This is a genomic window from Desulfotomaculum sp., from assembly GCF_982386235.1.
This window is the reverse complement of record NZ_CEVWQM010000019.1, coordinates 1-57,671: the sequence shown is the minus strand read 5'-3', so window position 1 is coordinate 57,671 and position 57,671 is coordinate 1. Positions and strand designations below refer to the sequence as shown.

At 46.5% G+C, this 57,671-nt stretch carries 45 protein-coding genes and 1 other annotated feature (1 of these 46 running past the window's edge); of the genes, 35 read left to right on the top strand and 10 right to left on the bottom strand.

From position 1 onward, the window contains the following. Positions 1-821: the 3' portion of an aminotransferase class V-fold PLP-dependent enzyme gene (locus tag AC1U9Z_RS12145; RefSeq protein ID WP_479957559.1), read on the top strand. It extends 346 nt beyond the left edge of the window; 821 of the gene's 1,167 nt are visible here — the last part of the coding sequence; the start codon falls outside the window, past its left edge; its stop codon occupies positions 819-821. Positions 822-974: 153 nt separating this feature from the next. Here the strand turns inward: AC1U9Z_RS12145 and AC1U9Z_RS12140 are convergent, their stop codons facing one another. The 3 genes from AC1U9Z_RS12140 to fliK are packed head-to-tail and all read right to left on the bottom strand — an operon-like array spanning position 975 to position 3,070. Continuing rightward, complete coding sequence (locus AC1U9Z_RS12140) at positions 975-2,192, bottom strand: DUF401 family protein (protein ID WP_479957557.1); 1,218 nt, start codon at positions 2,190-2,192, stop codon at positions 975-977. Between the two features lie 14 nt (positions 2,193-2,206). Beyond that, positions 2,207-2,479 carry an EscU/YscU/HrcU family type III secretion system export apparatus switch protein gene (locus AC1U9Z_RS12135; RefSeq protein WP_479957555.1) on the bottom strand — a complete coding sequence of 91 codons (273 nt, stop codon included), beginning with the start codon at positions 2,477-2,479 and terminating at the stop codon, positions 2,207-2,209. Positions 2,480-2,482: 3 nt separating this feature from the next. Continuing rightward, positions 2,483-3,070: a flagellar hook-length control protein FliK gene (fliK, locus tag AC1U9Z_RS12130; RefSeq protein ID WP_479957553.1), complete on the bottom strand. Its 588-nt coding sequence runs from the start codon at positions 3,068-3,070 to the stop codon at positions 2,483-2,485. A gap of 113 nt (positions 3,071-3,183) precedes the next feature. On the opposite strand from fliK, the gene AC1U9Z_RS12125 reads away from it, so the two are divergent. The 7 genes from AC1U9Z_RS12125 to AC1U9Z_RS12095 all read left to right on the top strand — a co-directional run bounded on the left by AC1U9Z_RS12125 (position 3,184) and on the right by AC1U9Z_RS12095 (position 10,947). After that, positions 3,184-3,846 (top strand): LysE family transporter, encoded by a 663-nt coding sequence (locus tag AC1U9Z_RS12125; protein WP_479957551.1) that lies wholly within the window; start codon positions 3,184-3,186, stop codon positions 3,844-3,846. A 57-nt stretch (positions 3,847-3,903) separates the two neighbouring features. Beyond that, positions 3,904-5,307: an AmmeMemoRadiSam system protein A gene (gene amrA, locus AC1U9Z_RS12120; protein WP_479957549.1), complete on the top strand. Its 1,404-nt coding sequence runs from the start codon at positions 3,904-3,906 to the stop codon at positions 5,305-5,307. A gap of 23 nt (positions 5,308-5,330) precedes the next feature. Continuing rightward, on the top strand, positions 5,331-6,191 hold the full coding sequence (amrS, locus tag AC1U9Z_RS12115; protein WP_479957547.1) for an AmmeMemoRadiSam system radical SAM enzyme: 861 nt from the start codon (positions 5,331-5,333) through the stop codon (positions 6,189-6,191). A gap of 267 nt (positions 6,192-6,458) precedes the next feature. Next, entirely contained in the window at positions 6,459-7,109 is a 651-nt protein-coding gene (locus AC1U9Z_RS12110; protein WP_479957545.1) for a Crp/Fnr family transcriptional regulator, read from the top strand. A 239-nt stretch (positions 7,110-7,348) separates the two neighbouring features. Next, on the top strand, positions 7,349-8,839 hold the full coding sequence (locus AC1U9Z_RS12105) for an SLC13 family permease (RefSeq protein WP_479957543.1): 1,491 nt from the start codon (positions 7,349-7,351) through the stop codon (positions 8,837-8,839). A gap of 23 nt (positions 8,840-8,862) precedes the next feature. Then, on the top strand, positions 8,863-10,623 hold the full coding sequence (locus AC1U9Z_RS12100; protein ID WP_479957541.1) for an adenylyl-sulfate reductase subunit alpha: 1,761 nt from the start codon (positions 8,863-8,865) through the stop codon (positions 10,621-10,623). Between the two features lie 18 nt (positions 10,624-10,641). After that, positions 10,642-10,947 carry a 4Fe-4S binding protein gene (locus tag AC1U9Z_RS12095; protein ID WP_479957539.1) on the top strand — a complete coding sequence of 102 codons (306 nt, stop codon included), beginning with the start codon at positions 10,642-10,644 and terminating at the stop codon, positions 10,945-10,947. A gap of 63 nt (positions 10,948-11,010) precedes the next feature. Here AC1U9Z_RS12095 and AC1U9Z_RS12090 read toward each other — a convergent pair whose 3' ends face one another. After that, entirely contained in the window at positions 11,011-11,466 is a 456-nt protein-coding gene (locus tag AC1U9Z_RS12090; protein ID WP_479957537.1) for a hypothetical protein, read from the bottom strand. Positions 11,467-11,688: 222 nt separating this feature from the next. Between AC1U9Z_RS12090 and argC the strand changes: the two genes are divergently transcribed. The 17 genes from argC to cimA all read left to right on the top strand — a co-directional run bounded on the left by argC (position 11,689) and on the right by cimA (position 33,892). Next, on the top strand, positions 11,689-12,729 hold the full coding sequence (gene argC, locus AC1U9Z_RS12085; protein WP_479957535.1) for an N-acetyl-gamma-glutamyl-phosphate reductase: 1,041 nt from the start codon (positions 11,689-11,691) through the stop codon (positions 12,727-12,729). A gap of 13 nt (positions 12,730-12,742) precedes the next feature. Further along, entirely contained in the window at positions 12,743-13,963 is a 1,221-nt protein-coding gene (gene argJ, locus AC1U9Z_RS12080; RefSeq protein ID WP_479957533.1) for a bifunctional glutamate N-acetyltransferase/amino-acid acetyltransferase ArgJ, read from the top strand. Between the two features lie 88 nt (positions 13,964-14,051). Beyond that, positions 14,052-14,915 (top strand): acetylglutamate kinase, encoded by an 864-nt coding sequence (gene argB / locus AC1U9Z_RS12075; RefSeq protein ID WP_333532119.1) that lies wholly within the window; start codon positions 14,052-14,054, stop codon positions 14,913-14,915. A gap of 15 nt (positions 14,916-14,930) precedes the next feature. Continuing rightward, positions 14,931-16,115, top strand: coding sequence for an acetylornithine transaminase (locus AC1U9Z_RS12070; protein ID WP_479957531.1), 1,185 nt, complete (start codon positions 14,931-14,933; stop codon positions 16,113-16,115). Between the two features lie 168 nt (positions 16,116-16,283). After that, positions 16,284-17,231, top strand: coding sequence for an ornithine carbamoyltransferase (argF, locus tag AC1U9Z_RS12065; protein ID WP_479957529.1), 948 nt, complete (start codon positions 16,284-16,286; stop codon positions 17,229-17,231). Positions 17,232-17,424: 193 nt separating this feature from the next. Continuing rightward, the gene (locus AC1U9Z_RS12060; RefSeq protein ID WP_479957527.1) at positions 17,425-18,630 is read left to right on the top strand and encodes an argininosuccinate synthase; all 1,206 of its coding nucleotides are present in this window, start codon (positions 17,425-17,427) and stop codon (positions 18,628-18,630) included. Positions 18,631-18,763: 133 nt separating this feature from the next. After that, positions 18,764-20,140, top strand: a complete 1,377-nt coding sequence (gene argH / locus AC1U9Z_RS12055) for an argininosuccinate lyase (RefSeq protein ID WP_479957525.1) — start codon at positions 18,764-18,766, stop codon at positions 20,138-20,140. A 95-nt stretch (positions 20,141-20,235) separates the two neighbouring features. Continuing rightward, positions 20,236-20,487: a binding site (T-box leader), on the top strand. A 431-nt stretch (positions 20,488-20,918) separates the two neighbouring features. Then, positions 20,919-22,583: a dihydroxy-acid dehydratase gene (gene ilvD, locus AC1U9Z_RS12050; protein ID WP_479957523.1), complete on the top strand. Its 1,665-nt coding sequence runs from the start codon at positions 20,919-20,921 to the stop codon at positions 22,581-22,583. A 24-nt stretch (positions 22,584-22,607) separates the two neighbouring features. Then, a complete protein-coding gene (gene ilvB / locus AC1U9Z_RS12045) occupies positions 22,608-24,269 on the top strand; it encodes a biosynthetic-type acetolactate synthase large subunit (protein ID WP_479957521.1) in 1,662 nt (553 codons plus the stop codon). 165 nt (positions 24,270-24,434) lie between these two features. Continuing rightward, a complete protein-coding gene (gene ilvN / locus AC1U9Z_RS12040; protein WP_479957519.1) occupies positions 24,435-24,947 on the top strand; it encodes an acetolactate synthase small subunit in 513 nt (170 codons plus the stop codon). A 2-nt stretch (positions 24,948-24,949) separates the two neighbouring features. Further along, positions 24,950-25,942 carry a ketol-acid reductoisomerase gene (gene ilvC / locus AC1U9Z_RS12035; RefSeq protein ID WP_479957517.1) on the top strand — a complete coding sequence of 331 codons (993 nt, stop codon included), beginning with the start codon at positions 24,950-24,952 and terminating at the stop codon, positions 25,940-25,942. A 184-nt stretch (positions 25,943-26,126) separates the two neighbouring features. Next, on the top strand, positions 26,127-27,797 hold the full coding sequence (gene ilvB / locus AC1U9Z_RS12030; RefSeq protein ID WP_479957515.1) for a biosynthetic-type acetolactate synthase large subunit: 1,671 nt from the start codon (positions 26,127-26,129) through the stop codon (positions 27,795-27,797). A gap of 22 nt (positions 27,798-27,819) precedes the next feature. Next, positions 27,820-29,337: a 2-isopropylmalate synthase gene (locus tag AC1U9Z_RS12025; protein ID WP_479957513.1), complete on the top strand. Its 1,518-nt coding sequence runs from the start codon at positions 27,820-27,822 to the stop codon at positions 29,335-29,337. A gap of 67 nt (positions 29,338-29,404) precedes the next feature. Beyond that, positions 29,405-30,667 carry a 3-isopropylmalate dehydratase large subunit gene (gene leuC, locus AC1U9Z_RS12020; RefSeq protein WP_479957511.1) on the top strand — a complete coding sequence of 421 codons (1,263 nt, stop codon included), beginning with the start codon at positions 29,405-29,407 and terminating at the stop codon, positions 30,665-30,667. Beyond that, positions 30,668-31,168 carry a 3-isopropylmalate dehydratase small subunit gene (gene leuD / locus AC1U9Z_RS12015; RefSeq protein ID WP_479957509.1) on the top strand — a complete coding sequence of 167 codons (501 nt, stop codon included), beginning with the start codon at positions 30,668-30,670 and terminating at the stop codon, positions 31,166-31,168. Further along, positions 31,161-32,231 carry a 3-isopropylmalate dehydrogenase gene (leuB, locus tag AC1U9Z_RS12010; RefSeq protein WP_479957507.1) on the top strand — a complete coding sequence of 357 codons (1,071 nt, stop codon included), beginning with the start codon at positions 31,161-31,163 and terminating at the stop codon, positions 32,229-32,231. The genes leuD and leuB overlap by 8 nt, the downstream gene beginning before the upstream one ends. Before the next feature lie 104 nt (positions 32,232-32,335). After that, positions 32,336-33,892, top strand: a complete 1,557-nt coding sequence (gene cimA, locus AC1U9Z_RS12005; protein WP_479957582.1) for a citramalate synthase — start codon at positions 32,336-32,338, stop codon at positions 33,890-33,892. A gap of 366 nt (positions 33,893-34,258) precedes the next feature. Here the strand turns inward: cimA and AC1U9Z_RS12000 are convergent, their stop codons facing one another. The 3 genes from AC1U9Z_RS12000 to AC1U9Z_RS11990 are packed head-to-tail and all read right to left on the bottom strand — an operon-like array spanning position 34,259 to position 36,538. Continuing rightward, a complete protein-coding gene (locus AC1U9Z_RS12000; RefSeq protein ID WP_479957505.1) occupies positions 34,259-35,248 on the bottom strand; it encodes a PstS family phosphate ABC transporter substrate-binding protein in 990 nt (329 codons plus the stop codon). 2 nt (positions 35,249-35,250) lie between these two features. Beyond that, positions 35,251-35,520 (bottom strand): hypothetical protein, encoded by a 270-nt coding sequence (locus AC1U9Z_RS11995; protein WP_479957503.1) that lies wholly within the window; start codon positions 35,518-35,520, stop codon positions 35,251-35,253. Positions 35,521-35,572: 52 nt separating this feature from the next. Beyond that, positions 35,573-36,538: a transporter substrate-binding domain-containing protein gene (locus tag AC1U9Z_RS11990; RefSeq protein WP_479957501.1), complete on the bottom strand. Its 966-nt coding sequence runs from the start codon at positions 36,536-36,538 to the stop codon at positions 35,573-35,575. Positions 36,539-36,808: 270 nt separating this feature from the next. Here AC1U9Z_RS11990 and AC1U9Z_RS11985 point away from each other — a divergent pair, with 270 nt between their 5' ends. Beyond that, positions 36,809-38,539, top strand: a complete 1,731-nt coding sequence (locus AC1U9Z_RS11985) for a YcdB/YcdC domain-containing protein (protein WP_479957499.1) — start codon at positions 36,809-36,811, stop codon at positions 38,537-38,539. A gap of 63 nt (positions 38,540-38,602) precedes the next feature. On the opposite strand, the gene AC1U9Z_RS11980 is transcribed toward AC1U9Z_RS11985, so the two are convergent. Both AC1U9Z_RS11980 and AC1U9Z_RS11975 read right to left on the bottom strand, forming a co-directional pair. Beyond that, positions 38,603-40,195 carry a DUF4127 family protein gene (locus tag AC1U9Z_RS11980; RefSeq protein WP_479957498.1) on the bottom strand — a complete coding sequence of 531 codons (1,593 nt, stop codon included), beginning with the start codon at positions 40,193-40,195 and terminating at the stop codon, positions 38,603-38,605. A gap of 346 nt (positions 40,196-40,541) precedes the next feature. Further along, entirely contained in the window at positions 40,542-41,045 is a 504-nt protein-coding gene (locus AC1U9Z_RS11975; protein ID WP_479957497.1) for a hypothetical protein, read from the bottom strand. Positions 41,046-41,364: 319 nt separating this feature from the next. Between AC1U9Z_RS11975 and AC1U9Z_RS11970 the strand changes: the two genes are divergently transcribed. The 9 genes from AC1U9Z_RS11970 to AC1U9Z_RS11930 all read left to right on the top strand — a co-directional run bounded on the left by AC1U9Z_RS11970 (position 41,365) and on the right by AC1U9Z_RS11930 (position 56,114). Further along, positions 41,365-42,423: a Wadjet anti-phage system protein JetD domain-containing protein gene (locus tag AC1U9Z_RS11970; protein WP_479957496.1), complete on the top strand. Its 1,059-nt coding sequence runs from the start codon at positions 41,365-41,367 to the stop codon at positions 42,421-42,423. Then, the gene (locus AC1U9Z_RS11965) at positions 42,408-43,940 is read left to right on the top strand and encodes a replicative DNA helicase (protein ID WP_479957495.1); all 1,533 of its coding nucleotides are present in this window, start codon (positions 42,408-42,410) and stop codon (positions 43,938-43,940) included. Before AC1U9Z_RS11970 ends, AC1U9Z_RS11965 begins: the two co-directional genes overlap by 16 nt. After that, a complete protein-coding gene (locus AC1U9Z_RS11960; RefSeq protein ID WP_479957494.1) occupies positions 43,924-44,664 on the top strand; it encodes a DUF6063 family protein in 741 nt (246 codons plus the stop codon). Before AC1U9Z_RS11965 ends, AC1U9Z_RS11960 begins: the two co-directional genes overlap by 17 nt. A gap of 2 nt (positions 44,665-44,666) precedes the next feature. Beyond that, positions 44,667-49,112: a coiled-coil domain-containing protein gene (locus AC1U9Z_RS11955; RefSeq protein WP_479957493.1), complete on the top strand. Its 4,446-nt coding sequence runs from the start codon at positions 44,667-44,669 to the stop codon at positions 49,110-49,112. A 210-nt stretch (positions 49,113-49,322) separates the two neighbouring features. Then, positions 49,323-50,147: a diadenylate cyclase CdaA gene (cdaA, locus tag AC1U9Z_RS11950; protein ID WP_333532095.1), complete on the top strand. Its 825-nt coding sequence runs from the start codon at positions 49,323-49,325 to the stop codon at positions 50,145-50,147. Next, the gene (locus AC1U9Z_RS11945; protein WP_479957492.1) at positions 50,144-51,148 is read left to right on the top strand and encodes a CdaR family protein; all 1,005 of its coding nucleotides are present in this window, start codon (positions 50,144-50,146) and stop codon (positions 51,146-51,148) included. The genes cdaA and AC1U9Z_RS11945 overlap by 4 nt, the downstream gene beginning before the upstream one ends. 130 nt (positions 51,149-51,278) lie before the next feature. Beyond that, entirely contained in the window at positions 51,279-52,613 is a 1,335-nt protein-coding gene (glmM, locus tag AC1U9Z_RS11940; RefSeq protein ID WP_479957491.1) for a phosphoglucosamine mutase, read from the top strand. Positions 52,614-52,957: 344 nt separating this feature from the next. Beyond that, positions 52,958-54,787 carry a glutamine--fructose-6-phosphate transaminase (isomerizing) gene (gene glmS, locus AC1U9Z_RS11935; RefSeq protein ID WP_479957490.1) on the top strand — a complete coding sequence of 610 codons (1,830 nt, stop codon included), beginning with the start codon at positions 52,958-52,960 and terminating at the stop codon, positions 54,785-54,787. Positions 54,788-54,923: 136 nt separating this feature from the next. Continuing rightward, positions 54,924-56,114 (top strand): TniQ family protein, encoded by a 1,191-nt coding sequence (locus AC1U9Z_RS11930; protein ID WP_479957581.1) that lies wholly within the window; start codon positions 54,924-54,926, stop codon positions 56,112-56,114. A 290-nt stretch (positions 56,115-56,404) separates the two neighbouring features. Here AC1U9Z_RS11930 and AC1U9Z_RS11925 read toward each other — a convergent pair whose 3' ends face one another. Then, positions 56,405-57,514 carry a TniB family NTP-binding protein gene (locus tag AC1U9Z_RS11925; protein ID WP_479957489.1) on the bottom strand — a complete coding sequence of 370 codons (1,110 nt, stop codon included), beginning with the start codon at positions 57,512-57,514 and terminating at the stop codon, positions 56,405-56,407. Positions 57,515-57,671: the final 157 nt, after the last annotated feature.

Below are 57,671 nucleotides of genomic sequence, written 5' to 3'. Positions count from 1 at the left end.
AGGTACCTTGCGACATCCAGGGTAATATTAAAGTTGAAGAAATTGAGCGGGCCATTAGGCCCAATACCCGTGCTATCGTTATGACCCATGCTTCAAATGTAACTGGTACAGTTATGCCCGCAGCGGAGGTGGGTAAACTTGCGGCTAAGTATAATTTATATTATATTTTGGACGCTGCCCAAACGGCTGGCTTTTTAGACATAGATGTTAAGAAATTGAATATAAGCATCCTTACCTTTCCTGGGCATAAGTGTTTAATGGGTCCCCAGGGTACAGGGGGGCTTTATATTCGAGAGGGAGTACCACTTCTTACATTGAGAGAGGGTGGCACCGGCAGTGGCTCGGAAACACCCACCCAACCAGATATGATGCCAGAAAAATACGAAAGCGGTACCCTCAATGCAGTGGGCATTGCGGGCCTAGGTGCTGGGATTAAATTTATACGCAAAGTCGGTCTGGCTAAAATCCGTGAACATGAAATGAACCTAACCAAATATTTTCTGGATAGGTCCCTGGAGATTAAGGGATTTCAAATATATGGACATCACGATATGCATAATCGAGTTCCGGTCGTATCCTTTACCATAGACGGTTTCACGGCAGGTCAAGTTGGCAATATACTGGATAAGGAGTATGATATTGCCTGCCGTGCGGGTCTACACTGTGCCCCGGATGCTCACCATACCTTGGGGACTTTTAATGGAAAATTAGTTCGTTTTAGTTTTTCATATTTTAATAAGCCCAAGGAAGTGGACTATGCAATTAACGCCCTAAAAAAAATAACAACCCAAGTCCCCGCGCAGCCAGCAACTGTCCGATGACTCAAAAGGCCCTTCCCAAAGAGGAAGGGCTTTACTTATCCCTAATCATAAGTATAAGATTTTAAGGAGGATCGTATAAAAAAGCACGGCTCGCACATAGGGGTACACCCTTAAGTCATGACCGAAAGGTCACGGCAAGCGAGCCAAGCTTTTCTAATAGGCAAAAATTTTAAAAACTACCGTTGAAAATAAGACAATTAATAGGGTCGGTACAAATAAAGGGCGGTACGACTTTATAAAATCAGCCTTAAAATATTCAACAGTCAAAATAAAGCAAAGGTGCACAGGGGATAACATGACGCCCGAAACACCAGCCACATAGGCCAGCATGACATAGCTGGCGGATGGTTCAACCAAAGCCATGACCAGCGGAAAGGATACCCCGATACAAGCCTGCACCAAGCCTGTCAAAATGCCAATAAGAAGCGGCAAAAGGATTAAGGCAGCAATTGGGTGGATACCGATATTGTTAAAGGCAGAACTTACTTGCTCCACAGCACCGGACACCTCTAGTACATCCTTAAAGGCCATGGTACCCCAGGTAAGAAAAACGATACGCAGGGTAAGGGGCTCAAGCAATGTTTGCCACACGGACCGTAGTGAATATTTTTTTTGAATAATTAGGAGCAGTAAAACAATGGTCAAGGAGAGGGCGATTTGAACATGCAACAAGACAAGCATTACTGTGACCCAGAGGGGCCAGGTCAAGGAACCTATTTTTAAAAGATTAGCAAATACCCGATTGGTCTTTGAACAGGCGGGGTCTGACGGATCATCCTTTGCCTGACCAATATGAAAAACGTACCAATATCCTAGGATGGCAAATACTATCGAAAAAGGCCATTGCCACATTAAGATGGCAGAGAGGGAGATACCTGAAATATGGGCGGACAAAAGTAACCCGGGATATAAGGGTAAAGAGAATTCCCACATATGCCTAAACCAATAATTAATGAAAACTCTTTTTTCCGGTGTAAAAGATCGATTTCGTGTTGCTTGGTCCACCAGGGGTGCTGAAAACCTAGCTCCTCCGGCAGAAGGCAATAGACCAATAATTGCTGGGATGGATACAATCAGCAGGCGGGGGTTCCAGGGAAGTTCAAAGATAGAATCGGTCATGGTGCGAAGCATACCCGTTTGTCGCATGACTGATTCCAAAATCATAATTAATACAAGTGAAAGAATAAGTCCCATGGTAGAAGGATCGAGAAGTGTTAGGAACAATTGCTGGGAGGTAACAAGGGGGTTTAAACCAAAGAAAGTCCCTAGCACGAATGTGGCTGCCATCATTGTGGCGCCAAGACCTACTTTTTTACGAAGTAAAACAATAATCAAAAAGAAAACCAGAAAGACTTTAATAAGAGGTGACATTCTGCTAACTCCCTCTATCGAAGCATTTTTTTATCAAGGATGGCTACATGGGCTAAAATCTTGGCCACGGCCTCATATAGTTCCGGCGGTATTTCTGTACCCAGACCCAATTCGGTGAGGGTATGGGCCAGGGTTTCATCACGGTAAAGTGGAATATTGTGTTCCTCAGCAAGTCGCTCAATGGCTTTGGCCAGATCGCCCTTGCCAACAGCAACTACCTTCGGTGCCTGATCTTCACCAGGGTTATAACGAAGGGCGGCAGCCACCGCTTCTTTTTTTTCTTTCATTGCTTACACCTGCACATTCAATAAAAGATACCCTTCACTGGCGGCAAAATCCGGATCAATATCGGCAATACCTCGAATACCCGATTGTATTCGGCAAGAAACAATAACGTTCTGATAGCCGGCTTCTGATAAATCTTGTTGTAGCTCTAAAGAACTATTTCGAAATAGTTCAGCGGTGCTATTGCTTTCCGTAATGCACTGGACCGATAATAGATTTGGCTGAGTTGACAGGGTAAACCATAAAGGCCCCAGGGTATCCGTATTGATTTGGAAAATTAACTTATATTGGCCATTCGCGTCCGTTTTAGCAGCGAGATCTTTGATCTTTAAGTAGAAATGGGCATTCTCATAAACAGGACTACGTAGGGGCAGCGGTACATAGGATAATTGATCCTGGCGGTCCACTGTGTGGGTTGGTTCCGGTGTATTCACTTTTGGCGTACGATGAACCTTTGCTGCTTCTCTAGCCTCGGCAGCAATACTTTGATCCATGGTAAAGGGTCTTTGCTGTGTTTTATCAACCTGTTTGCCGGGAGTTACGCGCATGTTTTCGGAAGCTTTGAACAGGGTGGACATGATCCGGTCTATCATAAAAACCCCCCCTTTATAGACTACCTTCGACATTGTTAAATATGTTCCTTCCAGCCGGGTCCCAGAGGCAGGACTTTTCCCTTTACACACGAACATTAATGCGAGGTGATTTTATGGAAGTATTCGCTATTTTTGCATCATCCTTTGTACTCGCTTTTTCTGGGGCGATGATGCCGGGACCTCTATTAACCGTAACCATTACGGAAAGTGCCAGACGGGGATTTATAGCTGGCCCGCTGCTCATTTTGGGGCATGCCTTATTGGAACTGTTATTGGTAGTGGCACTATTATTAGGGTTAGCTTCTGTATTGACCAATCCTCAGGTGGGTTCAACCATCGCCGTTGTGGGTGGAATTTTTTTGTTTTATATGGGATGGGGTATGGCACGGGACGCTCACCAGGGTAAAATCAAACTGGAGTTACCGAAGGTTGAAGGCAGTACGAGCGAACCGGAAAGTAAAAAGGTGAGGTTGCATCCCGTAGCTGCTGGTATCTTTGTCAGCCTATCCAATCCCTATTGGTCGCTTTGGTGGGCCACCTTGGGCTTAGGATATATTACCCTATCACTGAAAGAAGGGACAGCCGGTCTGGTTTCTTTTTTCACAGGACATATTTTAGCTGATTTTATTTGGTACAGTTTAATTGCCGGAGCCGTGGTAGCAGGGAGAAAATTTCTTAGTCAAAGGATTTACCAGAGAGTATTGGTGTTGTGTGGTCTATTTTTAATAGGCCTGGGCGGCTTATTTGTCTATCGGGGATTTTCCGGTATTGCATAAAAATATCTTCCTTATAAAAGGAATACTATCAATATCCTATGTTCGGGAGGGGTTTTGATGACCGTTGTATTTTGTGGTATTATGCCTCATCCCCCCATTGCCTTGCCTGAGGTAGGGGGAGTGGAATCAGATGTTATTATGGCCACCCGTAAGGCTATGTCAGAACTGGGGCAAAGGATTAAAGCAAGTGGGGCCGAAACGCTGGTCATGATATCGCCCCATGCCACTGTCTTTGGTGATGCGATAGCAATAAATGCAAGTCCCCAAACAAGGGGTAATTTTGCAGCCTTTGGTGCAGTCCAGGTAGCCCTTCGTTATCAATATGACCAGGAGATGGGTAGTGAAATAGGCGGGCAGGCCCAAGATTTGGGCCTGCCCGTGGCTGAGGTTGATCCAAAACTAGCGGCGAAGCTTGGTATCCATTTGGATTTGGATCATGGTTTTCTGGTGCCTCTTTATTACCTGGAAAAGGCAGGTGTTCACCTACCCTTGGTGCCCTGTTCCATGGGGGTTTTTGCACCAGATAAATTATATCGTTTTGGGGTTGCTGTCAAAAGGGCCGCGGAGGCCAATGAAACCAAAGTAGCGGTGATTGCCAGTGGGGATTTATCCCATCGACTAACACCAGATGCACCAGCAGGTTATGATGAAAAAGGGATCGTATTTGACCAGGCCATGGTCTCCTTGATCAAGGCCATGGACGTAGCTGGTTTGTTAAACCTGGAAGAAGATCTTTGTGAACGGGCCGGGGAGTGCGGGCTAAGGCCCATTGCGATGATGCTGGGTGCCCTGGAGGGCTTGGCAGTTAACAGTGAGGTTTTATCCTACGAAGGCCCCTTCGGTGTGGGCTATATGATCGCCTCTTTGACACCCCTGGGTCCTGATTCTGCCAGGGAAATGTTAGAAACCTTACAGCAAAATCAGAAGAAGAAACTGGAAAAGATGCGCAGTCAAGAGGGTTATTTAGTCCGGGTGGCCCGGCAAAGCTTGGAAAGCTACCTCAAGGGGCAGTGGCAGGATCCAGCCGGCTATGAAATACCAAAGGAATTTGCCGGAGCAGCGGGGGTCTTTGTGTCTTTTAAAAAGGGTGGCAACCTCAGGGGTTGTATTGGCACAACGGCACCGACCAGACCAAGTATGATCCAGGAGGTAGCTTACAATGCTGTCAGTGCAGGGACCCAAGACCCTCGTTTTTACCCTGTTCGATTGGATGAACTGGATGAATTAAGTGTTTCGATCGATGTTCTTATGCCACCGGAGGCGATTGATGATCTGACACAGTTGGATGTTAAAAAGTACGGCGTAATCGTGCGCAAGGGCACCAGAAGTGGCCTGCTGTTACCTGATTTAGAAGGAGTGGATACCCCGCAACAACAGGTGGACATTGCTAAGCAAAAGGCTGGCATTAGCCCGGCGGAAGAGGTAGAGTTGGAGAGATTTGAGGTTATCCGATATAAATAGGTATCACTGGGAGTGTTTTTCCTATGCATGAAGCGATGTTTTATCAGCCAAAGGAAAAGGGGCTGCTATTTTGTGAGCTGTGTCCGAAGGGGTGCAGCATTCGGGAAGGACATAAAGGGTTTTGTCGAGTCAGAGAAAATCAGAAGGGTGTACTATACACCTTGAATTACGGCAAGGTATCCTCCTATGCCTTGGACCCCATGGAAAAAAAGCCCCTTTATCACTTTTATCCAGGGACCCTGATCCTCTCCCTGGGTACAGTGGGCTGTAATTTACGCTGTGGTTTTTGTCAGAACTGGCAGATTGCCCATGGCGATCCCCGGACCCTAAATGTAACGCCCGAGGAAGCAGTGGCACTGGCCTTGGAGCAAAGGGCCAAGGGCTTACCCTGTACCGGGCTGGCCTATACCTATTCAGAACCCTTTATGTGGTATGAATACGTTTATGATACCTCCCGACTGGCCAGGGAAGCCGGCTTAAAGAATGTTATGGTTACCAACGGCTACGTCAGGGAAGAGCCACTGAAAAAGCTGCTGCCCTATCTTGATGCCATGAACATTGATGTGAAGGGTTTTACCGATGGATATTATCGGGAAAACTGTGTGGGTCAGCTAGGGCCGGTTAAGCGAACCGTGGAAATCGCCCAGGAAAAGTGTCATGTGGAGTTAACGACCCTACTGGTACCGGGTTTAAATGATTCTCCCGAAGAGATTGCCGAATTGGTGGACTGGGTAGCCAGCCTAAACCCAGCGATCCCGGTACACTTTTCCCGCTACTTTCCCAATTATAAATTTGACCTGCCCCCCACTCCCCTGGCAATCCTGCGGCAGGCCCAGGAGATAGCCCAAAAGAAATTGAAGCATGTGCATCTGGGGAATGTTTAAACTGGGTCAAGTCGGATGCCGTTAAGGCTGTGAATGGAGTATGGACAAGTTCGAAAGGGAAAGGATATACTAACAGGATACCAAATAATTTCATGTTATTATAAAAATGTAAGTTTCGATTATGTTGCGTTAGAGCTTCTGGCTGATTGGATTAATTTCTACTGTATAATTTGGGGCTTTTTTGCTTGTCATAAGGAATTTAATTCATTTAGGCTGTCCCCCGGATTTTATTATCTGTAAAGAAACTTACCGATTAGGAGTGATGATATGGTACTGACAGACGATGAGATGAGTTTTTTAACCGAGAACGGTTCAGAAATAAAATATCCCAAGGGACAGATTATTTTTTCAGAAGGTCAAAAGGTAAATGAAATTTATTTTATAAAAAGTGGTTTAGTTAAAATTTACCGTACCACAGCAGACGGCCGTCAGGTGTCTGTGGGACTGCGTTATGCGGGAGATTTTATTGGCTGTGCTGAGATATTTAGTAATTATACGGAGCGGGAATACAGTGCGGAGGCCATGGGTAAAGTATCCATCCTAATTGTTTGGAAGGATAGTTTTAAAAAGATGCTCGCCGAAAGACCCCAATTTTCTGAGAAGATCCTGGAGTTGATGAGTACTCGGTTAAGAGAAGCGCAAAATACCCTTTACGATTTTATCATGAATCCCATCCAAGGAAGACTGGCTATTCTTTTATTAAGTATGGCACAACGTGCAGGCGTTGAGGGCGAAGATGATATTATACCTGTGCGGTTGCGGGTTACCCAGGAGGAATTGGCCTGTGTGATTGGTTCGGCCAGGCAAACCATATCCTCTCTGCTGAACATGTTTAGGGAAGATGGCAGCATCCTATATAAAGGCAGAGAAATCATAGGGATAAATACCAAAAAGCTCAAATCATGGATTCAGGAATAACGAGAATTAAACTTATAATCAAAACAACAACCCATCCGACAAATTTATGGTCAGCCAAACGACCATAAATTTGTCGGATGGGTTGTTGTTTTTTGTCATATAAATGACGGGCAAGTGTCCGACGTTGGATTTAAAGTATCGGCAGGCATTGTTAAAATATTCACATAAGCGAAGCGTTAAAGGAGTGATTAAATCAATTTGGGCATAATTAATAAGTATACGATTGGGAGGGAATGAGCGTGTCAAAGAGTTCTTTAAAACCAGAAGTACAGACGAGTGAAGTAACGAAAAAATCGAATGCATCAGGCAAGAAAAACTTTACACTACCAGGGTTCCTTTTTTCGTGGATCGTTTTTGGTGCGATTCTAACAATGGTTCCCACTTCGGAAAGTCTTACTGCGGGTGGCCGTGCGGCCATGGCTGTTATGGGTTGGGCTACGGTGATATGGTTAACCAATGGATTACCACTGGCGATTTCAGGTCTAATGATACCCGTTTTATTAAACCTTACCGGCGCAAGTCCAAAAATCCCAGAAGCCTTTAGTGGCTTTACGAATAATGTTGCCTTCCTTATTCTAGGTTGTTTTATTATGGCAGCTGTTATGCAAACCACCGGCTTAGATAGACGGATAGCGCTGGGTATTGTTTCTAAAGTTAAGCCCACAGTAGGAAGTGTTTTGAAGGGGATCATGGGGGCCCATCTTGTGACCGCAGTACTTGTCCCTGCTACCAATGCCAGGGGGGCACTTTTCCTGCCGATTATACAAGGGTTAAATGGTTTGTTTGAAAAAACCGGCGAAGGTGCTAGGGCTAGAAAGGTGTTTACCATGGTGGGTATTGGCTTTGCCGCCTTAGCATCCGGAACGATCCTGCTGCATAGTCACATGTCGAACGTTATTGTGGCGCAAACCATTAACCAAGCCGTAAACGAGGATATTATTACTTGGGGTACCTGGGCTTGGATGAACTGGCCGCTGTTAGGTATTTTGGTAATCTTATATTACTGGGTTAACTGGGTAATGAAAACCAAGAATATTGAAGTTCCTGGTGGTATCACGGAAATTAAAAGCCAAAAAGAGTCATTGGGTAAAATGACCACCACCGAATGGATTGTTTTAGTCACCTTTAGTATTGCGATTTGTTTATGGGCAACGGAACAAATTCACGGCTATAAAATGGCAGTGGTTGCTCTAGTGGCGGTAATGGTGCTCTTCATTCCTGGTTTTACGAACCTTTCTTGGAAAACCGTGCAGTCCAATACGATCTTTGGTACCTGGTTGTTACTCTGTGGTTCCCTATCACTGGTAGCTGCCTTTGGCAGTACCGGGGTAGACAATTGGCTGGCCTCTCATTTAGTTGGTATAGCACCGGCTTGGGGTTGGATTGGTGTTAGTATCTTCATCTGTGTGGTCGTACAAATTCTCCGACTTGGCATTGTGAGTAACGTAGCGGCTGTAACCCTGTTGGCACCCATTGTAGCGGCAATGGCCCCCATGCTTGAATTAAACACAGTGGCCTTTACGATGATGGTGTTAAATGTTGATAGTTACGCCTTTGTATTGCCGATCTCTGTAACTGCTTGCCTGATAGCCTATGGTACCGAGGAATTTACCTTTGCTGAATTTGTTAAAGTAGGTGCTCCCTTTACCTTAATGGTGATTCTATATATGGTCTTTGTCATGTTGCCTTGGTATGCAGTAACCGGTTATCCCATTTGGAAACCGATGTAATCAAGAATAAGGAGGAACGATAGATGCCTAGAGCGAGTTTACCAAAAGCAGTTGATAATATCGAAGAGGTTCGCATTGATACAGATATTTTGATTATCGGTGCAGGAAATGCTGGGTGTTTTGCCGGCATTGAGGCAAAACGTCAAAATCCGGATTTGAAAGTTACATTAATGGAAAAAGCACACATCGATCGCAGCGGTTGTCTGGCCGGTGGGATGGATGCCATCAACACCTATATTAAAAAGGATCGTACCATCGAAGATTTTGTCCGTTGGAGTCGTTCCCAGGCGGGTGGCTTACTGCGCGAAGATTTGACGATTTCGATGGCAGAGGTTTTAAACAAGCCCATTGAGGAATGGGAAGAGTGGGGTATGCCCATTAAATACGAAGAAGACGGCGAGGAATACAAAACCAGAGGCAAATGGGACATCACCATTAGTGGTTCCGAAATGAAAGTGATTCTGGCTGAAAAAACCCGTGAATGTGGCTGTGAAATTATTAACCGTGTGGTAGCAACGAACTACCTAATGGATGGCAATAAAGTGATTGGTGCCATCGGATTTGGGGTAAGGGATGGCAAAGTATATATCATTCGAGCCAAAGCAACCATCATTGCCACCGGTGGGGCCGCTGGTCTATACAAGCCTTATCAAAACGATGGAAATGACAGTCACCACCAGCTCTGGTATGCCCCCTTTAACGTAGGCACCGGTTTTGCACTGGGTATCCGCCAGGGTGCGGAAATGACCACCTTTGAAATGCGTTGGTGTGCTACCAGAACGAAAGATTTTAATGGCCCGATCGATACCATATCCGTTGGTTATAAAACTCCCATGATTAACTGTAAGGGTGAGCAAATTTTAAAAACGCGCTACGCGCATCTTGGCGGAGACGCTGCCCCTCGCTTTATTCGGGCTGGTTTGCCCATGGATGAGTGGCGTGAAGGTCGAGGCCCTTGCTATGTAGATACTACCCACATGACCCCGGATCAAATTTATGATATGAAATACGATTATCTAAATGAACGTCCTAGCTATGTGTTGTTTTTAGCCAGCCGAGCACAGGATTTAAGCAAGGAGCCCATTGAAATCTATGGATCGGACCCTTACATTGTGGGCGGCCATACGGCAAGTGGCTATTGGGTTGATGTCAAGAGAGCAACGACTTTACCCGGTCTGTATGCCTGTGGCGATGTAGCCGGTGGTACGCCAAATAAATTTGTAGGTGGCTGCGCTGCTGAAGGGCTACTATCTGCTAGGGCTGCGGTTGAATATGTGTCGGGTGTGGAGTTTGGTAATCTTGATGAGGAAAAAATTGCGAAAGAGAAAGAAAGGGTCTTTGCACCGGGTTTCCGCCATATTACGGTGGGGGATGGCGTTAAACCAAGAGAAATGGAAGAAAGACTGCAACGTCTGATGGATGAGTATGCCGGTGGGGTGCATCAGTTCTTTAGAATGAACAAAGAAGGTCTGGAATATGCTCTGCGCCATATCAAAATCTTGAAGGACCAAGTGAAGTATCTGTCCGCTGTGGATTTGCATGAACTGATGGAAGCACATGAAATCATCGATCGTTTAGATGTAGCCCAAGTCCTGGTGCATCACCTGATGTACCGTGAAGAAACCAGATGGCCGGGTTGGCAGAACCGTGCGGATTTTCCGGAAAAAAATGACGAAAAATTTGATTGCTTTGTAAATTCCCGGTTCAATCCCGAAACAGGGGAAGTAGAAATGTTTACTCGCCCCTATGAGCAAATTATCCCGGGTGATCGTTTAAAAGCATAAAGATAGGAGGTTAAAGAAATGCCGCCAGTAGTAAATCAAGAGAAATGCAAAGGTTGCGGAAAATGTGAAGAAATCTGTCCAGGCGATTTAATGGAATTAAACGAAGAGAATAAGGCGTTTTGCAGGGCCGGAAGAGATTGTTGGGACTGCATGGCCTGTGTCAAGGCCTGCCAATGTGGCGCCATCGAAACAAGAATACCCTATCAATTGGGCTATTATCCCGCTAAACTGATTCCTAAAATGAGGGAAAAAGAAATTGAGTGGACCTGTATCGATATCAATGGTAAAGTGGACAAGTTCCTGGTAAGGACCCACAATAAGTAAAAATTTTGGGGTCAGGCTGCAATGCTGCAAGCCTGACCCCTTTTTGCTTTGATCTGGAAAGGTTTAATCGGATTCCGGTTTGTAGTAGGCAGGCAGTAGGAACTCAGCATATTCCGCCCATTTCGCACCGTGGGGTTTTTCTTCCGGGTGTTTCACTGCGACGATGATTTGGCAGAGATCATCCAGGAAGGTATTGATCATATCCACCACCGGGATGCGGGAGGTATCTGGAAAAATAAAATAGGCTACCCCAAGGACTTCCCCATTCTCTTGGTTAATTTGATAGTGTATGGAAGAATGAGACACAAGGTTTTCATCGATACCGGCCGTCATGTTGTTAATCAGGCGCTGCAGTGTCGATTGGTCGGCGGCAGTCAGGATATCTTCCGACACAAGGTAGTTCATACCTTTTATAAAGATTTCACGAATAATTTTTTGATCGTAAACCAGGCTGTTTTCAGCTTCCCCTTGGAAGACCAGTGGGCCAAGTTGTTCATGGCCGAAAGTTAACGTTTTCAATTCGAAACCCTCCCGTTGTTGCTTTTCACTTTAACACCATTGTACCGTAATTAAGCACTTTTTTGCCAGTTTATATTTATTAGGTGCCTTTTGTGCAAAAATAACGATAAAGGTATTGTTTTTTATGCAATCAAATGTATAATTATTAATATTAAATAATAAATAAACGTTACAACATAAACACATAATGATTTATGCATAACATGATCGGAGGGATTAATGATGATTAAGGTTGGAGTGGTAGGTGCCACTGGTTATGCAGGGGCGGAACTTGTGCGGTTGCTTTCTCGTCATCCGCAGGTGGAATTGGCCATACTTACTTCCCAAACCTATGCGGGGAAACAAATGTGGGAAGTGTTTCCTCATTTGTATGGGATTGTAGATAAAACCTTAGAGGAATTAAATATTCCAAAGCTGGTTTCCCAGTGTGATGTGATTTTTACAGCATTGCCCCATGGGCATGCCATGCCTTTGGCACTGGAGGTTATGGCCCAGGGCAAAAAGCTTATCGATTTGGGAGCGGATTTTCGCTTAAAAGAGGTAGCGGTATATCAATCCTGGTATAAAACAGAACATACCGCCCAACCGTTATTAGCCTCTGCGGTTTATGGTTTACCGGAGTTATACCGAAAGCAAATTAAGGAAAGTGCGATTATTGCTAACCCTGGTTGCTACCCAACCAGTGTCATATTGGGTTTGGCACCCCTACTCAGCAATCGGCTGATTGATCCAGAAACCCTGATCATTGACGCCAAATCCGGGGTATCCGGGGCTGGCCGGGGCTTAAGTCTAAAAACACATTTTTCTGAGACCACCAATAACTTTCAGGCCTATGGGGTTGCCACTCACCGACATACACCGGAAATTGAACAGGAGCTTAGTCTATTAGCTGGGCATGAGGTCACGGTTAGTTTTACTCCCCATCTTACACCGATGATTCGGGGTATTCTTAGCACCATTTATGCAAAACTAACCACAAGCATCACCACAGAAGAACTAACCAAAATATATCAGCAGTTTTATGGGGGTGAAAGATTTATCAGGGTACTGCCCGCAGGAATGTATCCTGAAACCAAGGCAGTTGCCGGCTCAAATCACTGTGATCTTTCGGTTACGGTGGACCCCCGGACCAAGCGGGTTATTGTTTTGGCGGCCATCGATAATTTGATAAAAGGTGCCGCAGGTCAGGCAGTTCAAAATTTCAATGTAATGTATAATCTACCAGAAGATACAGGCCTGGATTTTGCCGGCATGTATCCATAGGAGGAAAAGGACGATGACGGAAGCAGTTCATTATAAAGAGGTAACAGGCGGGGTTACCGCTGCCAAGGGGTTTTTAGCCAGTGGGGTGGTTGCCGGCTTAAAGAAGGATCATAAATTAGACTTGGCTGCTATTTATTCTGAAGTACCAGCCAGTGTGGCCGGGGTCTATACCACCAATTTGGTGCAGGCCGCCCCGTTGGAACTAACCAGGCAGAGGGTAGCGGGCGGCACGGCACAGGCGGTGATTATCAATGCAGGAAACGCCAATGCCTGCACCGGAGAGCGGGGATTGCCAGATGCCAAGGAAATGACGAGGTCGTTAGCGGTGGCGCTGGATCTACCAGAAGAGTATGTCCTGGTGGCATCCACTGGCGTTATCGGGGTGCCGCTGCCGCTGGATAAGGTGATCAAAGCGGTGCCTCAGGCAACCTCTATCCTGAGCAAAGAGGGTCATAGCCTGGCCCGGCAAGCGATTATGACGACCGATTTAATAGCCAAGGAATATGCTCTGGCCATACCAATGGGAGAGCAGGTTATTACCATTGGCGGCATGGCCAAGGGTTCTGGCATGATCCACCCCAATATGGCCACCATGCTTTGTTTTATCACCACCGATGCGGTTATTAGCAGTGAAGTACTGCAAACAGCCCTCAAAGGGGCGGTGGATCAGTCCTTTAATATGATCACCGTAGATGGGGATACCAGCACCAATGACATGGTTTTGACACTGGCCAATGGTCAGGCTGGCAACCCAGAAATTCAGATCGGTTCTAAGGAATTCGACCTGTTCTATCAAGGGCTTTTAGAGGTATGTACGGCCCTGGCGAAAAAGATTGCCCGGGATGGAGAAGGTGCCACCCGCTTAATTGAGGTAAAGGTAACGGGTGCCCCTTCCTTAGCTGACGCAAGATTGGCAGCCCGTTCGGTGGCCGGATCGAACCTATTTAAGGCAGCGGTCTTTGGCAAAGATGCCAATTGGGGCCGCATCCTTTGTGCAGTGGGTTATTCCGGGGCAAAATTTGAACCTACCCGAACGGATATTTTTCTGGGGGATGTTCCTGTATCAAAGGACGGCGGGGCCATACCCTTTGACGAAGACCTGGCAGCCCAGGCATTGGAGCAAGACCCTGTTACCGTTACGGTAAACCTAAAATCCGGTGATGAATCAGCCACTGCCTGGGGCTGTGACTTAACCTATGATTATGTGAGGATCAATGGTAGTTATCGGACTTAAGCCATGAGCCACGGCACACGGACCGCTGTTTTTGCACCAAGGGTTTGTTACCTTTTGGTCTTGGAAGTTAAGAAAAGGAGATTTTAAAATGTTAAGTGCACTGGAGAAGGCCGGCATCCTGGTGGAGGCCTTACCTTATATAAAGAAATTTTATGGTAAAACCGTCGTTATTAAATACGGCGGTCATGCCATGATTAATGCAGATTTAAAACAGGCTGTGATGACAGACCTGGTTCTGATGAAGTTTGTTGGTATTAACCCAGTGGTAGTACATGGCGGTGGTCCGGAAATAACGGGCATGTTAAATCGATTGGGTATCGAGTCTCATTTTATTAGTGGCCTCAGGGTGACCGATGCACCGACCATGGAAGTGGTGGAAATGGTACTGGGTAAACTAAACAAAGAAATTGTTGCCCTGATTAACCGCACCGGGGGACGGGGCATTGGTTTGTCCGGTAAGGATGCCAACTTAGTGTTAGCTAGTAAAAAATATAGCAAAGACCAACAGGACATAGGTTTTGTGGGTGAAGTGACAGGAATTAACCCTAAGTTGCTGGAAACGGTTATTCAAGAAGGCTATATCCCGGTTGTTTCCCCTGTTGGCATTGGTGCTGACGGAGAAACCTATAACATCAACGCGGATACGATGGCAGGTGCCATTGCGACTTCATTAAAGGCGGATAAATTGATCATTTTAACAGATGTTGAGGGTATTTTAGAAGATTACCAGAACAAGGAATCCCTCATCTCCACCGTTAAGCTGGGAGATGTAAAAACGTTAATCCAACGGGGCGTCATTCAAGGCGGCATGATTCCCAAAATTGAGTGTTGCATGGATGCCATAGAGGGTGGTGTATCGACCACTCATATTTTGGATGGTCGAGTACCCCATTCGATCCTATTGGAGGTATTTACGGACAAGGGTGTTGGGACCATGGTGGTAGCTGATTAAAAAGGGGTGTCAAGGATGAATAATCAAGAAATACTGGCAATGGGTCAGCAATATGTAATGAATACCTACGGTCGTTTGCCCATGGCTCTGGTCAAGGGTGAAGGAGCCTGGGTTTGGGATGCAGAGGGCCGGCAATATTTAGACTTTGTCAGTGGCATTGCCGTAAACTCCCTGGGGCATGCCCATCCAAGGGTGGTAGAAGCCATCACCAAGCAGGCCCACGCCCTGCTGCATTGCTCCAACCTTTACTGGATTGAACCCCAGGTAAAACTGGCTAAAATTTTGGTGGAAAATTCCTGTGCGGATAAAGCGTTTTTCTGTAACAGTGGGGCAGAGGCGAATGAAGGGGCTATCAAACTGGCGCGAAAGTATGCCTATCAAAACCATGGCCCGGAAAAATATGAAATTATTACGGCTGTTAACTCTTTCCACGGTCGGACCCTGGCAACCATTACCGCCACAGGCCAGCCTAAATATCAAAAGGGCTTTGCACCCCTGCCAGAGGGCTTTACCTATGTTCCCTTTAATGACTTGGAGGCATTGACAAAGGCCATCGGGCCCCACACCTGTGCAGTGATGTTGGAACCAGTACAGGGGGAAGGCGGTGTTGTTCCGGCAGACCCGGCCTACCTCACGGGGGTAAAAAGACTTTGCGAAGAAAAGGGCTTGCTGTTGATTTTTGATGAGGTTCAGACTGGTTTGGGTCGTGCCGGGAAATTTTTAGCTTATCAGCATTATGGCGTAGAACCGGATATCATCACCCTGGCGAAGGCTTTGGGGGGAGGGTTCCCCATTGGGGCCATGTTGGCCAAAGATCATGTGGCCAAGGCATTTCAACCGGGTGACCATGCCAGCACCTTTGGCGGCAACCCCTTAGCTTCCAGCGCAGCCCTAGCCGCGATGGAAACACTGCTGCAAGGGGGTGTGCTGGAAAATGCCCAAGTTGTTGGAGAATACTTTAAAGACAAACTAACTGAACTGATCGGCCAATTTTCCTTTGTCAAAGAAGTTCGGGGAATGGGCCTAATACTTGGCCTGGAACTTACCATAGAAGGCAAGGACATTGTTGCCCGCTGCCTGGAGCAAGGACTGTTAATAAACTGCACCAACGTGAATGTCCTGCGCTTCCTCCCCCCCTTGATCATTAATCGAGACGAAGTGGATCAAGCCCTTGAGATACTAAAAAAAGCCATGGCCTAGGTTGATTGCCAATGGAAAACACGAACCGATAAAAGCTAAAAGACCGGACAAGTGTGCTGGCACCATTGCTAAATAAATCGAGTCGTAGGAACGGTCTTGACCGTTCCGTTGTGGTATTATCCGAAGCGAGAGAACGAGAGTGAAAAGTAAATTGTGAGGTTATGAAGTATGGAGAAAATAAGCAATGCATTAAAGGGCAGGGATCTTTTGACTCTGCATGATTATACTGCCGATGAAGTTAACTTGATTTTGGCAGAAGCCAAGAAGATAAAGGCCATGCAAAAGGCAGGCATCCCTCATCCCTATCTGCAGGGTAAAACCTTGGCGATGATTTTCCAGAAAAGCTCTACCCGTACGAGGGTTAGCTTTGAGGTGGGAATGTATCAATTGGGTGGATACCCGCTATTCCTAAGTCCTAAGGATATACAAATGGGTCGTGGGGAGTCTGTGGCAGATACCGCAAGGGTATTAGCCCGGATGGTTGATGGCATCATGATTCGTACCTATGCCCAGAGTGAAGTGGAGGAACTGGCCGAATATGCAGATATACCTGTAATCAACGGACTGACAGATTCATTCCACCCCTGCCAAATTTTATCGGATCTATTGACCATTCAAGAACATAAAGGCAAACTAAAGGGATTGAAACTGGCCTATGTGGGAGACGGCAATAACATTGCCCATTCACTGCTGTTTGGCTGTGCCAAGGTGGGTATGAACATCAGCGTAGCTTCACCGGAGGGCTACCAACCCAATGCCCAGATTTTACAGTTGGCCATACAGGATGCCCAGGCAACCGATGCAAAAATTGAAGTAGGCAATGATCCGGTGGCAGCCATGCGGGATGCCGATGTGGTGATTACCGATGTCTGGGCCAGCATGGGTCAGGAGACCGAGCAAAGGGAAAGGGAAAAGGCCTTTGCATCTTACCAAGTAAACACGGACCTGTGCTCCCTGGCCAAGCCGGATTTTATTTTCCTGCATTGCCTACCAGCCCACCGCGGGGAAGAAGTGACCGCAGATATCATTGATGGTCCCCATTCAGTGGTTTGGGACGAGGCAGAGAATCGCCTGCACGCCCAAAAGGCCGTGATGGCCCTGTTGATGCAAAGCTAATTTAGCCTTAGGTCCTGGCTCATGTCTTATGGTCAGTCAGCCGTGGGCTAGGTTATTTTCATCCGTGTTAGGTCACGGCTGTTACTCTGTTACACATTTCAAAGGTTACAAATATTTAGATGTTGGTAGGAATATAAAATAATTTGTCGAAAAGAATATGCAAAAAGCTTATTTGAAAGGGGTTCTTTTGACAATGCCAAAGGTTGTATTGGCTTATTCAGGTGGTTTGGATACCTCTGTTATTATAGCCTGGCTAAAGGAAAACTATGGTTATGAGGTAATTGCTGTTACCGCAGATCTTGGACAAGGGGAAGAACTGGCTCCCCTGGAGGAAAAGGCGATTAAGAGCGGGGCCAGCAAAATATATATTGAGGATTTGCGCCAGGAATTTGTTGAAGACTACATTTGGCCCACCCTCAAGGCCGGCGCTATTTATGAAGGAAAATACTTGCTGGGCACTTCCTTTGCCCGGCCGCTGATTGCTAAAAAGCTTGTGGAAATTGCCGAGAAGGAGGGTGCTGTGGCTGTTGCCCATGGTGCCACCGGCAAGGGCAATGATCAGGTTCGTTTTGAACTTGGGGTTAAGGCTTTGGCCCCACATCTGAAAGTGATTGCCCCCTGGCGGGAATGGGACATCCGTTCCCGTGAAGATGCCATCGATTATGCCGAAGCCAGGGGCATTCCAGTACCTGTAACCAAGAAAAGTATTTACAGCAGGGACCGCAACATTTGGCATATCAGCCATGAGGGCGGGGAATTGGAAAGTCCAGCCAATGCTGCTTCTTATGATATGCTGATGCTCACTGTTCCGCCGGAACAGGCACCAGACCAGCCCACCTACGTAGAAATTGGTTTTGAAAAGGGCAGCCCTGTTTCTATCAATGGTGAACAGCTAGACAGCATTAGCCTACTCGAAAAGCTAAATGTTATAGGCGGTGCCAATGGTATTGGCATTGTCGATATGGTGGAAAACCGTCTGGTCGGGATGAAGTCCCGGGGCGTTTATGAAACCCCTGGCGGAGCAATTTTGGTCTATGCCCATAGAGAAATGGAACTATTAACACTGGACAGAGCGACCCTGCATTATAAAGAGCAGCTTGCTTTACGCTATGCGGAGTTGGTATATGATGGCGTTTGGTTTGCTCCCCTAAGGGAAGCCTTGGATGCCTTTGTGGACAGCACCCAGCGTACAGTGACGGGTACGGTCAAGCTAAAACTGTATAAAGGGAACATCATGCCTGCCGGAACCACTTCTCCCTACTCCCTATATGATGAAGAACTTTCCACCTTTGGTCGGGATGAAGTGTACAACCAGGCTGACGCCGAGGGCTTTATCAACCTCTTTGGTCTTCCCCTAAAGGTACGGGCCATGATGGAGAAAAAAGCAGGACTTAGATAACAAGTGAGAGGTGGGAGGTTGGCAGTGGGAATTTAATCTCACCCTAACCTCTCATTTCTCATGTCTATCGTTAAACGATCTAAGTAAGAAATAATAAAAAATAAGAGAAAACATACAGAGGATGTGTAAAGCGATGAAACTCTGGGGTGGTCGTTTTCAAAAGACTACGGATCGGTTGGTGGAGGATTTTCATTCCTCCATTTCTTTTGACCAAAGACTATACAAGCAAGATATCCGTGGCAGTATCGCCCATGCCACCATGTTGGGCAAGGTGGGAGTTATAACCGAAGAGGAAGCAAAGCAAATTGTTACGGGGTTAAGACAGGTTCTGGATGAAATAGAGCAGGGAAAAGTGGAGTTTGATATTGCTGCTGAAGATATACATATGAATGTGGAGCAACTTCTAACGGACAAGATTGGGGCAGTGGGTAAAAAACTGCATACTGCCCGCAGTAGAAACGACCAGGTGGCTGTGGATGTAAGGATGTACCTGAAAGACGAAATGAATGAAATTCAGGCACTTCTAAAAGACCTGGTGGAAACCCTATTAAATCTGGCGGAACAACACACCCTTACCGTTATGCCTGGTTATACCCACCTGCAGCGGGCCCAACCCATTACCCTGGCCCATCATTTGGTGGCTTACACCCAGATGTTTATGCGGGATATGGAGAGGCTGGCAGACTGTTATAAACGTACCGATGTGCTGCCCTTGGGCTCCGGTGCCCTGGCTGGGACAACCTTTCCCTTGGATCGGGAGTACACAGCCGAGTTATTGGGTTTTGCCCAGGTTAGTGATAACTCCCTGGATGCCGTCAGTGACAGAGATTTTGCGGTGGAATTTTGTGCCGCCGCTTCGCTAATTATGATGCACCTTAGCCGTTTTTGCGAAGAGATTATTCTCTGGGCCACCGGGGAATTTGCCTTTATTGATTTAGATGATGCTTACAGCACCGGGTCCAGCATTATGCCCCAAAAGAAAAACCCTGACGTAGCCGAACTTATTCGTGGTAAAACCGGCCGCGTTTATGGCAGTCTAATCGGGTTATTAACCATGCTTAAAGGCTTGCCCATGGCCTACAATAAGGACATGCAGGAGGATAAAGAGGCCCTTTTTGCTGCCGTTGATACCGTCAAAGGTTGTCTCTTGGTCTTCCGTCCCATGATTGCCACGATGACGGTACATAAAGAAAACATGGCCAAGGCAGCCCGCGGTGGTTTTACCAATGCCACCGATGTTGCGGATTACCTGGCCAAAAAAGGAGTGCCCTTCCGGGAGGCCCATGAGATTGTCGGTAGGGCGGTATTTTATTGTCTACAGCAAGGCAAGGCCTTGGAAGAACTAACCATGGAAGAGTACAAAGAATTATCCCAGGTTTTTGATCCGGATGTTTACGCTGCCATTGGTGTAGAATACTGTGCCGCAGCCCGGAAAGTCCGGGGCGGTCCAGCACCAGAGGCGGTAAAGCAAGCCATTGCCAGGACGAGGGAAAGGCTGGTTAGCCGTTAATGGTTAGCGATTGGCCGCCCACGACCCATGCCACGGCCAAAATGCCCCTTGACAGAAACAAAGTTTGAAAATATACTATAAATGTATTCCATAAGCAAACAGCTTTGATAGGGATTGGAAATCTGGAACAGGGCTAAAGAGAGCCGGATTAGGTGAAAGCCGGTGCCAATGACAGGTTAACTTATCACCCTGGAGCTGCCTCCCCGAAAACATTGGTTAGTAGGTGGGGCCGGGTTAAGGAACCCGTTAACAAATCCGCACAAAGCAAGATACTGTGATGATGTGCAAAGTGGCTCTATTGAGCAATCAGGGTGGTACCGCGGAAGGATTTACCTCTCGTCCCTGGCGTTATGCCAGGGACGAGGGGTTTTTTAGTTTACGCACAACCTTGATTAAATTTTACCCGATCTTAAAGATTTATTTCTTGACAGTTGTCAACTAAGTTATTATACTTGTTAATAATTCATATTTAACAGCTGAGATCGGGATAACAGTCTGAAACAGGGCCAAAGAGAGCCGGGTTAGGTGGGAGCCGGTGCCAAATGCCAGGCTGTGTCACCCAGGAGCTGCCCCCGTGAAAGGTCTACGAGTAATTGGGGCCGGGAGTAGAACCCGTTACAAAACGGCACATGACAGTAGTTTAAATGTTTTGTTGCATGAGTGGCTCTATTGAGCAATTAGGGTGGTACCGCGGAAGGTTTAACCTCTCGTCCCTGGCATTATGCCGGAGATTGAGAGGTTTTTTGTTTTTTGAATACTTTCATCGGGGGGTAATAATATGCGTAGTGATACCATGACAAAGGGTTTGGAACGAGCACCACACCGTAGTTTGTTTCGGGCCCTGGGCATGATCGATGAAGAAATTTCCCGCCCCATGATTGGGGTGGTTAACTCCTTTAACGAAATTGTACCAGGCCATCTGCACTTAAGGGAAATTGCCGAGGCAGCCAAGGCTGGTGTTCGGATGGCTGGTGGTACACCCGTGGAGTTTCCGGTGATTGCTGTTTGTGATGGTATTGCCATGGGACACCCGGGTATGAGATATTCCCTGGCCAGTCGAGAAATTATTGCGGATTCCATCGAAGTGATGGCCCAGGCCCATCCCTTTGACGGTTTGGTCCTCATACCGAATTGTGACAAGGTGGTTCCTGGCATGTTGATGGCTGCTGCCAGGCTAAATATTCCAGCCATTGTAGTGAGCGGTGGGCCCATGCTGGCTGGGAGATTTCAAGACAAGGATGTTTCCTTGAGTCAAATGTTTGAAGCAGTTGGGGCGGTTGTAACGAACCGGATGACCCAAGAAGAATTGGCAGAGCTAGAGGACAATGCTTGTCCCGGCTGTGGTTCCTGCTCCGGTATGTTTACTGCCAACAGTATGAATTGCTTAACCGAAGCCCTGGGTATGGCCTTACCTGGCAATGGCACGATCCCGGCGGTATCCGCAGCCCGGAGACGGCTGGCCAAGGCAGCAGGCATGAGGGCAGTGGCTCTGGTTAAAGAGGATTTAAAACCCCGGGATATACTGACCATGGAGAACTTCCGAAACGGCTTGGCTGTGGATATGGCCCTGGGGTGCTCCACCAACACAGTTTTACACCTGCCAGCAATTGCCAATGAAGCAGGGATTACCCTGGACTTGAATTTAGTTAATGAAATCAGCGAAAAAACTCCCCACTTGTGTAAACTGAGCCCAGCGGGAGAACATCACATACAAGATCTTTATGCTGCAGGAGGAATCCAGGCAGTAATACAAGAGTTAAGTTGCAATGATCTGATTAATCTGAACATTAAAACTGTCAGTGGCCTGACGGTTGGACAGTTATTGGAACAAGCAAAACTTAGGGATCGCAATGTCATCCGTAGTGTCGAAGAACCCTACAGTCCGGTCGGCGGTCTAGCCATTCTGAGGGGAAATTTGGCACCGGATGGGGCTGTTGTAAAGAGGGCTGCTGTGGCACCAGAGATGTTAAAGCATACTGGTCCTGTCCGGGTTTTTGACGGAGAAGAAGCAGCCAATGCAGCCATTACCGGCGGCAAAATAAAGCCAGGTGACGTTGTCGTTATCCGTTATGAAGGGCCCAAGGGAGGGCCTGGTATGAGAGAGATGCTAGGTCCTACATCGGTGCTGGCTGGTATGGGACTGGATAAAGAAGTGGCTCTGCTGACAGATGGTCGCTTCTCTGGAGCTTCCCGGGGTGCCTCCATTGGTCACGTTTCCCCGGAAGCGGCGGAAGGAGGTCTTATAGCCGTCCTCCAGGACGGGGATATTGTGGAAATCGACATTCCCAATTATCGACTGGAAGTACAGCTTGACCAAGCAGAAATCAATCGCAGACTGTCAGAATGGCAGGTACCTCAGCCTAAAGTAAACAGGGGCTATTTGGCCCGCTATGCCGAAAAGGTTTCCTCTGCCGGAACAGGGGCGGTGTTGAATAAAGTATAAAAGACGAACTGGGGGTTTTTTACAATGAGAATGTCCGGTGCGCAAATATTACTTGACAGTTTAAAACAAGTGGGCGTTGATACTATTTTTGGTTACCCGGGCGGGCAAGCACTGCCCATCTATGATGCACTTTATGATTCCGATATTAGACATATACTGTGTCGCCACGAACAAGGGGCCGCCCATGCGGCAGATGGATATGCCAGGGCATCCGGTAAGGTAGGGGTTTGCTTGGCCACTTCCGGCCCCGGTGCCACAAATCTGGTCACAGGAATCGCCAATGCCTATATGGATTCGGTTCCCCTGGTAGCCATTACCGGTCAGGTTCCGACAACGATGCTGGGCAGGGATTCCTTTCAGGAAGCAGATATCACAGGTATTACCCTTCCCATAACGAAGCATAATTACATTGTTAAAGATATTAATGAGTTGGGAAAGGTAGTCAAAGAAGCCTTTCATATTGCTTCCACAGGGCGACCTGGACCCGTGCTGATTGATATGCCGAAGGATGTTTCTGCCGGGGAAATGGATTATTACCCCAATGGTCCGGTGGAATTGCCCGGTTATCATCCTCCCGGCGAAGCCAGTGAGGAAGCTGTTAACAGGGCCTTTAGGGCTATTGCAGAAAGCCAACGCCCGGTGATTTATGCCGGCGGGGGGATTGTCAGTGCCGGTGCCCACGAAGAACTTAAGAAATTATCCGAAGCCTTACTAGCACCTGTGGCCACCACCCTAATGGGTTTAGGAGGTTTTCCCGAGGATCACCCCCTATCATTAGGCATGTTGGGCATGCACGGCTCAAAATATGCTAATTTTGCCATCTGTGACTGTGATTTGTTAATCGCCGTTGGGGTGCGTTTTGATGATAGGGTAACAGGCAAGGTTGATGCCTTTGCTCCCCACGCCAAGATTATCCACATTGATATTGACCCAGCGGAACTTGGTAAAAATGTACGAGTAGATATTCCCATTGTGGGTAATGTAGAGCTAGTACTCAATCAACTGCTGGGGCGGGTGCAAGCCAAAATAGCTGGTGCTTGGCAAGAAAAAATTAGTGCTTGGAAGAAGGAGTACCCGCTTAATTTTGCTGAAAATGGCGAAGGTCTGAAAGCCCAGCAGGTGATCCAGGAGATCTACCGTCAGACCAAAGGCGAAGCCTTAATAGCCACTGAGGTAGGTCAACATCAGATGTGGGCGGCTCAATATTATACGTATACCAAACCACGCTCCTTCATCTCCTCCGGGGGACTAGGTACCATGGGTTATGGCTTTCCCGCCAGCATTGGCGCCCAGGTGGCTTGCCCCGAAGATGTTGTGTTTAATATAGCCGGCGATGGCAGCATCCAGATGAATATTCAAGAGTTGGCCACTGCAGTGGATAATGACCTGCCGGTAAATGTTGCCATCATGAATAATGGTTACCTTGGCATGGTTCGCCAGTGGCAGGAACTTCTTTATAATCGACGCTACTCCTACGTAGAAATGAAAAGCCCCAACTTTGTTAAGTTGGCTGAAGCCTATGACGCGGAGGGCTACCAAGTAACCAAAAAGAGTGAAGTTGCTGAGGTGCTCAAGGCAGCAATCCAGTCCCGTAAACCCGTATTGATGGATTTTGTGGTTGAACCAGAGGAGAACGTATTGCCCTTTGTTCCACCGGGCAATGCTTTAAATGAAATGATAGGTTAGAAAAGGTGTTTCCTTTTGACATTATAAAAACGCTAGCCCAGAATTAAAACGCCGCCAAAAACCTTATAAAGGTATTGCCTAACCTTAATATCGAATTTCTCCGGTAATTTATGTCTGTGGAGATTATTAGGAATAGTTTCTATTAAAGAAAGGAACGGTGGCTAAATGTATCACACACTGGCAGTATTAGTGGAAAACAGTCCTGGTGTATTGGCCAGGGTAGCAGGCCTTTTTAGTCGGCGCGGCTATAACATTGATAGCTTGGCAGTGGGACGCACCGATGACCCGGCGATCTCCCGTATGACCATTGTGGTAGAGGGAGATGAAAGGGTGTTGGAGCAGGTAAGTAAGCAATTGCACAAGTTAGTGGATGTCATCAAGATCAACGATATTACTGCCAATCCCCATGTAGACCGGGAAATGGTGCTGATTAAGGTTAGTGCTGATAATGGTAATAGGAATGAAATCATGCAAGTAGCCCAGATTTTCCGGGCCAATATTGTCGACTATGGTCACAAGAATCTCACTTTGGAGTGTACTGGCAACCAAGAAAAAATTACTGCCTTTGAAGAGGCCCTGCGCCCCTTCGGCATTAAAGAACTAGTGCGTACCGGTAAAGTAGCAATGCTGCGGGGCGCCAAATACACCAATATCAACAAGACAAAAGAGGAGGACTAATCATGGTTAAGGTTTATTACGATGGTGACGCTAATTTGGAGTTTTTAAAGGGTAAGAAAATTGCAGTTTTAGGCTATGGCAGCCAAGGTCACGCCCAGGCCCAGAGCCTTCGCGATAGTGGTTTAGACGTAGTGGTTGGTTTACGTAAAGACAGTGCCAGCTGGAGCAAAGTTGAAGCAGATGGCTTACAGGTAGCTACTGTTGCGGATGCTTGCGCCCAAGCAGAGGTTATTCAAATACTGCTGCCGGATGAAATTCAAGGCAGAGTCTATGCAGAAGAAATTGAACCCTACTTAAGCGAAGGGAAGGCCTTAATGTTCTCCCACGGTTTTAACATTCACTTTGGTCAAATCGTACCGCCCAAAAACGTAGACGTGTTCCTGGTAGCACCGAAAAGCCCTGGTCATTTGGTAAGACGTATGTATGCCGAAGGCAAAGGGGTTCCCGGTTTGGTGGCTATACACCAGGATTACACTGGCAAAGCCAAGGATATTGCTTTGGCCTATGCGAAAGGTATTGGTTGCACCAAAGCCGGTGTATTTGAAACTTCCTTTAAGGAAGAAACGGAAACCGACCTCTTTGGCGAACAGGCAGTTCTCTGCGGTGGGGTCAGCGAATTAATTAAGGCTGGCTTCGATACCTTGGTAGAAGCGGGTTATGCCCCAGAAATGGCTTACTTTGAATGCCTGCACGAACTAAAATTAATCGTGGATTTGATCTACGAGGGTGGTCTTTCCAGAATGAGATATTCCATTAGTAATACCGCAGAATATGGCGATTACATGATTGGACCTCGTATCATCACCGAAGAAACCCGTGATGAAATGAGACAGGTACTGATGGAGATTCAGGATGGCACCTTTGCCCGCAACTGGATGTTAGAAAACCAGGTAAAATCACCTCAGTTTAGTGCCATTCGCAAAATGGAAAAAGAGCATCAAATCGAAGAAGTAGGAGCAAGACTCCGTGAAATGATGTCCTGGTTAAAGAAATAATCTTTTGGGTATTCCTTGGGGGTCTAGCCATCAGCCGTCAACTGTCAGCCCTCTGCTTTGGTTGGTGGTTGATGGTGGCACTTCCTAAGGCACCTTGGAAATTAGTTTACAATAGAGTGTTGAATAAAGCGTTAGGCTGACGGCTGATGGCTGAAGGCTGACGACTATTACGGGAGGGATTGCTTTGGAAATTACTTGCGCCGAAGCTTTGGTTCGCTGCCTGGAAATGGAAGGTGTAGAAAACGTTTTTGGTTATCCTGGTGGTGCCATCCTCCCTGTTTACGATGCCTTGAGAAGCAGCAAGATCAAGCACATATTAACCCGGCACGAACAGGGGGCGGCCCATGGGGCCAGTGGTTATGCCCGAACAACCGGTAAAGTGGGGGTATGCATGGCAACCTCAGGACCAGGTGCCACAAACTTAGTAACTGGATTGGCCAATGCTTATATGGATTCAATTCCTATCGTTGCTTTTACTGGGCAAGTTCCCACATCCCAGGTAGGAACAGATGCCTTTCAAGAGGTTGATATTACCGGTATTACCATGCCGGTCACGAAACATAATTATCTAGTCAAAGATGCTAAAATGCTGCCCAAGATTATCAAACAGGCCTTTCATATTGCCCGTACTGGCAGGCCGGGACCCGTGTTGATTGACCTGCCAAAGGATGTTGCGCAGACTGTCATTAATTTTAACTACCCAACGGATGTAGAATTGATGGGTTATAAACCAACGGTTAAGGGTCATGTGGCTCAGATTAATCAAGCGGCTAAAATAATCATGCAAGCGGAAAGACCCGTTATTTACGTAGGCGGCGGTGTTGTTAATGCCAATGCTTCGGAAGAATTATTGTGGCTGGCAGAAACCATTGATGCACCGGTGGTAGCTACTCTCATGGGTCTGGGGGCCTTCCCCGGTGATCATCGCCTGTTCCTGGGTATGCTGGGCTTACATGGTATCAAGGCAGCCAACTTGGCGGTTACCGAATGCGACTTACTAATTACCCTGGGAGCCCGTTTCGATGACCGGGTTACCGGTAGATTAGGCGGCTTTGCTCCTAACGCAAAGGTTATTCATGTGGATGTTGACCCAGCGGAAATTAGCAAGAACATCCTGTCACACCTACCCATCGTTGGGGATACGAAGAAGGTGTTGGAGGCTTTAGTCGTTCGGCTAGATAAAAAACAAAATGTTGCTTGGAACACAAAGGTAGCTGCCTGGAAAGAAGAATTTGGGCCAAGATACCGGACGGAGGGTAATCTCCTCAAGCCCCAGCACATTATTGAGGAAATCAACCGCCATACCAAGGGCAAAGCCATTATTGCCACGGATGTGGGCCAGCACCAAATGTGGGTGGCGCAGCATTATAGCTTTACCGGCCCCAGAGATTTGGTGACCTCCGGTGGTTTGGGCTGCATGGGTTTTGGCTTACCCAGTGCCATTGGGGCACAAATTGGCAGGCCAGATGAAACCGTGGTGTTGGTAACGGGTGACGGCAGCTTCCAAATGACCTTAAATGAGCTAAGCACTGCCAGGGAGCAGGGTTTGCCTCTGAAAATTTTCGTTTTGAATAATGGATGTCTGGGCATGGTTCGCCAACTCCAGGAATTTTATTGCGACAAACGCTACACCGCAGTGGAGTTTTCTTTTGTACCAGATTTTACCGCTCTGGGCAAAGTCTATGGCTTTAAGGGAATATCTGTTCGAACAGAGGAAGAACTACAGAGTGCCTTAACCGAGGTCTTTGGGGAAAATGGACCGTTCATCGTGGATTGTGTCATCGACCCCGAAGAAAATGTTTTACCCATGGTAATGGCAGGCAAGGATCTATGCGATGCGGTGGATATAGAATAAAGATAATATGGGAGGGAATGGTTTGAACAACCGGGTGCATATCTTTGATACCACCCTGAGGGATGGTGAGCAATCCCCAGGGGTAAGCTTAAACTTAAATGAAAAATTACAAATAGCCAGGCAACTTGCACGGTTAGGAGTAGATATTATTGAAGCTGGTTTTCCCCTTACCTCCCCCGGAGACTTTGCTGCTGTTCAGGCTGTGGCCAAAGAAATACGAGGGATTACCGTTGCGGGCTTGGCCCGGGCAAACGTTAAGGATATTGACTGTGCGTGGGAAGCCCTAAAAGGCGCTGAACAGGGACGCATTCATATTTTTCTTGCCACATCTGATATTCATTTGAAATATAAATTGCGGATGAGCCGGGAGCAGGTTATTGAAGCAGCCGTGGCGGCTATAAAACATGCTAAGAAATACACCTCCGACGTAGAATTTTCTGCGGAAGATGCTTCCCGTTCGGATTTGGAATACCTTTGTAAAGTTTTTGGAGAAGTCATTAAGGCCGGTGCCACAGTGATTAATATACCGGATACCGTGGGTTATACCACACCGGAAGAATATGCTAAATTTATTCGGGCGATTATAGAAAAAACGCCAGGGATGGATAAGGTTACTACCAGTGTGCACTGTCATGATGACCTAGGTTTGGCAGTGGCCAATTCACTGGCCGCAGTGGGAGTCGGCGCCAGACAGGTGGAAGGGGCCATTAACGGCATCGGAGAAAGGGCTGGTAATGCTGCCCTGGAAGAAGTGATTATGGGGCTGCATACCAGAAAGGATCACTATGGTTTAATCACAGGCATTAACACGCAGGAAATTTATCGAACCAGTCGATTAGTAAGTTCTTTGACCGGTATGCCTGTGCAGCCTAATAAATCCGTAGTGGGTAAAAATGCCTTTGCCCATGAATCCGGCATTCACCAGGATGGTGTGCTAAAGGAAAGAACCACCTATGAGATTATGAATCCAGAACAGGTGGGAATTATCGCTAACAACTTAGTTTTAGGTAAACACTCTGGGCGACATGCCTTTAAGGAGCGTTTGTCGGAACTGGGCTATAGCTTAAACGAAGAAGAATTAAACCTGGCCTTTAGCCGCTTTAAGGTACTGGCCGATAAAAAGAAAGAAATTGCCGATCAAGATTTACAGGCAATTGTGGAAGATGAGATCAAGCATATTCCAGATACCTATGTATTGGAATACCTGCACATTTCCACTGGTACCTCTGTGGTACCCACCGCTACCCTGGGACTAAGGGTCGGTGAGGAACTAAAAGAGGAGGCTGCCTGTGGGGATGGTCCCGTGGATGCTATTTATAAAACCGTGGACAAAATTACAGGGTTTTCCTGCACGTTAGTAAACTACGCCCTTAATGCCATTACAGGCGGCAAAGATGCTTTGGGGGACGTAACCGTAAAGCTGCGGTGTGAGGGAAATGAAAAAACCTATACCGGACGTGGTCTCAGCACGGATATATTAGAGGCCTCGGCGAAGGCCTATGTAAATGCTGTAAACAAATTAATTTACGATCAGAAATAAGTTTTATATATAACACAAAGCCGGCGGCAGATGCCGGAAGGCTGAAAGCTATAAGGGGTGAATTACCGTGCCAATGACAATAACGGAAAAAGTGTTGGCTGCAGCAGCAGGCAAAGAAGGGGTAAAACCCGGAGAACTAATCAATGCTAAGGTTGATCTGGTTTTGGCAAACGACATTACGGGACCGGTAGCCATCAAGGAATTTGCTAAGATTGGCCGGGCAAAAGTTTGGGATAAAGACAGAGTGGCTTTAGTGCCGGACCACTTTACACCCAACAAAGACATTAAGTCTGCCGAACAGGCAAAGCTGGTACGGGATTTTGCCCATGCCCAGGAACTGACAAACTATTTTGAAGTGGGACGTATGGGTATTGAACACTGCCTACTGCCTGAACAGGGCTTGGTGGGACCCGGCGACGTCATTATCGGGGCCGATTCCCACACCTGCACCTATGGTGCATTGGGGGCCTTTGCCACCGGGGTGGGCAGCACAGACTTGGCTGCTGCCATGGCCCTGGGTGAAACCTGGTTTAAAGTGCCGGAGTCAATGAAGTTTGTCTTTAACGGAAAGTTAAGTAAATATGTTGGCGGCAAGGATTTAATCCTCTACACCATTGGTAAAATAGGTGTGGATGGTGCCCTATATAAAGCCATGGAATTTTGCGGCGAAGCCATTCGCCAGTTATCCATGGATGGTCGCCTAACCATGTGCAACATGGCCATTGAAGCCGGGGGTAAAAATGGGATTATCCAACCGGACGAAATCACCCGGCAGTATGTGGAAGGAAGGACCAAACGGCCCTATACCTTCTTTACCAGTGACCCGGCTGCACATTACTCAGAGGTCTTTGAATTTAACGTAGCGGATATTGAACCTCAGGTGGCCTTTCCCCACCTGCCTGAAAATGCCCGGCCTGTAAGTCAGGCTGGCCATGTGGATATCGATCAGGCGGTTATTGGCTCCTGCACCAACGGTCGCATGGAAGATTTGCGGCTGGCAGCAGAGGTCCTCCAGGGGAAGAAGGTTCATAAACGGGTTAGATTAGTTATTATTCCTGGTACCCAGGAAATCTATCGTCAGGCCATGCGGGAAGGTCTCTTTGAAATCTTCCTGGATGCCGGGGCTGTGGTCAGCACCCCCACCTGTGGTCCCTGTCTGGGAGGTCATATGGGTATCTTAGCCAAGGGTGAACGCTGCATTTCTACCACCAACCGCAACTTCGTAGGCCGTATGGGTCATCCGGAAAGTGAAGTTTATTTGGCGAACCCGGCTGTGACCGCAGCCAGCGCAGTTACTGGTCATATTTCTCACCCTGGGGAGGTGCTGTAAATGAGCTTACAAGGTAAAGTATGGAAATTTGGCAACGACGTGGACACAGATGTCATTATTGCAGCACGTTACTTAAACACCTCTGATCCAGTTGAGTTGGCGAAGCACTGTATGGAAGACGGAGATCCTACCTTTGCCGCCAAGGTAAAAACCGGCGATATCATGTTGGCCGGGAAAAACTTTGGCTGCGGCAGTTCCCGGGAGCATGCTCCCATTGCCATTAAGGCTGCGGGGGTTTCCTGCGTCGTGGCAAAATCCTTTGCCAGGATTTTTTATCGCAACGCCTTTAACATTGGTTTACCCATCTTGGAATGCCCGGAGGCCGCTGACGAAGTCAATGAGGGCGATGTTATTTCCGTTGATGTAGGCAGTGGTGCCATTGTTAACCAAACCACGGGTAAGACCTATCAAGCGGTGCCCATTCCAGATTTTATGAGACAAATTATTGATGCCGGCGGACTCATCGGCTATGTTAAAGGGCGGGTGAGCCAAGATGTATAAAATAGCCCTGCTGCCCGGTGATGGTATCGGGCCGGAAATTGTTCCCCAGGCTGTTCGGGTTTTACAAGTCATCGGGGAGAAATACCAGCGGCAGTTTGAATTTAAAACTGCCCTCATTGGCGGAGCAGCCTATGATGCCACCGGGCATCCACTGCCGGAGGAAACCCTGGAGCTTTGCCGCAATAGTGATGCGGTGCTTTTGGGGGCAGTGGGAGGACCCAAATGGGATAATCTGGAGCCCCATCTAAGACCAGAAAGGGGTGCCCTATTACCCCTCCGTAAGAAATTAGGCCTCTATGCCAATTTACGGCCCGCGGTGGTGAACCCCGCCCTGGCTGAGGCTTCCCCCTTGAAGGAAGAATTGGTTTCCGGCTTGGATGTTATGATTATACGGGAATTAACCGGTGGCCTATATTTTGGCGAGAAACACCGGGAAGATTTGCCCGATGGCGGACAAAAGGCAGTCGAAACCTTAGAATATACCACCCAAGAAGTTGAAAGGGTAGCCCGTTTAGGCTTTGAAATGGCCAGAAAAAGAAACAAAAAACTAATGTCGGTGGATAAGGCCAATGTATTAGAAAGTTCTAAACTATGGCGGGAAGTCGTGATAAAGCTGGCCGAGGAATATCCCGATGTTGAATTGAGCCATATGTATGTGGATAACTGTGCCATGCAGTTGGTACGTAATCCCAAGCAATTTGATGTCATGGTTACAGAGAACATGTTCGGTGATATCCTGACTGATTTAGCTTCCCAGCTTACCGGTTCCATCGGGATGCTTCCCTCTGCCAGCCTGGGCGGAGAAGTGGCTCTTTTTGAACCCATTCACGGTTCAGCTCCGGATATTGCCGGACAGAACTTAGCGAACCCCATTGCCACCATCCTATCTGCCGCCATGATGCTGCGCGTCACCCTTGGTTTAGACACGGAAGCAACAGCCATTGAGCAGGCTGTGGATCAGGTGTTAGCCCAAGGCTACCGCACCGGAGATATCATGCAGCCAGACAAAACTAAGTTGGGCACAGTGGAAATGACCGATGCGATAATAAAAGCTTTAGGGTAAGAATATTGGGTCAAGCCATGAGCCGTGGGCCGTGGCTGACCCGAAAGGAATGCAGTATGAGAAACAATGAGGTGGTTTGAATTGGGGATTTAAAGAGAGTTAAAATATACGACACCACACTACGGGACGGTACCCAGGGTGAAGGCGTAAGCCTTTCGGCAGAAGACAAGGTTAAAATAGCCCTAAGGCTAGATGATATGGGTTTCCATTATATCGAAGGGGGTTGGCCGGGATCCAACCCTAAGGATATGGAGTTCTTTCATCTTATCAAACACCACAACTTAAAGAATGCTCAAGTCACAGCCTTTGGCAGCACCTGCAAACCAGGTGTGGAGCCTGAGCAAGACACCAATCTGAATGGTTTGTTAGACGCTGGTGTTCAAGTAGCAACTATTTTTGGTAAATCATGGGACTTTCATGTATTTAAAGCCCTCAATACTACTTTAGAGGAAAACCTACGCATTGTACAAGGATCAGTGGCTTTCCTCAAGGGTAAAGGACTAACGGTATTCTTTGACGCGGAACATTTTTTTGATGGTTACAAGGCCAATCAAGAATATGCTTTACAGGTTCTAAGGGCGGCCGTTCAAGGCGGGGCAGAGGCAGTGATCCTCTGTGATACCAATGGAGGGAACATGCCACATGAAATCCAGCAAGCTGTAACCCATGTGGCCCGGGAGTTACCAGGAGTGGAATTGGGCATCCATGCACACAATGATGGGGAAATGGCCGTGGCCAATAGCATCATGGCGGTGCAGGCCGGTGTCACCCAGGTGCAGGGAACCATTAACGGCATCGGGGAGAGATGCGGCAATGCCAATCTTTGCTCCATCGTCCCAAACCTTAGCTTAAAAATGGGCTATACCACCATTCCGGCGACTAATCTAGCCTACCTGACAGAACTCTCACGCTATGTCTACGAACTGGCAAACTTAAACCCAGTGGCGAATCAACCCTTTGTGGGTGAAAGTGCCTTTGCCCATAAGGGGGGCATCCATGTCAGTGCCTTAATGAAAGAACCAGGTACCTACGAGCATATGGCTCCCGAACGGGTGGGCAATGTAAGACGAGTGCTGATGTCTGAGCTGGCCGGGATCTCCAACCTCCTCTATAAATATAAAGAACTCCAACTAGACAAAGGCAGCCCAGAAGGGCGGCAGGTACTGGAGCAACTGAAAAACATGGAGCACAAGGGCTACCAATTTGAAGCTGCAGAAGGCTCACTGGAACTAATGTTGCGTAAGGCCATCAATGGCTACCGAGAACCCTTCCAAATGGAAAGCATGAGGCTTATCTTAGAGATGCGGGAGCAAAATCCCATTCATTCAGAGGCGGTTATTAAACTGAGGGTCGGGGAAGAAATTGTCCATACCGCAGCCGAGGGTAACGGTCCGGTAAACGCCCTGGATAACGCTTTAAGAAAAGCCCTGGAAACCTTTTATCCTGAAGTGGCTGGTATGCGTCTGCTGGATTACAAGGTTCGGGTGCTGGAAGAAAAGGCAGGAACCGAAGCCCAGGTTCGCGTTCTTATCGAAACCGGCAACGGCAAAAAGAACTGGGGCACAGTCGGTGTTTCCACCAACATCATAGAAGCAAGCTGGCAGGCCCTAGCCGACAGTATGGCCTATGGTCTACTGCCAGAAACCAAAGTAAACAGCTAATCAAAGCCCTTGTTTTGCCTGTTGGCAAAGACAAGGGCTTATTGTTATTTTTGTTATTGCTGTTAGCAAGTGTTGCATTATGTATAAGGAATGTATCGTTGCCCCAAAACGGGTGGACAGAGTCGTCCCCCTACATGGTTCACAGAAATCCACGGTGATGCAATATAAGAATAATGTTCAGCAACTCATAAATATATTTTTTACATTTTCTTATAAATAATGTATTTATAAGATATAGCAGAAACAAATATAAAGATTAGCGTACGTGCAATGAATCCATCTGCAAAAAAATAACTATATGCATATTGTAAGATTATGGAGGAAAATACCACAGTGATAAAAAATAAAATTAATCTTTTTAGAGTATTATTCATAAGGAATAAGCCCCAGTCCTTTTATAACAGCCTTTCCATCATCACTTTTCAGCCAGTTGATGATAATCCTGGCACTGTGGTTTTTCGGCAAATCCTTTCGCACCACCGCATAATAACCATCCGTAAGAGAATATGAACCATCTGCTAGGCTTTCCTCCGTGGGAACGAAACCTTCAAATGCGAGAATCTTCAACCTTTCATCGATCCCGGTCATTTCCCCCATGCTTTTTAAATAAGTGTATAGCGTATAGCCAAGTGCATAGCTGTCTGTGGGGCTGCCATTTAGTCCGCCATGATGGTAAAAAGCCACTTGTTCCAGCATACCCTCCATGGTTAACTCCACATAATTTTTCTGTATGGCGGAGTGCATTTTCTTACCGTCTAAAACAAGGTTATCCATCTGTGATTGGCTGCCGCTGTCCGAATTTCTGCAAATCGGCACAAGCTTACGGTTAGGGCCACCTAACTCAGTCCAATTTGTTATGCCATAATCGAGGTAGATGCTGCGTAACTGCTCCAGTGTTATATTTTCCGTCTCGTTTTCGATGGGGGTGATAAATACCAGTGCCTCAGCGGCTATTGGGAAAAATTCAAGTTCTACGCCCTTGTCCTTTGCAAGGTCCAGAACATCCGAAGAGGCATAGGGTACAATGATCATATCCACTTCACCGTTTATCAGTGCTTGATAGGAAGGGACTGTTTTTGCTGCTGTTTCAGGAAAATTGTCATTTTCATAATACTGATAGAGAGCTTTATTGATGGCCCGAACAATTGAAAGCGTTGAGGTAGAGCCATCCATTTTCGGATAGTTTTGATGCGTAATTCCCAATTTCCCAGCCGTATCACTCATAAGGTTTGCATTATTAACCGTTGCATCTTTTGATGGAGAAACCGTGGGTTGCGGCGTGTCTCCAACCTTTGTACAAGAAACAAGTACGAGTGCCAGCAAAAGCATGAACACAAAGGCCAAGGGTTTCCTCATGGTTAACCTCCTTCCCGAAGTACATCGTTACTTTGAGGTGCGGAATCGCCTTGACTATTTAATTTTTCTTTAATAAGATTAATTTCTTCCATAATCATCATTGTACAAACGATGACAGTAAATAGTAGCGAAATTAAAAGGGCATGTGTTGCAGCATGATAGGAACCTTCTACCGAACTGTATCCAATATTTGAAATGATGGGAGCAATGACGATGAGCGATAGAAAGAAGATAAATACTGCTGCAAATAAAGCCCAACCGATTCTTTTCATATACAAATACCCCCTAATATTCAACATGGTGTCTGGCACCATGGTTGAATAACTATGAAGCAGTGTGCCAGGTGTTATCGCCAAACCACTGCTGATAAATTTTTGCATACTCTCCGCTTTCTATAATCCTTTGTAAACCGTTGTTAATCTGGTTCAGGAGTTCAGGTTTGTTCTGAGCCACAGCAATACCCATGTCCTCTGGGGAAATCAATTCACCTAATAACTTGATGTCAGTATTAGCACGAATATATGCGCTAGCGGAGGGGAAATCGCAGATAGCGGCATCGACTTGTCCATTTTTTAATTCTGCTAGGACCTGTTCAACGGTGTCAAAGGGGTGCAGCTTAGCCGAGACCTGTTGTTCAGCCAAATCATAGGCATAGGAACCACCTTGTACAGCAAGGTTTTTACCGGCCAAATCAGATAGTTTGTTTATATTACTGTTATTGGATTTTACAGCAATGACTTGCCCGTAAGTAAAGTAGGGCTGGGAAAATAAAAACCGCTTTTTTCGTTCCTCGGTGATGCTGATACCAGAAATCACGGCATCCACTTGATCAGCCAGCAAAGATGAAAAAAGTTGATCAAAGGAAAGATTTTTAAATTCTACCTCCAGGCCCTCAGCCCTAGCGACAGCTTGCATTAGGTCAATATCAAAACCGATATATTTATTGTTTGGTTCCAAAGACTCAAAGGGTGGGAAGGTAGGGTCGCAGCCAACCACAATTTTTTGCTTGGCCATAGCCGGTGTTTCACCAATCCACACCGTTAAAGTATCGCCATCCCATTTTACCGACTGGCCTAAGGATTCTGTCACAAAACGCAGGGGCACATAGGTGGTACCCTGATGGATAAAGGAGGGTTGTCCCTCCGTGGGGGTTTTCTCACTGCCGTTAATAAAAAATTTCAAGGGCAAGGGATTTACCGTAACTGTCTGATCCGCTGCCAGTGCTTGAGTGCTAAATGGGAAAACTATCATTAACAAACCCAAAAGAATAAGTAAGAAGTTTCTCTTCATAAAGCAATACCTCCTAAAAATTTATATTTAATCATTACTTAGACGAAAGAGAGGAAAAACCTCTTGTAGATTTTCAAATCAATTTTGAAGGGGATGACAATAAACTTCTATCATTTGCGGTAGATTCCAATGCGGAAGGAATGATTGTTAGCACCGAGCGAAAGGGAATTTTGGGGTTACTTAAAATTTTACTACAAGAAAGCCTATAAAAGTTATTAAAGGTTATCCCTGGATGGGTTATAATGGTATAAAAACATGGGGGGAGCGAAATTGACTAAGCATATGGTAGCCGGAGTTGTTCTGGCCATGGGTCTGCTGATGACCTCTATGGCGGCGGCAAGTGAAAGTAGCCAAGTTGCCGTGCCGGAAAGGATGGAACAAACAAACCAGATAGCAAAAACTGAAGCTGATTCGAAGGAGGCAACTATTGCCACGGGGGTTGAGTTAACAGATTCACAACAGAGGATGCTGGAAAAATATTATCAGATACTGCCGGAGCTGAAAAAACTAACCCTTCAATTTGTAGGAAACTCTGAAACAGACAGCATTTGGATATGGCACTTTTATCAAGAACTTCCGCCGGGAAGCTCCGGTATCGATGCAGCCAGTGCCAGATTAACCTTTGCTGCCAACAGCGATGAACTCTGTACGTTTGACATGTCAATTCCTGAGTGGGCCACGGAAAAACTGCCGTCACAGGAATTCGCCAAGCAGCAGGCAGCTCAATTTATTAAGAGGGTTCTGGGGGACAAGGCAGACCTCTACCAAATGAATGAGCAATTAGGCTATAGTGGTAGTTCAAGTAGTGATAGTGAGGGTAACGAAATACGGTGGAGTGCAAGGACGGTAAGCTTTGATTATTTAGTGAATGGGATACCCTTTTTGAATCAAGCACTAAGGGTAGACGTGGATGCCGCTGGGCATATAACCGGTTATTACCGACAAAAAATGGACAATTTAGATACCAGTGTCTTTCCAGACCCGGCCAAAGCCATCAGCCAGCAAGAAGCCACGGATATATTTAACCAAATGATACAAATGAAACTGAACTACATACAGTGTCAACCCTTGCAATTCGGCATGAGGGGCGAATCAAGGGAGACTCGTCCCGTTCTTATGTATGCGCCGGTGCATGCCAGTTCGATTGATGCCTTATCCGGTGAACCTGTACAGGAAATGGGGAATTTGGCCAGCCAATCGGAGAGGGTGCAATTGAGTGGTGCAGGGAAGCAACTTTTGGCACAGACCAAGGAAGAAGCGGCTAAAGTATTGGTCGAAGAATTTAAGATGGACATGGGAACGATGGCGTTTAATCATATTCATGAACATAAAGATACTTTCCAAGGAGCTACGAAATATAAAGACTTTTCCTGGAGCACTGCCAATGAGCCCGAGGACGGAAACGACATGAAGTATGTACACCTACAGACTGTTGCGGCTAGCGGAGAAGTTTTGCGTTTAAGCGTGCAAGATCACTCAAAGGCAGTTAAAGAAGAGAGGGTTGCCAAAGAGTTAATTCGGCAAAGAGCCCTGCAATTTATACAAAGGTATTTGGCTGTCGGTTCAACAGAAATGGATTTAGTATCCTATGATTTTGATACGATCGCCTGGTTTGATCAGAAACGAAGGAACAAAGAAGAGCTACCGGAGCCAGTCAGTCATTTTTCGTTTTACCCCCTATATCAGGGAATTCCAGTCAGTGATGGGGGCTATTTTGTTTCGATCAATAATTTAACGGGTGAGGTAGTAGGCTATGCCAAAGGTGGTTTGGATACTTCTGTAAGGCTGCCGGATAAGCAAGGGATTGTCACCGCTGAAGTTGCTAAAGCCGAGTATCTAAAAACCCACCCCCTATCCTTGACCTACTTCTGGCCTGAATGGCTCGGGCAGAGGGCACCAGCCCCTTATCTGGTTTATATGCCAAAACCTCAAGCGGGTGTCACATATATTGATGCTTTGACCGGCCAATCAGTCGTTATTGGGTATGGCGATACCGATTAATTTTTAAAATAATTAAGAAGAGGAGTGTCACTTGCTGTGATTAAGCAGCAGGTGACACTCCCTTTAAATTTCCAGCTCAACCTTAATATTAAAGGCTCGATGCCAGGGCAGGGAAACATCTTGTACCTTAGCGTTTAAGTTATGGTTATCAGCAAAGGTCTGCAACCGTGTCTTTATTTCTTCCTTTACCTGAGCTTCCAGTGGGCCTAAATTATTTCGGTCATAGCCAAAGGGTAAAAGGATTTCCCTTTCTACAGCCTGACGAATATCTGCCTGATAAGCCCAGTCGTCCAAATATCGAATGGTCAGGAGCCTCTGCTGCAGCTCGATATCCATATAATCGGCCAGCATGCCTTGACCCAGGGCATAGCCGACACTGTTGCTGCAGGTGTTCCAGCCGGAGTAGGCCTTAAAATGGGGCAGCATTTCTTCCTTTTCCAGTAGGGACATGAAGGTATTATCAGCTCCGTTGGAAAAGGCAATGTCAGCAACGGCAATTTTTTTGTTTTGCTGCAGAAAGCCTTGCAGGGTTTCAACAAATTTTACCGTGCTGGGTCTGTTTTGGATCACATTGTGGGCAGTAGCCGCCTCTTTGGTGACACCATTCTCCGGGCTATTGACACCGAGGATCAGGTCGGCTTCGGCAGGCTTGGCCACGGTGATGCCACCGGCAGCAATAATGTGATCCGGAACGGTGACCGCTAAAGGTTGGTCTTCATAACCGGGCAGAGTGTTGCCCCCAGCCCCCGGTGCATATTGAATATATACCTTTGGCTTGACCCCGGCTAACTCATTGGTTACCCTGGTCAGCAATACCATGCCCAGTTCATCGGCTCCGGGGAAGGTAATAAATTGACTCTGGGGCATTCCCGTAAAGGCACCCTGCAGCCTGCGGAAGTCATGGTGACTGGCGCAATGAACGGCACAATCATCCCGGGTGAGGGCCATGTAGTCGATGATACCCTTTTTATTAAGGCTGATTAATTGATTGGTAACATTCAGGTTTCTGGCCCTGCGGTTAAACCAATCACTGCGGATGCTTTGGGGTATGTCCGCCTGCAGTTGAGCAAACCTTTTCTCTTCTGCCGGAGTTAGCGCTCCCAAATCCGCTCGGTCCAGTAAAGCGCTGTACTGAAATAGTTTGCTGCCATAAGTAAGGTAATAATCCGGTTCTTCGGTGCTGCCACTTTCCCTGGGAGAACGCATAATCGTCGTAAAAATATAAACCTTTGCCTTGGGATTAATTTTCTTGATTTTGGAGAAATTAGCCACCCGGTTGGTTAGGGTTTGGATATCAAGGGAGTGGATGCGGGAGGGAATAAGCCCCCCGTAAATCATGTTATCACTGGCCATTACCAGATAGTCTACCTGGGGGCACTGTTCCAGGACCCACTGCCAAAGTCTGTCCGTATTCGCGGCAATTCTTTTATTGGACAGTAATTCTCTGGGCGGTGTAATTACCTCTACCCCGGTCCCGCCAATGGTTTGGGTTACATAATCCAAACTGACTGGCCTTTCATCCAAAGGCACAAACAATACCTTGCCGGAAACTTTCCCGATGGGGGATTCCTCATTAGCAGGATTGCCATGGGCCATGGAGTGGGAAAAACTTGTGATAAGCAATAAAGAAAAACAAAGCAAAATAATCCTTTTCACGGTCATTTACCCCTTATAGAAATATTTGATATACCTATATTATATAAGGACGATAAAATGTCAAAAACGTTCCTGCTAAATAGAATTTGTTCGTGTTTTTAGGCAAATTTGCCCGATTTCCATAAATGCTAAAATTAAAATTTTGTGCTGAGAAAGGATGCGAATAAAATCAGGGGTCTAGCTTGCAACGGCAGAGAAGGAGAATAAACGATTAGCTCTTAAAGTGGCTGTTGAAAGGGCTAGAACACAAGCTGTTGTTGCCAATATTACGGAAGAGAATGTGTCAGAAGAAATCATGAATGACTGGGTTCGAACGTTGTCCTGCCAGGTATGTGACCTTTCATCTTTATTTTTTTAGTAATCCTTTTACGGATGGTTCCAAACCACCATCCTCATTCACTGCTACTGTCCAGAGAATTCCAAGCTGTTCTACGGAACCGTTATTTCGGGATAAAACGAGGAGTGGACTGCCCATGCTGCTAGTTTCCTTGAGCCAACCAAGTTCATCGACCTGTATGCCGCCGGCCAATACCACTTTAGCCAAATCCTTAGGAAGTAGGCGGTATTCCAGTGCATATACGTCAATCGGTGTATCGGACAATTTTTCAAAGGTTTTCACCAACTCCAGGCGGGTTATCTTACTGTCGATAATGTTCACGGCCGGGTTTGCTTCATAATTTGCGATATCCCGGTTAATCACTTCCCGGGCAAAACGAGTAATTTGTTCTAATTCATCTGCCTCTTTATCCTTTGGATGAACCAGCCATTCCATTCCCACTGCGAATACGAGGATGATGGAGAAGATAATCACCCAAAAACTTGGCTTTTTATCGTTCAACACTTCTTTCATTCCCCCTTTCCTTTTAAGTTTTCACCTCCAACTTAATACGAACGGTTATCGGCAAAGATCTGAAGGCGTGTCTGATTTTTCCTTAATAGTAGGACGGTAAACGGTCAAAAACATTACCCAGATGATAATGGAAATGTGAAACGTTAGCTAACATGGGAATGTTGCAACTACGATTAAGCAGCAAGTGACGCTGCTTTTATTTTGTATTATAGCACAGGTAACCGAATCCTCAATTACCAGTAAATATAACAAAAAAATTGTAGGAATATGTTTCTTGCATCTAGAAAATAGAAATAACTTGCAAAGTAATTTCGGGGTGGTGAGTAAGCTGAATGCACAGGTCTGGCAAAGGCTTTATCAATTTTTACAGGAATATAAAAAGAAGACCGTCGATTTGTCTACACTGCAAAACCTTTTTGATGCCTCGGTGGAATACCCCGCCTTTGCTCATACCGTAGAGAAGTTAGAGGCAGCGGGACTATTGATACCAGTGAAGACCCGGGGCTATAACCATAAGACCCCAGCCTTGGCCTATCGATATCACATTGGCCAGACGGCCCTGCATCAAGATTTTTACCGGGAACTGCAGCGTTTACGCCTACGATTACATCCTGCGATAAAACTGGATTTTTATTATAAAAGCGGTCCGAAGGGTTGGCAACAGGACCTGCCCTGGGTGGAAAAAGTAGATGCCTATTTGAAGGAGTATGGCTTGCCAGGGGACTTGGTACCGGCACCGGAGCGATCATACCAGGTCATGGGCGATGAGAAATGGTACGATGAGTCTGGGGGCAAGGAGCTTTTAGAGCGGCTTGGCTTAGGAGATAAGTTGCTGGGTATTCGTCCCGCCCCGGAGCCACTGGTCTGGGCTTTGCAGCCCGACCTCTGGCGAACCAACAGACAACAGCACCTTCATCTTATCGTAGAAAACAAAACGGCTTTCCACGCCCTGTTTGGGGATTTTCACCAGCAGCAAAGTTTTACCACGTTAGTCTATGGACGGGGGAAAGCCGTCATTACCGGGTTGGCTCTGTTTTATCAGCAGACCGGACTATCACCTAGTCAACAACACACTTTTCATTATTTTGGTGACCTTGATTATGAAGGGATCGGGATCTGGTACAGCCTGCAGCAAAGGCTGCCGGTGCAGCTAGCCCGCCCCTTTTACCAAGCCCTGTTAAGCAAGGCTGATCAGCCGGGCAAGGATAATCAAAGGGCCAATGATGAGGCTCTGGCTCAATTTCTGCCGCATTTTTCTTTGCCGGAGCAGGAAAGACTGCAACAGATGTTGCTGAGGGGATGTTATTTGCCCCAGGAGGCCCTAAGCACAGAAGAAATAAAAACGATAGGGAGAAATTACCCGTGGATCAGCGACTAAAGGATTTAACCCGGGGCTACCGGGAAAGAATGAATCGTTTAGCGATTTTTGAACCCCTCTATGAATTGGATCGTAAATTGGGCAAGGATCAGAGGGGCAACCCCATCGATTGGTTCAGCCTGGGCCTGTTAGCCCTGCTGTTTTTCTTTGAGAGCATGTTAACCAGACGACGCCAGACCTCGGTAAGGGATTTGGCCCAATATTTACAGGCAGTAAATGCCACAGGGCCAATTGCCGCCGATGAAGCAGGTTTTTTAAAAATCGCCCGGGAAATGATCGAAACCTTTCGGGATGCCTCGGGTAAAAAGAAGGAGAAATCCTTTTATAACTGGGAAACAAGACGGCGGGAGCAGATCTATTACTCCCTGCTGGAGGTGCGGGAGTCCAACCTGGCCCAAAATATCCAATATTATCGCCTAACCGAGCGGGGCTTGGAACTGATTTTTGCCACCAAGGAGTATTACAGTGAATTTCATCTTTCCATTAATCAATTGGTGCTGCGCAAGCAGTTGGAAAAGGGAGAACTGAATGGTGCTTTAAGGGAAATCGACGAGATGAGTATTGCGGTGGAGGAACTGCGACGCAAAATGCTGCAGTTAAACCATGAGGTGCAGCGTAACATCATTTCCCATGAGACCCAAAGCAAGTATGTGAAAATGCTGGATGAAATTCATGCCCGATTGGCCCGTGAACATGAGGAATTTAATGAACTGCATGGTTTCGTGTTGGAAACCAAAAAGAAATTTGAGTATGAGCTGCATTCCGCAAAGGAGCGCCAAGCCTATGGATTGCTCATAGAGATTGCCAAGGAACTAGAAATGGTACATCACCAGCACCGTACCCTGCTGGATGAAAGCATCAGTTTAAAACGCAAGGCCATGCAGGCCGCCAGGGAATCCCTCTATCATGCCGGGCTGACAGCGTTTAACTTTAACCAGGACATTACCTCCAGGGTGATGACCTCTCCGCTGCCAACCCTGGCGGTCCAGGGGCTGGTAAGGCCATTCCTGGGACCACATTTGGAAAAAAGCTGGTCGCCTTTGGAAGTTTTTGCTCCCCAACGGCTCAATAAAGCCGGTGCAGAGGAAGAGTGGGAGACCGGTTATTTTCCGGAGGCCGCCACCGATCTGGACGAAGAATCCTTTTTCTTATTCCAACGGGCTAACTATAAAGCCATTGCCGGCTTTATTCGAGAATTAATGGGGGAACGCACTCTTATAAAATTATCCGAAGTAGCAGCCGCATTGGGGCAACAGGAAGACCGGCGGCACTGGTTAGAGCATCGCTCTTTTTACGATTTCTGGCTCCTGCTGCACCAATATTCACCGGTCAAGGCAGCTGCCGGTGACCGGGAGGATCGGGCTGCCAACCTACTGGATGAAATCATGGCCAGTTGGCCCGAAGCCTTAGCCATCGAGGTACAGGAGAAGGAATCCCTCCTGCAGCCGACCCAACGTTATGAAATTCAAGAAATGATTTTACAGGTGAGGATGAAGCCAGATGCAATTTCACAGTGATGATATTGAACAGGCCTTTCGGGTACTGGTTCATTTAATCCAACGGGGGAAAGTTGCCGAAGAAGAAGAGGTTTTTCGCTCTTACCTAACCAGCAGTGAGGTACGCAGTTTAATCGATTCCTTTGCTGCAGAAACGGATAGCGTGATCATCAAAACCTCGGAGCACCTCTTTTTGCTGCCTAAATCCGGGCAGTCGATCTTTCATGTGAAAAATGCCTATATCCGACGGGAATATTTTGGTTATCAAGCAACCAACCTGGATATTTATATGATGTACTTTTGCATCATTGTGTTGTTTGGTGCCTTTTACGATAGCTACGAAACCAGTGAAGCGACCAGGGACTTTTTGCCCCTGGGGGAATGGCTGGTCCAGATTCGGGAGCGCATGGACACCCTGAAGGAACACGGCCCGGAAGAACTGGCTCAGTTGGAACAGGAAAGTGAGTGGAACTGGAACGGTGTTATTGAATACTGGGAAGCCCTGGACGATCTCAAGGAGACGGCCAAACGTCAGGACAGTAAGCAGCAGAGCAGGCTGGGCTTTTTAAAAAGGGTTATCCGGTTTCTCAAGGATCAGGATTTAGTACTGGAACAGGGCAATGACGAACTGGTGCTGACCGAAAAGGCTAAAATCATTATTCAGCGCTATTTTATGGACTTAGAATACAACCGGGGTATTCTGGCCTTTATGTACCAGTACGACCAAGTGAAAGGAAATGAATAGCCATGCCAGCCATCTCAAAAATCCGCTTAACCAACGTACAATATGAACAGGGGAATAAGCGTTACAATGATGAACTATTTTTGTTTGATGGCCATAACGGTGCCATCTTGCTGGAAAATGGCGGTGGTAAAACCGTATTTATCCAGAGTGTGATTCAGGCCATGGTGCCCAACGGAGTGCTGGCGGATCGCAAGGTTAGGGATACCCTGGATGTGACCGGGTCACCCGCCCACATCGCCGTAGAGTGGCTGCTGGATCACTCCCCTCGTCATTATGCCCTAACCTGTATCACCTTCTATATGGGCAAGGAAGGTCTGGAATATCTGCTCTATGCCTATGATTATCCCGCCGGGGATAAGGGACGCATTGAATTGCTGCCCTTTGTCCGGCAGGATGGCAGCGGGAAACGTCCGGCCAACCGGGATGAGATGAAAGAGTATTATCAAAAAATGGCCGCCGGTTCCATGAACGCCAAAACCTTTGCCACCAAACAGGAATATCAACAGTACCTGGAAAAACAGTTTCAAATTGTCAGCTCGGAATGGGAAGCCATGATCAAAATCAACAGCTCCGAAGGAGATGTGGAAAAATTTTTCGACCATTGCAAGACCACCGGGCAACTGGTGGACAATCTCTTAATTCCGGTGGTGGAGCAGGGCATGGCTGGCAATGGTACCAAGGATTTTGCCAAGACATTTGATAACCAGCGGCATCAGTTTCGGGAATATATGTCCTTGCAGGAACAAATAAAGGAATATCGTCAGGTGACCGAGCAAATTACCCGCATCATCGAGCGGTACGGGGCATTGGCCCGGGAAGAAGCAGCCCTCCTGCACCAAAAGGCCCGGGCTAAGGGACTTTTTCAAAGGGTAGCCGAAGAAATTGCCTTGGCAGAGACCGAGCAGCAGGACCTAGCGGCCACAGAAAAGGATTTACAGGAGAGAGAGCAATACCACCAGCGGAAAAAAGCATCCCTCAAGATTGCTCACCTGCAACAGGAACAGGCCCAATTGCAAAGGGAGTTAGACACCCTGGGTCTGGCCAAAGAGGTAAAAAACCAGCAATATCAGGAATGTCATCATCAACTGGTATCCCTGCAGTTTGCCCGGCTGCAGGCACAACGAACGGAAAAGCAAGAGCATTTATCCTTCCTAGAGTGGGAACTGGCCAACCTGGCACAATCGCCGGATATTGAGCGGCTGAACGGGGAGTTAAACCAAATATTGGCTGGGCTAAGGTATCATTACGATCGGCAGGAAGAGGCCATCGTGGAGCAACAAAGACTGGCAGAAGCCCAGCAACGGGAGATTTCGTCAAAGGCCCATGGCCTGGAACAGGAACTGGAGCAAAGCCGTGGCCAATTACAGCAGGCCAGGGTGGAAGAAGCGGGTCTAGGTAGGGACTTGAAGAATATCGGAGAACAACTGGAGCAAATACAGGAAGAAGTTTTAGATGACCCGCGACGGGAAACCGTCCCCCAGCAAATACCCCTATGGAAAGAACGCTCGGATCAGGTGGCCCAGGATTTACAAGAAATGATCCAACAAATCAAAACCGGCAAAGAAAGTAAGGTTCAGTGGCGCAGCCTGATAAAGGAATTACAGCAGGAACTGACCACCGCCAACCGGAACCTAACCCAGGCCGAGGAACGACGGACAGCTATACAAAGGCAGGAAAAGATTCTGCTGGAACGGCTTTACTTACTGTCGCCCCAGGATCAGGAAATCCAATCCCTTTATCTGCGCCAACCGACGGTCCAACACAGACTGGAGGAGGAACTGGCTCGGCTAACGGTGCAGCAGGAGAAATTGCTGGAACAGGAGCGGGTAATGCTGCGTCTGTATGATCTGTATAAAGACAACAGCGTTTTCACAGCCGATCCAGCCCTGGAAAAATGGCTGCAAAGGGGTCAGGGCACTTTCCCTTCTTTACAACTGGGTACCTCCTTTGCCTCCCTATATCTGGAAGAGCATGACCAACTGAGCATGGCGCAACTTTACCAGCACTACCCTCTTTGGCCCGTTTCGTTGGTGGTAAGCCAGGGGGAGCTGGAGAAATTACAGAAGCAGTTGGAGAAGCAGGGAGATCACTGGACGCACCCCATCTTTATCCTGAGTGAACAGGAGGCCAGGAAGTTGGCCGCCACCGGAGAGTCAGCACGACTTCGCCAAGTTACCCCGGCACGCTGGCCTAAGATTTCGCAACAGGAGAACTTTCAGGCCTGGCTTGAGGCACAAAGTAAACTAGCCGCGGAAGTAACCGCTGAAAGGATAGCCTGCACGGACAGAAAACAACAGTGGCAAGCCCTGGCGGATAGCATGCGGCAATTTTGGCAGGAATACGATCACCAAAGGATTTACCAACCCCTCAAGGAAGAGGTGGAGCGGGCGAAAGGGCACTGCCAACGACTGAGGGATGAAATTCAGGCCAGGGAGAAGCAGTATCTGGAACAGGAGCGGCGGCTGGAGGAGGCTGTTATCCGGCAGGGAATTTTGGAACAGGAACAAAATCATTTATCCCAGCGGCTGCAGCAGGGTATCAAGTGGCAGAAGTTGGAGGAAAAACGAGTACATTCTGTGAATCTCCTGGAGCAAGCAGGTTTCCGGTGCCGAGCCCTGACAGAAAAGATGCAAGGTCAAAAGCAGGAGGCAGAGGGTTTAAAACAACAGTTAGACCGTCAACAGGAACGATTGCGGGATATTGATCGAACATTGATTGCACTGCAGGCCGAAGAGGAGTACAAAAGGGTGCGGCCGGTTCAGGGACAGGCCACGGCCATCTCCTTCGAATTGTTAAAGGAACAAAGGCATGGGGTTGCGGCTAAACTGGCGGGCTGGCAAGAAAATAGAACCTCCCTGGAACGACAGATACAGGCCCTGGAAAAAGAAATCTCACGATTAACCAGGGAAAGCCATACGCACCTGACCCAATTTGGCGAAAATATTGATCAAGCAATGCTGTTTCCACCCGGTGGAGATGTCGAGATTGATCGGTTGGTCATACTAAGAAAGGAAGCTGCCGCGGCATTAGACAAAGCAGAAAAAGGCTATCAAAGCCGATATACTCAATGGGGTATTCAAGGAGCCACCATAGATAACGAAATACAGCATTATCAGGCAGGATTTGGTTTGGTATCGGTGGTGGAATTTGGCCAAAGCAGCCTGGTGCGGGTTCAGGAAGAATTGATCCAGGAGAAAAACCGCTTGGCAACTGAAGAAAGCCTATTAGGCCAGAGAAAAAGGGAGTTACTAATCCTGCAACAACAGTTGGAGCAAGTAAAGCGAAAATTAGAAGTGGCCCAGGGTATTTACCATTACCAACAGGATGAAATAGAAGGGTATGCCCTTAGCTTAAAGGAATTGCAGGAATATCCCTACCGTCGCCTGGAATTTACCGATAGTTTAATCAAGGAACTGGAACTTAGCCAAAAGAGGGTGGCTGAGCAGCAAAAAATAGTGGCAGAGGCCAGAAAGCATTTTGAGGATTACTGCAGCCGGGACATTCGGGATGAAAAGACCAGGCAGCAATCCTTAAACGGCATCCGGCTCAAGACCACATACCCCGATATCAAGGAATGGGGTGAGCAACTCCAGGAGCGTATCCGGGCCGCCACCCATATTTTGGAGGAACACCTGCGTACCCTTGACCAGCAGGTACAGCATTTTGTCGCCCACCTGCATGGGCATCTCATACGCATCTGTGAAGAACTGCTGACCATCCCTAAAATGACCGTGGTGAAAATAGAGGATCGGAGAAAGCAAATATACGACTTTACTGTGCCCAATTGGCAGGAGCAGGAGGGCAAAGCAAAGCTGCGCAAACACCTGGAGTGGATGATTCAAGAATTAGAGAAGGAAAAGTATAAAACGGATCAGGGCTTTGAAGATGAGGCCAGGATTAAAAAACAAATAGAAAACTGGCTGCATCCCAAGCAGCTTTTACAAGTCATTGACTCCAGCCAGGAAATCAAAATACGCTGCCGCAAGGTCAACAGCGATAGCCACGTCAGCACGACCTTTACCGAATGGCCCAGAACGGAAAAATGGTCCGGCGGGGAAAAGTGGAGTAAAAATATGACCCTGTTCCTGGGGATTCTCAATTACCTGGCAGAAAAGCGTCAGCATATTCGCCGGGGAGAGGGGAACCATCGGGTGGTCATTGTGGACAACCCCTTTGGCAAGGCCTCCAGTGACCATGTGCTGGCACCGGTATTTTTTATTGCCAAACAACTTGGTTTCCAAATCATTGCCCTGACGGCCCATGCCGAAGGAAAGTTTTTAAAGGACCATTTCCCGGTTATTTACAGTTGTCGGCTGCGCCCCACCAAGGATCCTTCTATTGCCGTCATGACCAAGGAAAAGGAAATCAGCCGGGCCTTATTCCACGACCTGGACCCCTTTGAAATCGAACAATTGGGCGAGGAGGAGCAATTATCACTTTTTGCCTAAGGACTGTGAACCGGGGGCAATAGCCTCCGGCTTTTTTAAGGTCACAGGCAAGTGAGCCAAGCTTTTCCAATGCAGGTAGTGAAATAATTCATTATTCCAACCAGAAGGTTAATGAAAATTAATAGCGAAAAAGATCAAGTGTACTTTTTCGTGGATTAGCCCAGCGATTTTAGAAATACTAAAAAATATCAGATAGAGGGGGAGTGCCAGTTGCTGCCATCACTAAAGGCGCTGAATCTTGACATTATAAATCTCACTAGCATCTTGGACATTCTCCTGGTGACCTATGTATTTTACCGGTTTATGAGAATTATTCAAGGTACGCGGGCTGTCCAACTGATTAAGGGTTTAGTGGTGCTGTTGGTGGCAACCACTGTTACCAGTTGGTTTCATTTGAACACCCTAAACTGGTTGCTGCAACAAGTTATGACCGGACTGGTGGTGGCTTTGCCCATTGTTTTTCAGCCAGAACTTAGACGGGCCTTGGAAAGTCTAGGACGGGGGAAGTTTTTTGCCAGATCAATGAGTACGCTGAAGGAAGCAGATAGAAGCAGGATGATCAATGAAGTGGTACGTGCCATTACCGTTTTGACAAAAAACAAAATGGGTGCCCTCATTATTGTTGAAAGAGTTACTGGCCTAGAAGAACACATTGATTCAGGAGTTAAGTTGGATGGCATCGTTTCAGGGGAGTTTTTGGTTAATATTTTTATTCCGAATACACCCCTGCATGATGGTGCTGCGGTTATCCGGGGTGACCGTGTGGTAGCGGCTGCCTGCTTTTTACCACTCTCTGAAAACCCGGATATCAGTAAAGAACTGGGTACCCGCCACCGGGCGGGAATTGGTATTTCAGAGGTATCGGATGCCCTGGCGATCATTGTATCGGAGGAAACCGGGACGATTTCTTTGGCCATCGATGGCGTTTTAGATCGTATGTTAGACGAATCTACCCTCAAGCAAAAATTAATGGATGCCCTGGAACCCAAGACTAGCAGCACACTGGGCGGGGTATTAAGGAGGGATGGGGAATGATTCGCCGCCTTAAACTTAGCAACAAAACGATGTTGTTGCTATCTTTAGCACTGGCCATTATTCTCTGGCTATACGTGAATATCGTCCACAACCCTGGCAGGGAACAGGAATTTCGTGTGGCCTTAGATACCCGGGGCACCATAGCCCAAGACCTAATCATCAGTGAATTACCCAAAAATGTTGTGGTTCGTGTCCAGGGGAAAAATATCATCCAGTTATCCGGTGTCAGGAGCCAGGATTTTCAAGCCACGGTCGATTTAAGTAATCTTCAGGAAGGGGTCAACAGCCGCCCAGTACAGGTAACCGCACCAAGCGGATTACAGGTGGTTCAGGTAAACCCGGTGCGGGTAGAAATTAAAGCAGATCGGCTTATTCATAAACAATTGCCCGTTATAGCGGCAATAAAAGGGCAGGCCCAATATGGCTATACCGCATTAGAACCAGTCATTGAACCCAACATGGTGCTTGTTCACGGTACAGCCACGCAATTAAAAAACATAGCCAGTATTACGATTAATATAGATGTAACGGGTGCCACGCAAAATGTGGAACGAGTACAGAGTGTACCCCTACCCACGGGGCTCACAGCAACAACGGAGAAAGTAAAAATACTAGTACCGGTGACCCGGTCCCTACCTTATCGAATGTTAACCGTAATGCCCAGCTACACAGGCAATCCCGAGGCAAACTTTCAGTTGGTGCGGGTTATTGCTCAGCCTACGAATGTGCAGGTATATGCACCGGAGGCGGTTTTGGATAAGTTAGAGAGTATTAGCACGGAACCCATCCATATTGAGGGTATCACCAAAGATACCATCAAAGATGTGCCACTGCAGTTACCCCCTGGCGTAGTGGATCTTATCCCGGGCAAGGTTGAGGTGGCCATTCAAGTAAAACCGAAACAGCCTGTAACAGAGCCGGAATCACCCAAAGATACACCGAATAAAGATAATCCGGAGGGTGCCGATGAAACCAAGCAAACCAATAAAGGCACGGAATAGGGGAGGTGGTTTTTCTAAAATTTGACAAAGGACCAACAACAGCTATTGTTCATACTATTCTTATAAATTGACTTACCAAATGAATAAACGTATAATGATTCCTCAAATGGATAGGGGGAAAAGAGTGTAAATGGCTAAATTATTCGGAACCGATGGAGTACGTGGAGTTGCCAATACCGAGCTTACAGCGGAATTGGCCTTTAGATTGGGGCGAGCTGGAGCGTACGTCCTTACTCAGCAGGGGCATCCCAAAAAAATTATGATTGGCCGAGATACCAGAGTTTCCGGTGATATGCTGGAAGCAGCACTGGTAGCGGGAATATGCTCTGTAGGTGTGGATGTCTATAAAGTGGGTGTATTGCCCACACCGGCCATTGCTTACTTAACAAAGAAATTAGGGGCAGGGGCTGGCGTTGTTATTTCAGCATCCCACAATCCGGTGCAGGATAATGGCATTAAGTTTTTTGGACCCAGTGGTTACAAACTGCCCGATGAATTGGAAGACCAGATTGAAAAATTGGCTCTGGATGATCAGGCCGAGCTGCCCAGGCCAATCGGTGGAGACCTGGGCCGGATGTACTATGTGGAAGATGCTGTGGACCAATATGTTAACTTTGCTAAAAATACAATTGCCACGGATCTCACGGGCTTAAAAATCGTTGTGGATTGTGCCAATGGTGCGGCCTATCAGGTTGCGCCCAGAATATATGCCGAACTGGGAGCAGAGGTTATTTCGATTTTCCATCGACCGGATGGAGTAAACATCAATGCGGATTGCGGCTCTACCCATCCCGAGACCCTGATGGAAGAGGTTATTAAGCAAGGGGCGGACATTGGGCTAGCCCACGATGGGGATTCTGACAGAGTACTGGCCGTGGATCATCAGGGGAACCTGGTGGATGGCGACCAGATAATGGTAATGTGTGCGAAGCATCTAAAAGCCAAAAATAAATTGCGCAAGAACCTTACGGTAGTTACTGTTATGAGCAACCTTGGCCTGCATAAGGCTTTACAGGCAAGCGATATTGAAGTGGCAGAAACCAAGGTGGGGGATCGCTATGTGCTGGAAAAATTATTGGAAACCGGTGCTCGCTTCGGCGGGGAGCAATCCGGCCATATTATTTTCTTGGAGCACAATACCACCGGAGATGGCATAATCACCGCCTTACAAATGCTGACCGTGCTAAAAGAAAGCGGCAAGCCCCTGGCCCAACTGGCTGGTCAAATGGAAAGATACCCACAGATTTTGAAAAATGTGCAAGTTAAGGATAAAAATTATGTCATGAACAGTCCCATCATTTCCGAAGCCATTCGGCGTTTTGAGCGGGATTTAGCAGGTCAAGGGCGCATCCTAGTCCGGCCCTCCGGCACAGAGCCTCTGGTTCGGATTATGGTGGAAGGCAAGGATATGGATGAACTGCAGCGTATCGTGGAAAAAATGACTGAAATTGTGGGCAGCATTTAATGTTGCCCACGAGGATAATCGTGTAATTTAAACCTAGAAAGGGGTGATGCCGTCAGAATAACGGTTGTTACAACTAAATACACTAGCGCCAGAACCCTTTAGGGTTGACGAGGAGAGGGAGTATCGAAAATTCGGCGGATGCCCTCCGGCTTGGTCACAGCCGCAACGCAAAACAAAACCAGCAGGCAACTTCTGGTACAAACTTTGTTGGTGATCAATTGGTGACATTTTATAAATGTTTTACACCCTGGTATTTTGTTGTCATTATCCGGGGAAATTAAACAAAAGAGATGAAGCCGTAACCAGGTTGGTTACGGCATGACTATTTAAGGAGGTCGACATTTATGTGTGGCGTAGTCGGCTATGTAGGCAGCAAACCTGCAACTCCAATTATTTTGGATGGATTAAAGAAACTTGAATATAGAGGATACGATTCTTCCGGCATTGCTGTTTTGGATAAGGACGGTTTGAAAGTTGAAAAAAGAATGGGCCGTCTGGCCGAATTGGAAAAGGCCTTGGCTGGCAGGGCCTTAGATGCCACCATTGGTATTGGTCATACCCGGTGGGCTACTCACGGACGCCCCAGCGATGTCAATGCCCACCCCCATACCTCAAACGACGGCAAAGTTGCCGTGGTGCACAATGGCATCATTGAAAACTACCTGCAACTACGGGAATGGCTAACTTCCATGGGACATATCTTTAAGTCCGAAACGGATACCGAGGTTATTCCACACCTGATCGAACATTTTTATAAAGGAGACCTCCTGGAGGCGGTACACAAAACAGTAGCCCATCTGGAAGGTTCCTACGCCATCATGACCATTTCCAAAGAACAACCAGGACGTATTATTGCCGTCCGCCAGGATATGCCACTGGTGGTTGGACTAGGTGAGGGCGAGAATCTGCTGGCCTCGGACATCCCAGCCTTACTTAAGCACACCCGCAATTGCTACCTGCTCAATGATGGTGATGTGGTTGATCTAAGGGCAGACCAAGTGATCATTCGGGATGCTGCCGGAAATATTGTCCAAAGGGATATTTTCAAAGTAACCTGGGATGCCGAAGAGGCAGAAAAGGGCGGCTATGATCACTTTATGCTCAAGGAAATCAATGAGCAGCCCCGGGCCCTCAGGGATACCCTCAAGGGCCGCATCTCCCATGCTGGTGACAGAGTAATCCTGGACGAAATAAAGATGACCACCCAGCAAATCCAAAATATTAAACGCATCATCGTTACCGCCTGTGGTACGGCCTACCACGCTGGAATAGTGGGTAAATATGTCATCGAACAATTGGTACGTGTACCCGTGGAAGTGGATATTGCCTCAGAATTCCGCTACCGTAACCCCCTGGTGGATAAAGACACCCTCGTGGTGGTGGTAAGCCAATCCGGGGAAACGGCCGATACCCTGGCAGCCCTTAGAGAAGCCCGCCGCCGTGGTGCCAGAGTGGTGGCCATTACCAACGTCATTGCCAGCTCCGTGGCCCGGGAAGCAGACGACATTATCTACACCTGGGCCGGCCCAGAAATCTCCGTAGCCTCCACCAAGGCCTATACCACCCAGCTAGTGGCCATGTACCTCCTGGCCCTCTACCTGGCCCAAGAGCGCAACACCCTGGCGGCTGGCAACATTAAAGAAATACTGGACGACCTCAAAGCCATCTATACCAAGGCCCAGGAAGTCCTGGATGATATTGAATCCATTAAAGAATTTGCCCATAAATATCATCAAGCTGAGAACACCTTCTTCATCGGCCGCGGCCTAGACTACGCCGTTGCCCTGGAAGGCTCACTGAAACTAAAGGAAATCTCCTACATCCACGCTGAAGCCTACGCCGCCGGCGAGCTAAAACATGGCACCCTGGCCCTCATCGTGGAGAACATCCCAGTAATAGCCCTGGCCACCCAGCAAAGCCTCTTTGAGAAGATGGTCAGCAACATCAAAGAAGTCAAAGCCAGAGACGCCTCCGTCATCGCCCTGGCCATGGAAGGCCACACCGAAGTGGAAAAAGTAGCTGACCAAGTGCTGTATATTCCCAAAACCCACCCGGTACTGGCACCTATTATTACCGTAATTCCTTTGCAGCTGTTGGCTTACTATATGGCTGTATACCGTGAGTGTGATGTTGATAAGCCGAGGAATTTGGCGAAGAGTGTGACGGTGGAGTAGGTTGGATGGGAATAAAAAATGGTGTGGGTTATCAAAAAGTTCTGGACTGTGCTCAAAAAGATCTGGAATGGTTCTCATAAAGTTCTGGAATAGAGAAGGTAACAACCCACAGGATGTTAAATAATAATTGGTAGCAATGAATGAATATGCAAAATTAAGGCCGGTGAAAACCGGTCTTAATTTTAATAACGAAGCATTCGTTAAGTGGTGGTTAAAAGTGGAGAGAAAAAGTACACCCTTTTTAGTAAGAATTAAGCCCTTAGAATATGAGAGCCTTGATAGCTACCTGTTTAGAATTGGACAGGCTAACGGTTATTTGGGTTTGGAATGGACAAGAGTTTTAAAATTACCGGATAGAGTAACAAACAATATTGGGTTAAGCACTATAGATAATGAAGAGGTTTTTGAATACATATCTGAACTAACTGGCGTTTCTAAGATAGATATCAGAAAGATGACAATTAATTATTATCAAAATGAACTATTAAGTGATAAATACCGATTTATTAATAGATTAACAAGAGTAGGGAATTTGATCAAATTCTGCCCAATATGTTTAAAAGAATCCCTGTACGAAAGAATATATTGGAGGTTTCCGCTATTAATAACCTGCCCAATCCACTCTTGCTTACTAAATTATAAATGTAGTTTATGTAATAAGCCTATAAAATTAACAAATTTATTTTCAGGAGTATGTGATTGTGGTAAATTAATTTATCACGATATTAGATTTCCAAAATACTCTCCGTTAGTAACTAACCAAAAGAAGTTCTACAAAATCTTTAGGATAAAGTTAACAAATAAAGATCAGCCGTTAAATGATAATGATGAGGTAACATATGTTAAACTACTTAATTTTTGGCTAGGGAGAGTATTTGACATTCACGAAAATCCGTATGAGGGTGAGATTTACTTTCCCGAAATATATGATGGGTTTAGTTTAAAACACAATCACCTAGAGTTTATGTTGACCATGGCCGAATATTCCATACTAAACTCTAAAAATATTTTTCATTTGGCCTATAGAAAAAAAGATTCATATGGTTTTTATTCTAAACTAATGGAGTTATTTAATTATTTTAAAGATAGCTTTAACGATCAGTTATTATTTAATGAATTGTCAAAAGATCTGGTCATAGCTTATAAAGAGTATTTTAGAAAAAAGTACACTGTAGATTATTATTTTACAAACTTTTCATATGATTTGGGTTTCGATTATAATGTTCCAGCTAATCAAGCAGTCATTTCTGGTAGAAATTGTAATCAAAATATTGAAAATAGGTTTTTTAAGAGAATTGGTAGAAGCAGGTTTATTAATACCTCTTGAAGATAGCAAGGGGATAGATCAATATATGAATAGCTTTTTTAGACTTAAAGATGTAGTAAATTGCTTACATCAACTTCTATTAGCACCTAAACTTAAATACAGATGTTATGGATATCCTAATAAAGATTGGCAAAGCCTAGGTAAGGTTTTATCTCAAACAAAAAAACCCACTCAGATTCTTAGGGGTATAGTTAATGGTATATATACAACAGCAATAGGTCACGATGCTATCATGGAAGATGGGTTAGACTGTGTATACCTACTAGAAGAGGAAATTAAATCATCGTATTTTAATCAGAAAACATATTCTGGTGGAGGTTACTTCTGTTGTTAGTCTTAACCCCATATGTATAATCAGAATTTTTTCTGTGAAAATCTAGGTCAAAGTACTTATCAGTGTCAAATTTTGGTTCGAAAGGATTGGATTCGCATAAAGCAAGTCTAGAATAATATTTTTGGTATGTATTAAACATAATTTTATGATCTAAGAATTCCATTTTCGTTTGCAAAGCTTGCTCGACACATCTTCTGACAAAGTCCATAACAAAAGCCACTTTACCATCTGTTCCTAGATAAATCAGTTCCCATGTTCCAGTATGAGATAGGTTTGATTTTTCTTTCAACGGGAGCCCGTTATCAATTGTTTGTAAAAGTTTTCGAAATTGAATTCTTTCATTTTCACTGTGACAGTTAAAGGGAAATAGACGGTGATTATTACGAAATCGCCCTTGTAGTTGGTCATTAACAAAAATCTTTTCAGACTCTAGAGTACCCATAAGTACTACTGGTATGTTAGTGTCAATTATAAGACCTTTCAACCAATCTGCTGAGTCCGAAAGTAGTCTTTTTTTATTTCTATCTATAAAATGCTGAACCTCATCAAGTATGATTAGTTCAACGCCACAATTAACAAGTAATTGCTTAAGTCGTGATGTCTCTTGGTATAACCGAGTTCCAGAACATGAAAAGGGATGGCCAAGACTTTGTAACATAGAGTTAATTATTGATCCGATTGAAGCTGGTACATCAATTTGTTTTACGTAGAGAACCGGTATTTTAGTAATTGTTGCATTAGAATAAGTTCTTGTGTAAATTGAAAAAACTTTATCTTCAGTTTCAAAACGTGGGTGTTTTTTTAGATACTGTTTTACAATAGTTGATTTTCCTACTCTTGTTGGACCAAATAGAGACATGCATTCAGGTTCTTCTGATGAAGTTAAATTAGCATGCACTTTATTTATTTCTTGATAAAGAAGTTTCATTTTAGGGTGCCAAACAATTAAGTTTTTAGCATACTCATAGCGTTGCTCGAGCGTAAGTTTGTCTAAGTTGATTTTTTCTCTTAGAGCAACTTTTTCTTTTTCAGTTTCTTGAATCGAAATTATATTTTTCTTGCTCATTTAGAATCACCTTTATTTAGGGCTTGCTGAACTGAACCTAATTTCAGTAAAAATAGAAACCGCCATAATGTTGGTTAACCAAAAGTAGGATTACACCTAAATAGATGTCGCAGAAAAAAGGACAAAAAGATACGGAGCCTGTGCTCCAAGTTCATCA

Coding starts and splice junctions, on each gene's coding strand:
- AC1U9Z_RS12140 (WP_479957557.1), bottom strand. CDS start 2,192: ATGTCACCTCTTATTAAAGTCTTTCTGGTTTTCTTTTTGATTATTGTT.
- AC1U9Z_RS12135 (WP_479957555.1), bottom strand. CDS start 2,479: ATGAAAGAAAAAAAAGAAGCGGTGGCTGCCGCCCTTCGTTATAACCCT.
- fliK (WP_479957553.1), bottom strand. CDS start 3,070: ATGATAGACCGGATCATGTCCACCCTGTTCAAAGCTTCCGAAAACATG.
- AC1U9Z_RS12125 (WP_479957551.1), top strand. CDS start 3,184: ATGGAAGTATTCGCTATTTTTGCATCATCCTTTGTACTCGCTTTTTCT.
- amrA (WP_479957549.1), top strand. CDS start 3,904: ATGACCGTTGTATTTTGTGGTATTATGCCTCATCCCCCCATTGCCTTG.
- amrS (WP_479957547.1), top strand. CDS start 5,331: ATGCATGAAGCGATGTTTTATCAGCCAAAGGAAAAGGGGCTGCTATTT.
- AC1U9Z_RS12110 (WP_479957545.1), top strand. CDS start 6,459: ATGGTACTGACAGACGATGAGATGAGTTTTTTAACCGAGAACGGTTCA.
- AC1U9Z_RS12100 (WP_479957541.1), top strand. CDS start 8,863: ATGCCTAGAGCGAGTTTACCAAAAGCAGTTGATAATATCGAAGAGGTT.
- AC1U9Z_RS12095 (WP_479957539.1), top strand. CDS start 10,642: ATGCCGCCAGTAGTAAATCAAGAGAAATGCAAAGGTTGCGGAAAATGT.
- argC (WP_479957535.1), top strand. CDS start 11,689: ATGATTAAGGTTGGAGTGGTAGGTGCCACTGGTTATGCAGGGGCGGAA.
- argJ (WP_479957533.1), top strand. CDS start 12,743: ATGACGGAAGCAGTTCATTATAAAGAGGTAACAGGCGGGGTTACCGCT.
- argB (WP_333532119.1), top strand. CDS start 14,052: ATGTTAAGTGCACTGGAGAAGGCCGGCATCCTGGTGGAGGCCTTACCT.
- AC1U9Z_RS12070 (WP_479957531.1), top strand. CDS start 14,931: ATGAATAATCAAGAAATACTGGCAATGGGTCAGCAATATGTAATGAAT.
- argF (WP_479957529.1), top strand. CDS start 16,284: ATGGAGAAAATAAGCAATGCATTAAAGGGCAGGGATCTTTTGACTCTG.
- AC1U9Z_RS12060 (WP_479957527.1), top strand. CDS start 17,425: ATGCCAAAGGTTGTATTGGCTTATTCAGGTGGTTTGGATACCTCTGTT.
- argH (WP_479957525.1), top strand. CDS start 18,764: ATGAAACTCTGGGGTGGTCGTTTTCAAAAGACTACGGATCGGTTGGTG.
- ilvD (WP_479957523.1), top strand. CDS start 20,919: ATGCGTAGTGATACCATGACAAAGGGTTTGGAACGAGCACCACACCGT.
- ilvB (WP_479957521.1), top strand. CDS start 22,608: ATGAGAATGTCCGGTGCGCAAATATTACTTGACAGTTTAAAACAAGTG.
- ilvN (WP_479957519.1), top strand. CDS start 24,435: ATGTATCACACACTGGCAGTATTAGTGGAAAACAGTCCTGGTGTATTG.
- ilvC (WP_479957517.1), top strand. CDS start 24,950: ATGGTTAAGGTTTATTACGATGGTGACGCTAATTTGGAGTTTTTAAAG.
- leuD (WP_479957509.1), top strand. CDS start 30,668: ATGAGCTTACAAGGTAAAGTATGGAAATTTGGCAACGACGTGGACACA.
- leuB (WP_479957507.1), top strand. CDS start 31,161: ATGTATAAAATAGCCCTGCTGCCCGGTGATGGTATCGGGCCGGAAATT.
- AC1U9Z_RS12000 (WP_479957505.1), bottom strand. CDS start 35,248: ATGAGGAAACCCTTGGCCTTTGTGTTCATGCTTTTGCTGGCACTCGTA.
- AC1U9Z_RS11995 (WP_479957503.1), bottom strand. CDS start 35,520: ATGAAAAGAATCGGTTGGGCTTTATTTGCAGCAGTATTTATCTTCTTT.
- AC1U9Z_RS11990 (WP_479957501.1), bottom strand. CDS start 36,538: ATGAAGAGAAACTTCTTACTTATTCTTTTGGGTTTGTTAATGATAGTT.
- AC1U9Z_RS11975 (WP_479957497.1), bottom strand. CDS start 41,045: ATGAAAGAAGTGTTGAACGATAAAAAGCCAAGTTTTTGGGTGATTATC.
- AC1U9Z_RS11960 (WP_479957494.1), top strand. CDS start 43,924: ATGCAATTTCACAGTGATGATATTGAACAGGCCTTTCGGGTACTGGTT.
- AC1U9Z_RS11955 (WP_479957493.1), top strand. CDS start 44,667: ATGCCAGCCATCTCAAAAATCCGCTTAACCAACGTACAATATGAACAG.
- AC1U9Z_RS11945 (WP_479957492.1), top strand. CDS start 50,144: ATGATTCGCCGCCTTAAACTTAGCAACAAAACGATGTTGTTGCTATCT.
- glmM (WP_479957491.1), top strand. CDS start 51,279: ATGGCTAAATTATTCGGAACCGATGGAGTACGTGGAGTTGCCAATACC.
- glmS (WP_479957490.1), top strand. CDS start 52,958: ATGTGTGGCGTAGTCGGCTATGTAGGCAGCAAACCTGCAACTCCAATT.
- AC1U9Z_RS11930 (WP_479957581.1), top strand. CDS start 54,924: ATGAATGAATATGCAAAATTAAGGCCGGTGAAAACCGGTCTTAATTTT.
- AC1U9Z_RS11925 (WP_479957489.1), bottom strand. CDS start 57,514: ATGAGCAAGAAAAATATAATTTCGATTCAAGAAACTGAAAAAGAAAAA.